The organism is Georgenia wangjunii (assembly GCF_036421975.1).
GTDB classification, from domain to species: Bacteria; Actinomycetota; Actinomycetes; order Actinomycetales; family Actinomycetaceae; genus Georgenia_A; species Georgenia_A wangjunii.
Window position 1 is genome coordinate 513,283 of sequence record NZ_JAZGON010000001.1, and the last position, 55,716, is coordinate 568,998.

General features: G+C 74.3%; 54 protein-coding genes (2 of these 54 cut by a window edge). 24 read left to right on the forward strand and 30 right to left on the reverse strand.

Features of this window, described 5'->3' with window-relative positions:
- Positions 1-1,769, forward strand: partial view of a heavy metal translocating P-type ATPase gene (locus tag V2J63_RS02320; RefSeq protein ID WP_331229361.1) — the 3' portion only. The gene continues 871 nt to the left of window position 1, outside the view; the window shows 1,769 of its 2,640 coding nt (coding positions 872-2,640); its start codon lies beyond the left edge, outside the window; it ends in the stop codon at positions 1,767-1,769.
- A 232-nt stretch (positions 1,770-2,001) separates the two neighbouring features.
- Here V2J63_RS02320 and V2J63_RS02325 read toward each other — a convergent pair whose 3' ends face one another.
- From V2J63_RS02325 to V2J63_RS02335, 3 genes are read right to left on the reverse strand one after another with little or no spacing between them, the layout of a single operon-like run.
- Entirely contained in the window at positions 2,002-2,877 is an 876-nt protein-coding gene (locus V2J63_RS02325; RefSeq protein ID WP_331229362.1) for a MetQ/NlpA family ABC transporter substrate-binding protein, read from the reverse strand.
- A 17-nt stretch (positions 2,878-2,894) separates the two neighbouring features.
- Positions 2,895-3,572, reverse strand: a complete 678-nt coding sequence (locus tag V2J63_RS02330) for a methionine ABC transporter permease (RefSeq protein WP_331229363.1) — start codon at positions 3,570-3,572, stop codon at positions 2,895-2,897.
- Positions 3,569-4,549 carry a methionine ABC transporter ATP-binding protein gene (locus tag V2J63_RS02335; protein ID WP_331229364.1) on the reverse strand — a complete coding sequence of 327 codons (981 nt, stop codon included), beginning with the start codon at positions 4,547-4,549 and terminating at the stop codon, positions 3,569-3,571. The genes V2J63_RS02330 and V2J63_RS02335 overlap by 4 nt, the downstream gene beginning before the upstream one ends.
- Before the next feature lie 263 nt (positions 4,550-4,812).
- Here V2J63_RS02335 and V2J63_RS02340 point away from each other — a divergent pair, with 263 nt between their 5' ends.
- The 8 genes from V2J63_RS02340 to V2J63_RS02375 all read left to right on the forward strand — a co-directional run bounded on the left by V2J63_RS02340 (position 4,813) and on the right by V2J63_RS02375 (position 12,566).
- A complete protein-coding gene (locus V2J63_RS02340) occupies positions 4,813-5,661 on the forward strand; it encodes a CPBP family intramembrane glutamic endopeptidase (protein ID WP_331229365.1) in 849 nt (282 codons plus the stop codon).
- Positions 5,662-5,718: 57 nt separating this feature from the next.
- Positions 5,719-8,538, forward strand: coding sequence for a lysylphosphatidylglycerol synthase transmembrane domain-containing protein (locus V2J63_RS02345; protein ID WP_331229366.1), 2,820 nt, complete (start codon positions 5,719-5,721; stop codon positions 8,536-8,538).
- Positions 8,535-10,181, forward strand: coding sequence for a DUF2079 domain-containing protein (locus V2J63_RS02350; protein ID WP_331229367.1), 1,647 nt, complete (start codon positions 8,535-8,537; stop codon positions 10,179-10,181). Before V2J63_RS02345 ends, V2J63_RS02350 begins: the two co-directional genes overlap by 4 nt.
- A gap of 4 nt (positions 10,182-10,185) precedes the next feature.
- Positions 10,186-10,641: a fluoride efflux transporter FluC gene (locus V2J63_RS02355; protein ID WP_331229368.1), complete on the forward strand. Its 456-nt coding sequence runs from the start codon at positions 10,186-10,188 to the stop codon at positions 10,639-10,641.
- On the forward strand, positions 10,638-10,997 hold the full coding sequence (locus V2J63_RS02360) for a fluoride efflux transporter FluC (RefSeq protein WP_331229369.1): 360 nt from the start codon (positions 10,638-10,640) through the stop codon (positions 10,995-10,997). The genes V2J63_RS02355 and V2J63_RS02360 overlap by 4 nt, the downstream gene beginning before the upstream one ends.
- Before the next feature lie 38 nt (positions 10,998-11,035).
- A complete protein-coding gene (locus tag V2J63_RS02365; RefSeq protein ID WP_331229370.1) occupies positions 11,036-11,674 on the forward strand; it encodes a copper resistance CopC family protein in 639 nt (212 codons plus the stop codon).
- 109 nt (positions 11,675-11,783) lie between these two features.
- On the forward strand, positions 11,784-11,942 hold the full coding sequence (locus tag V2J63_RS02370; protein WP_331229371.1) for a hypothetical protein: 159 nt from the start codon (positions 11,784-11,786) through the stop codon (positions 11,940-11,942).
- A 132-nt stretch (positions 11,943-12,074) separates the two neighbouring features.
- A complete protein-coding gene (locus V2J63_RS02375; RefSeq protein ID WP_331229372.1) occupies positions 12,075-12,566 on the forward strand; it encodes a hypothetical protein in 492 nt (163 codons plus the stop codon).
- A gap of 60 nt (positions 12,567-12,626) precedes the next feature.
- Here the strand turns inward: V2J63_RS02375 and V2J63_RS02380 are convergent, their stop codons facing one another.
- Positions 12,627-13,568, reverse strand: coding sequence for a carbohydrate kinase family protein (locus tag V2J63_RS02380; RefSeq protein WP_331229373.1), 942 nt, complete (start codon positions 13,566-13,568; stop codon positions 12,627-12,629).
- A 112-nt stretch (positions 13,569-13,680) separates the two neighbouring features.
- Positions 13,681-14,253 carry a protein-L-isoaspartate O-methyltransferase family protein gene (locus tag V2J63_RS02385; RefSeq protein ID WP_331229374.1) on the reverse strand — a complete coding sequence of 191 codons (573 nt, stop codon included), beginning with the start codon at positions 14,251-14,253 and terminating at the stop codon, positions 13,681-13,683.
- A gap of 180 nt (positions 14,254-14,433) precedes the next feature.
- On the opposite strand from V2J63_RS02385, the gene V2J63_RS02390 reads away from it, so the two are divergent.
- Entirely contained in the window at positions 14,434-14,976 is a 543-nt protein-coding gene (locus tag V2J63_RS02390) for a DUF488 domain-containing protein (protein ID WP_331229375.1), read from the forward strand.
- Between the two features lie 30 nt (positions 14,977-15,006).
- Here V2J63_RS02390 and V2J63_RS02395 read toward each other — a convergent pair whose 3' ends face one another.
- From V2J63_RS02395 to V2J63_RS02430, 8 genes are all read right to left on the reverse strand, one after another.
- On the reverse strand, positions 15,007-15,645 hold the full coding sequence (locus V2J63_RS02395; RefSeq protein WP_331229376.1) for a CYTH domain-containing protein: 639 nt from the start codon (positions 15,643-15,645) through the stop codon (positions 15,007-15,009).
- Positions 15,646-15,859: 214 nt separating this feature from the next.
- Positions 15,860-16,063, reverse strand: a complete 204-nt coding sequence (locus V2J63_RS02400; RefSeq protein WP_331229377.1) for a cold-shock protein — start codon at positions 16,061-16,063, stop codon at positions 15,860-15,862.
- Positions 16,064-16,326: 263 nt separating this feature from the next.
- Positions 16,327-16,836 carry a lipocalin-like domain-containing protein gene (locus V2J63_RS02405; RefSeq protein WP_331229378.1) on the reverse strand — a complete coding sequence of 170 codons (510 nt, stop codon included), beginning with the start codon at positions 16,834-16,836 and terminating at the stop codon, positions 16,327-16,329.
- A gap of 189 nt (positions 16,837-17,025) precedes the next feature.
- Positions 17,026-17,208 (reverse strand): hypothetical protein, encoded by a 183-nt coding sequence (locus tag V2J63_RS02410; protein WP_331229379.1) that lies wholly within the window; start codon positions 17,206-17,208, stop codon positions 17,026-17,028.
- Positions 17,209-17,305: 97 nt separating this feature from the next.
- Positions 17,306-17,524: a DUF3072 domain-containing protein gene (locus tag V2J63_RS02415; RefSeq protein WP_331229380.1), complete on the reverse strand. Its 219-nt coding sequence runs from the start codon at positions 17,522-17,524 to the stop codon at positions 17,306-17,308.
- On the reverse strand, positions 17,521-18,486 hold the full coding sequence (locus V2J63_RS02420; RefSeq protein WP_331229381.1) for an EamA family transporter: 966 nt from the start codon (positions 18,484-18,486) through the stop codon (positions 17,521-17,523). The genes V2J63_RS02415 and V2J63_RS02420 overlap by 4 nt, the downstream gene beginning before the upstream one ends.
- 49 nt (positions 18,487-18,535) lie before the next feature.
- Positions 18,536-18,754: a hypothetical protein gene (locus V2J63_RS02425; RefSeq protein WP_331229382.1), complete on the reverse strand. Its 219-nt coding sequence runs from the start codon at positions 18,752-18,754 to the stop codon at positions 18,536-18,538.
- Positions 18,755-18,782: 28 nt separating this feature from the next.
- Positions 18,783-19,775: a chymotrypsin family serine protease gene (locus V2J63_RS02430; RefSeq protein WP_331229383.1), complete on the reverse strand. Its 993-nt coding sequence runs from the start codon at positions 19,773-19,775 to the stop codon at positions 18,783-18,785.
- A 141-nt stretch (positions 19,776-19,916) separates the two neighbouring features.
- Between V2J63_RS02430 and thiD the strand changes: the two genes are divergently transcribed.
- Together thiD and V2J63_RS02440 are read left to right on the forward strand one after the other, a co-directional pair.
- Positions 19,917-20,708, forward strand: coding sequence for a bifunctional hydroxymethylpyrimidine kinase/phosphomethylpyrimidine kinase (thiD, locus tag V2J63_RS02435; RefSeq protein WP_331229384.1), 792 nt, complete (start codon positions 19,917-19,919; stop codon positions 20,706-20,708).
- 254 nt (positions 20,709-20,962) lie between these two features.
- Positions 20,963-24,859, forward strand: coding sequence for a phosphodiester glycosidase family protein (locus V2J63_RS02440; RefSeq protein WP_331229385.1), 3,897 nt, complete (start codon positions 20,963-20,965; stop codon positions 24,857-24,859).
- Between the two features lie 167 nt (positions 24,860-25,026).
- Here V2J63_RS02440 and hemL read toward each other — a convergent pair whose 3' ends face one another.
- The 6 genes from hemL to hemE form a co-directional block, all read right to left on the reverse strand.
- Positions 25,027-26,346, reverse strand: a complete 1,320-nt coding sequence (gene hemL / locus V2J63_RS02445) for a glutamate-1-semialdehyde 2,1-aminomutase (RefSeq protein WP_331229386.1) — start codon at positions 26,344-26,346, stop codon at positions 25,027-25,029.
- Positions 26,343-27,395: a porphobilinogen synthase gene (hemB, locus tag V2J63_RS02450; protein ID WP_331229387.1), complete on the reverse strand. Its 1,053-nt coding sequence runs from the start codon at positions 27,393-27,395 to the stop codon at positions 26,343-26,345. Before hemB ends, hemL begins: the two co-directional genes overlap by 4 nt.
- A complete protein-coding gene (locus tag V2J63_RS02455; protein WP_331229388.1) occupies positions 27,392-28,273 on the reverse strand; it encodes a uroporphyrinogen-III synthase in 882 nt (293 codons plus the stop codon). The genes hemB and V2J63_RS02455 overlap by 4 nt, the downstream gene beginning before the upstream one ends.
- On the reverse strand, positions 28,270-29,247 hold the full coding sequence (gene hemC, locus V2J63_RS02460; RefSeq protein ID WP_331229389.1) for a hydroxymethylbilane synthase: 978 nt from the start codon (positions 29,245-29,247) through the stop codon (positions 28,270-28,272). Before hemC ends, V2J63_RS02455 begins: the two co-directional genes overlap by 4 nt.
- A gap of 197 nt (positions 29,248-29,444) precedes the next feature.
- A complete protein-coding gene (locus tag V2J63_RS02465; protein WP_331229390.1) occupies positions 29,445-30,812 on the reverse strand; it encodes a protoporphyrinogen/coproporphyrinogen oxidase in 1,368 nt (455 codons plus the stop codon).
- The gene (gene hemE, locus V2J63_RS02470; protein ID WP_434056266.1) at positions 30,809-31,873 is read right to left on the reverse strand and encodes a uroporphyrinogen decarboxylase; all 1,065 of its coding nucleotides are present in this window, start codon (positions 31,871-31,873) and stop codon (positions 30,809-30,811) included. Before hemE ends, V2J63_RS02465 begins: the two co-directional genes overlap by 4 nt.
- A 39-nt stretch (positions 31,874-31,912) precedes the next feature.
- Here hemE and V2J63_RS02475 point away from each other — a divergent pair, with 39 nt between their 5' ends.
- From V2J63_RS02475 to hemQ, 3 genes are read left to right on the forward strand one after another with little or no spacing between them, the layout of a single operon-like run.
- Entirely contained in the window at positions 31,913-33,259 is a 1,347-nt protein-coding gene (locus tag V2J63_RS02475) for a glutamyl-tRNA reductase (RefSeq protein ID WP_331229392.1), read from the forward strand.
- Complete coding sequence (locus tag V2J63_RS02480; protein ID WP_331229393.1) at positions 33,256-34,374, forward strand: ferrochelatase; 1,119 nt, start codon at positions 33,256-33,258, stop codon at positions 34,372-34,374. The genes V2J63_RS02475 and V2J63_RS02480 overlap by 4 nt, the downstream gene beginning before the upstream one ends.
- Positions 34,375-34,388: 14 nt before the next feature.
- Entirely contained in the window at positions 34,389-35,102 is a 714-nt protein-coding gene (gene hemQ, locus V2J63_RS02485) for a hydrogen peroxide-dependent heme synthase (protein WP_331229394.1), read from the forward strand.
- A 69-nt stretch (positions 35,103-35,171) separates the two neighbouring features.
- On the opposite strand, the gene V2J63_RS02490 is transcribed toward hemQ, so the two are convergent.
- The 3 genes from V2J63_RS02490 to V2J63_RS02500 all read right to left on the reverse strand — a co-directional run bounded on the left by V2J63_RS02490 (position 35,172) and on the right by V2J63_RS02500 (position 37,310).
- Positions 35,172-35,894 carry a TetR/AcrR family transcriptional regulator gene (locus V2J63_RS02490; protein ID WP_331229395.1) on the reverse strand — a complete coding sequence of 241 codons (723 nt, stop codon included), beginning with the start codon at positions 35,892-35,894 and terminating at the stop codon, positions 35,172-35,174.
- A 70-nt stretch (positions 35,895-35,964) separates the two neighbouring features.
- Entirely contained in the window at positions 35,965-36,414 is a 450-nt protein-coding gene (locus V2J63_RS02495) for a SufE family protein (RefSeq protein ID WP_331229396.1), read from the reverse strand.
- Positions 36,411-37,310 (reverse strand): sulfurtransferase, encoded by a 900-nt coding sequence (locus tag V2J63_RS02500; protein WP_331229397.1) that lies wholly within the window; start codon positions 37,308-37,310, stop codon positions 36,411-36,413. Before V2J63_RS02500 ends, V2J63_RS02495 begins: the two co-directional genes overlap by 4 nt.
- Before the next feature lie 437 nt (positions 37,311-37,747).
- Between V2J63_RS02500 and V2J63_RS02505 the strand changes: the two genes are divergently transcribed.
- Positions 37,748-38,182 (forward strand): acyl-CoA thioesterase, encoded by a 435-nt coding sequence (locus V2J63_RS02505; protein WP_331229398.1) that lies wholly within the window; start codon positions 37,748-37,750, stop codon positions 38,180-38,182.
- Positions 38,183-38,230: 48 nt separating this feature from the next.
- Here the strand turns inward: V2J63_RS02505 and V2J63_RS02510 are convergent, their stop codons facing one another.
- Complete coding sequence (locus V2J63_RS02510) at positions 38,231-39,052, reverse strand: LysR family substrate-binding domain-containing protein (RefSeq protein WP_331229399.1); 822 nt, start codon at positions 39,050-39,052, stop codon at positions 38,231-38,233.
- Positions 39,053-39,130: 78 nt separating this feature from the next.
- On the opposite strand from V2J63_RS02510, the gene V2J63_RS02515 reads away from it, so the two are divergent.
- The 3 genes from V2J63_RS02515 to V2J63_RS02525 all read left to right on the forward strand — a co-directional run bounded on the left by V2J63_RS02515 (position 39,131) and on the right by V2J63_RS02525 (position 41,328).
- Entirely contained in the window at positions 39,131-39,514 is a 384-nt protein-coding gene (locus V2J63_RS02515; RefSeq protein ID WP_331229400.1) for a DUF5997 family protein, read from the forward strand.
- Between the two features lie 90 nt (positions 39,515-39,604).
- Positions 39,605-40,753 (forward strand): zinc-dependent alcohol dehydrogenase, encoded by a 1,149-nt coding sequence (locus V2J63_RS02520; protein WP_331229401.1) that lies wholly within the window; start codon positions 39,605-39,607, stop codon positions 40,751-40,753.
- 11 nt (positions 40,754-40,764) lie between these two features.
- Positions 40,765-41,328, forward strand: coding sequence for a hypothetical protein (locus V2J63_RS02525; RefSeq protein ID WP_331229402.1), 564 nt, complete (start codon positions 40,765-40,767; stop codon positions 41,326-41,328).
- Between the two features lie 160 nt (positions 41,329-41,488).
- Here the strand turns inward: V2J63_RS02525 and V2J63_RS02530 are convergent, their stop codons facing one another.
- Positions 41,489-42,565, reverse strand: coding sequence for a DNA polymerase IV (locus V2J63_RS02530; protein ID WP_331229403.1), 1,077 nt, complete (start codon positions 42,563-42,565; stop codon positions 41,489-41,491).
- Between the two features lie 321 nt (positions 42,566-42,886).
- Between V2J63_RS02530 and V2J63_RS02535 the strand changes: the two genes are divergently transcribed.
- Positions 42,887-45,499 (forward strand): glycoside hydrolase family 3 protein, encoded by a 2,613-nt coding sequence (locus V2J63_RS02535; protein ID WP_331229404.1) that lies wholly within the window; start codon positions 42,887-42,889, stop codon positions 45,497-45,499.
- A 100-nt stretch (positions 45,500-45,599) separates the two neighbouring features.
- Complete coding sequence (locus V2J63_RS02540) at positions 45,600-46,394, forward strand: sulfite exporter TauE/SafE family protein (protein WP_331229405.1); 795 nt, start codon at positions 45,600-45,602, stop codon at positions 46,392-46,394.
- Between the two features lie 106 nt (positions 46,395-46,500).
- On the opposite strand, the gene V2J63_RS02545 is transcribed toward V2J63_RS02540, so the two are convergent.
- The 5 genes from V2J63_RS02545 to larE all read right to left on the reverse strand — a co-directional run bounded on the left by V2J63_RS02545 (position 46,501) and on the right by larE (position 51,356).
- On the reverse strand, positions 46,501-47,817 hold the full coding sequence (locus tag V2J63_RS02545) for a TRAP transporter large permease (RefSeq protein ID WP_491062006.1): 1,317 nt from the start codon (positions 47,815-47,817) through the stop codon (positions 46,501-46,503).
- Complete coding sequence (locus V2J63_RS02550) at positions 47,814-48,479, reverse strand: TRAP transporter small permease (RefSeq protein WP_331229407.1); 666 nt, start codon at positions 48,477-48,479, stop codon at positions 47,814-47,816. Before V2J63_RS02550 ends, V2J63_RS02545 begins: the two co-directional genes overlap by 4 nt.
- Positions 48,480-48,546: 67 nt before the next feature.
- Positions 48,547-49,587: a TRAP transporter substrate-binding protein gene (locus V2J63_RS02555; RefSeq protein ID WP_331229408.1), complete on the reverse strand. Its 1,041-nt coding sequence runs from the start codon at positions 49,585-49,587 to the stop codon at positions 48,547-48,549.
- 237 nt (positions 49,588-49,824) lie between these two features.
- Positions 49,825-50,499, reverse strand: a complete 675-nt coding sequence (gene larB / locus V2J63_RS02560) for a nickel pincer cofactor biosynthesis protein LarB (protein ID WP_331229409.1) — start codon at positions 50,497-50,499, stop codon at positions 49,825-49,827.
- Positions 50,496-51,356: an ATP-dependent sacrificial sulfur transferase LarE gene (gene larE, locus V2J63_RS02565; RefSeq protein WP_491062007.1), complete on the reverse strand. Its 861-nt coding sequence runs from the start codon at positions 51,354-51,356 to the stop codon at positions 50,496-50,498. The genes larB and larE overlap by 4 nt, the downstream gene beginning before the upstream one ends.
- 148 nt (positions 51,357-51,504) lie before the next feature.
- Between larE and V2J63_RS02570 the strand changes: the two genes are divergently transcribed.
- Complete coding sequence (locus V2J63_RS02570) at positions 51,505-52,497, forward strand: LacI family DNA-binding transcriptional regulator (RefSeq protein ID WP_331229411.1); 993 nt, start codon at positions 51,505-51,507, stop codon at positions 52,495-52,497.
- Positions 52,498-52,549: 52 nt separating this feature from the next.
- Here V2J63_RS02570 and V2J63_RS02575 read toward each other — a convergent pair whose 3' ends face one another.
- The gene (locus V2J63_RS02575; protein WP_331229412.1) at positions 52,550-53,866 is read right to left on the reverse strand and encodes a nickel-dependent putative hexonate epimerase; all 1,317 of its coding nucleotides are present in this window, start codon (positions 53,864-53,866) and stop codon (positions 52,550-52,552) included.
- A gap of 118 nt (positions 53,867-53,984) precedes the next feature.
- On the opposite strand from V2J63_RS02575, the gene uxaC reads away from it, so the two are divergent.
- Positions 53,985-55,409, forward strand: coding sequence for a glucuronate isomerase (gene uxaC, locus V2J63_RS02580; protein ID WP_331229413.1), 1,425 nt, complete (start codon positions 53,985-53,987; stop codon positions 55,407-55,409).
- Positions 55,406-55,716, forward strand: partial view of a mannitol dehydrogenase family protein gene (locus V2J63_RS02585; RefSeq protein ID WP_331229414.1) — the start only. 1,081 nt of this gene lie beyond the right edge of the window; the window shows 311 of its 1,392 coding nt (coding positions 1-311); the start codon lies at positions 55,406-55,408; its stop codon lies beyond the right edge, outside the window. Before uxaC ends, V2J63_RS02585 begins: the two co-directional genes overlap by 4 nt.

Here is a 55,716-nt window from a genome sequence, read left to right on the forward strand (position 1 = left end):
GGATGACGCCGCACCTCTTCCCGGCCGACGGCGCCATGGGCACCCCGGCCATGCCCGAGCTGTACTTCGAGGTCGCGGCCGTCGTGACGACGTTCCTCCTCGCCGGCCGCTACGCCGAGTCACGCTCGCGCCGCCGCGCCGGCGACGCGCTGCGCTCGCTGCTCTCGCTCGGCGCCAAGGACGTCGCCCGGGTCACGGTCGACGCCACCGGCGCCCGGACGGAGCGGCGCGTCCCGGTAAGCGACCTCGCCGTCGGGGACCTGTTCCTCGTCCGGCCGGGCGAGAAGGTCGCCACGGACGGCGTCGTCGTCGAGGGCCGCTCCGCGGTGGACACCTCGCTCCTCACCGGTGAGCCGCTCCCCGTCGACGTCGCCGAGGGCGACGCCGTCACCGGCGCGACGGTCAACAGCTCGGGGCTCCTGCTCGTGCGGGCCACGCGCGTCGGGGAGGAGACGACGCTCGCCCACATCGGGCGGCTCGTCACGCAGGCGCAGACCGGCAAGGCGCCGGTGCAGCGCCTCGCCGACCGCATCTCCGCGGTCTTCGTCCCGGTCGTGTTCGTCCTCGCCCTCGCGACGCTCGTCGTCTGGCTCGCGGTCGGGGCCAACACGCAGGCCGCCTTCACCGCCGCCGTCGCCGTCCTCATCATCGCCTGCCCGTGCGCGCTCGGGCTCGCGACGCCGACCGCCCTGCTCGTCGGGACCGGCCGCGCCGCCCAGCTCGGCATCGTCATCAAGGGCCCGGAGATCCTCGAGTCCACCCGGCGCATCGACACGATGGTGCTCGACAAGACGGGCACGATCACGCAGGGCCGGATGGAGCTCGCCGACGTCCTGCCGGGCACCGGCGAGGACACCGCCGACGTCTTGCGCCGGGCCGGTGCCGTCGAGGCCGGGAGCGAGCACCCCATCGCCCAGGCCATCGCCCGCCGCGCCGCCGCCGAGACCGGGCACCTGCCCGGCGTCACCGGCTTCGCCAACCACGCGGGCCGGGGCGTGAGCGGGACCGTGCCGCTCACGGCGGCCGGCAGCACAGGCGGACCCGGCGGCGCGGTCGACGTCCTCGTCGGCCGGCCGGCCTGGCTCGCCGAGCAGGGCGTGGGCGGCGTGGGCGCGCAGGACGAGCTCGGCCGGCGCCACCGCGCCGCCGAGGAGGATGGCGCAACAGCCGTCGTCGTCGCCTGGGACGGCGCGGCCCGCGGCGTCCTCGTCCTCGCCGACGAGGTCAAGGCGACGTCGGCCGAGGCGGTCGCCCGGCTCCGCGCCCTGGGGATCACGCCGATGCTGCTCACGGGGGACAACCGCACGACGGCGGAGACGGTCGCCGCGCACGTCGGCATCGACGCCGAGCACGTCATCGCCGAGGTCATGCCCGACGACAAGCTCGACGTCGTCGCCCGCCTCCAGCGCGAGGGTCGGGTCGTGGCGATGGTCGGCGACGGCGTCAACGACGCCGCCGCCCTCGCCCAGGCGGGCAGGCAGGGCCTCGGCCTCGCGATGGGCACGGGCACCGACGTCGCCATCGAGGCGAGCGACATCACCCTCGTCAGCGGCGACCTCCGGGCCGCGCCGACGGCAATCGACCTGTCCCGGCGGACCCTGCGCGTCATCAAGCAGAACCTCTTCTGGGCGTTCGCCTACAACGTCGCGGCGATCCCGCTCGCGGCCCTCGGGCTGCTCAACCCCATGATCGCCGGCGCCGCGATGGCGGCGAGCTCGGTCCTCGTCGTCGCCAACTCCCTGCGCCTGCGCCGCGCCGGTGGGGCCTGAGGTTCTCAGGCACGCGGTGGGGCCGGGACGCGTGACCGCCCGCGAGGAGATCGCGCCACCCTCGTGACTCCTGGGGCGGGTGGGGCGACGTCGCCGCCCCACCCGTCACTCCGGTCACGAGTGGGGCGCGACCGAGGGCCGAACCGGGACCGGCGGCCGGCGCCGACCGTCAGGACGCCGCGCCGCCGGACGACCGAGCCGTGACCCGGCGCCCGGCACCGACTCGTCAGGATCAGAACGCGGGGATGATCTCCCCGGCCGGCCAGCGCTCCTCGATGAAGGCGCGGACCTCCTCGGAGTGCAGCGCCTCGTCGAGGGCGACGAGCGCCGGGTCGTCGACGTCCTCGGCGCGCACGGCGACGAGGTTGGCGTACGGGTTGCCCTCGCCGGACTCGAGGACGAGGGCGTCCTCGGCCGGGTTCAGCTCGGCCTCGAGCGCGTAGTTGCCGTTGATGACGGCAGCGTCGACGTCCTGGAGGCTACGGACGAGCTGCGCGGCCTCGAGCTCGACGAGCTCGACGTCCTTGGGGTTCTCCGCGAGGTCGAGGACGGACGGGTCGTCGACGTCGGCGAGGGTGAAGACCCCCTCCGCCTCGAGCAGCTCGAGCGCGCGCGCCTGGTTCGACGGGTCGTTCGGGACGCCGATCTGGGCGCCGTCGGGGAGGTCGTCGAGCGAGGTGAGGGTCTCGGAGTAGATGCCGTAGGGCTCGATGTGGACGCCCTCGAAGTGCGCGAACTCGTAGCCCTTCTCCGCCACCTCGGCCTCGTAGTACGGCAGGTGCTGGAAGAAGTTCGCGTCGAGCTCGCCCTCGGCGAGCTGGACGTTCGGCTGGACGTAGTCGGTGTACTCGACGACGTCGAGGGTGAAGCCGGCGTCCGCGGCGAGGTTGCGCTCGACGAACTCGAGGATCTCCGCGTGGGGCGTCACGCTCGCGCCGATGACGATGGTCGCGAGCTCTCCATCGCCGGACTCGGCCGTCGGCGTCGTTCGGCCGCCCTGGTCCGTGGCGTCCTGCTGGCCGCACGCCGCCATCGTCAGCGCGGCGCTGGCGGCGAGGACGACGGCGCCGGTCCGGCGACGGTGGTGGTGCGAGGTGGTGGTTCGCATGATGTTCCCTTCTTGCCTCAGCGGTGGTCCACGGAGCGGGCCACGAGATCGCCGAGCATCTGGATGAGCTGGACGAGGACGACGATGACGACGACGGTCACGACCATGACGTCTGCCTGGAAGCGGTTGTAGCCGTGGTTGATGGCCAGGGCGCCGAGGCCCCCGGCCCCGAGCGCACCGGCCATCGCGGAGTAGGACACGAGCGTGATGACGGTGACCGTGACGCCGCGGACGAGCGCGGGCATGGCTTCCCGGACGAGGACCCCGCCGACGATCCCCAGCCGTGAGGCCCCGACCATCTGGGCCGCCTCGACCTTGCCCGGCGCCACCTCCCGCACGGCCGTCTCCACGAGACGCGCGAAGAACGGGATGGCCGCGATCGACAGGGGCACGACGGCGGACTGCCACCCGAAGGTCGTCCCGGTGAGCAGGCGGGTGAGCGGCAGGATCGCCACCATGAGGATGATGAAGGGGATCGAGCGCCCGACGTTGACGACGGTCGAGAGCACGCCGTTGAGCGCGGGCGCCGGGCGCAGGCTCCCCCTGGCGGTCACGACGAGAGCAAGGCCGAACGGCAGCCCGACGAGCACGGTGACGACCGAGGACAGGGCGGTCATGGAGAGCGTCTCGAGCGTCGCCTCCGGAAGGTTCTCGGTGATGACCCGGTTGGTGAGGACCCCGTCGAGCCAGCTCACGCCGCCACCTCCTCGACGTGGAGGCCGGCGTCGCGCAGCCGGGCGACGGCGCCCGCTCGCGCACCGGCCGGCACGGTGAGATGCATCCGCCCCACCCGGGCTCCCGCCAGCGTCTCGATCGTCCCCGCGGAGACGACGACGTCGTCCCCCAGCGCGGCGATCGTGGCGAGCACGTGCGCCGTGGCGAGGTGGGAGCCGAACGCGACCTCGAGCGCGGCGTGGTCGGCGGCGGGCACGCCGGGCGGCAGCGGGATGAGCGCGCGCGCGAGGCGGGAGCCGTGCTGCCCCGCGACCTCGTCGATCGTCCCGGTCTGCGCCACGCGCCCGCCGTCGAGGAGCGTGACGGAGTCGCAGACCTCGCGGACGACGGCCATCTCGTGCGTGATGATGAGGACGGTGATGCCGAGGCGGTCCCGCACGTCACGGATGAGGCCGAGGATCTGGCGGGTCGTGCCGGCGTCGAGGGCCGAGGTGGGCTCGTCGCACAGGAGCATGGCCGGCTCGGTCGCGAGGGCGCGCGCGATCCCGACCCGCTGCTTCTGCCCGCCCGAGAGCTGGGCGGGGTAGGCGTCGCCACGGCCGGCGAGGCCGACGATGTCGAGGAGCTCGGCGACACGGCGCACCCGCTCGGCGCGCGGGACCCCGGCGACGCGGAGCGGGTAGGCGACGTTCGCCGCCGCCGTCCGGGCCTCGAACAGGTTGACGTGCTGGAAGACCATCCCGATCCGGCGGCGCTGGCCCCGGAGCTCGCGCTCGCTCAGTGCGCCGAGCTCGTGGCCGTCGATCGTGACCGTGCCGGACGTGGGGCGCTCGAGGGCGGTGAGGCAGCGGATGAGCGTCGACTTGCCTGCACCGGACTCGCCGACGACCCCGTGGATGCTCCCGCGCGGCACGTGGAGGTCGATGCCGTCGAGGGCCACGACGTCGGGCCCCCCGCGGGTGCGGTAGACCTTGCGCAGGCTGGACAGGGTGATCACGGAGGCGCTCCTGGCATCGGTCCTGGCGGGAGCACCCACCAGGCGCCGGGAAGGCGCCTCGGGGTTGCTGCAGCGTCGTCGAGCCAGGTCTCTCAGCTGCTCTGGATGGTGCGGCGATGGTAGGCAGGCACCCACCATCGCCAAGCCGCTGTCTCACGATATGGCTACCCGCCCGCCGCGGCAGTCGCGGGCCGGCTCCGGCCTATCCTGACGGTTCCCCGGCGCACCCGCACCGGGGGCCGTCCGTGGGAGGAAGGCACCGGATGAGGGACGAGACCTCTCCCGCACCCGCCACCGGCACGAACGCTGCGCCGGGCGCGGCCTGCGCGCCGGCCCCCGCCGCTTCGACCGCCCCCGGCGCTCGCCGCCGCCTGCGTGCCGAGGTGTGGATCGTCCTCGGCCTCTCGCTCGGGCAGTCCGCTGTGTACGCGCTCGTCAACATCTACGCCCGGTTCACGGCGGAGACACCGCTGCGGGAGCAGGCCACCGCGCTCAACCCGTCCCGCTCCCCTCGGCCCTACCTCGACCTCGCGTACCAGGTCCTCTCCCTCGGCTTCGCGCTCGTCCCGGTGCTGCTCGCCCTCTTCCTCCTCACCGAGCCGGGGCGCCGGGCGACGGCGCGCATCGGGCTCAGCACGCGCCGGCCGTGGCGAGAGCTGGCCGTCGGCGTCGGCCTCGCGGCCCTCATCGGCCTCCCCGGGCTCGCCTTCTACGCCGCCGGGCGGGCGCTCGGCATCACGGTCGAGGTCCAGGCCGCGACGCTCGCCGACTACTGGTGGACCGTCCCCGTCCTGCTCCTGTCCGCCCTGAAGAACGGCCTCCTCGAGGAGGTCATCGCAGTCGGCTACCTCACGGAGCGGCTCGAGCAGCTGGGCTGGCGGCCCGCGGCAGTGGTCGGCGCGAGCGCGCTGCTGCGCGGTCTCTACCACCTCTACCAGGGCCCGGGCCCGTTCCTCGGCAACGTCGTCATGGGCGTCGTCTTCGCCGAGTACTACCGCCGCCGGCGCCGCACCTTCCCGCTCGTCGTCGCGCACACGCTCCTCGACGTCGTCGCCTTCGTCGGGTACTCCCTCCTGCCGGCGACGCTGCTGCGCTCGCTCGGCGTCTCCTGACGCGCGGCCCCCGCCGGCTCCTCAGGAGCCGCCCGCATGCGCCGTAGACTCCCCCGCATGACGGCGCGGGAAGGGCACGGGAGCTCTGCCGTGCCCACGAGCACCCAGGCGCCACGCCGCGCCGTGCTCCTCGTCGACCTGCCCGAGATGCGCGTCCACCGTCCCGGTGACCTCATCGAGATGCTCCTGTCCGCCCTCGGCATCGGCATGGTCCTCCTCCTCGCGGTCTACGCGCACGGGACCGCTCTCGGGGTGACCGAGGACGTCCAGTCCGCGGCGGCGGTCCTCCTGCGCCAGGTACTGCTCCTGCCGGTGACGATCCTCGAGGGCGTCGTCACGTTCTTCCTGCCGCTCGTCGTCATCGCGCTCCAGCTGCGCCGGTGGCGCTGGCGGGTGGTCCTCGAGGGGCTCGCGGCCGCCGTCACCGCCGGCCTCCTCGCCATGGGCGCCATGTGGCTCCTCGACACGTTCGCCACCCGGGAGCTGTCTGCCGGCCTGACGATCACGGTCGACGGCGACAGCGTCATCGCGATGAACCCCTTCGCCACCGCCCTCGCCGCTCTGCTCACCGTCGTCGGGACACGCTCGCAGCGCCCGTCGGTGAGGTGGTCGTGGAACCTCCTGTGGGTCGTCCTCGGCCTCACCATCATCAAGGGCGAGCTGACGCTCCCGGGCGCCGTCGTCGCGATCCTCATCGGCCGCGTCGTCGGCCTCGGGATGCGGTACGCGGCCGGTGTCCTCAACGAGCGGGCCAACGGCATCAGTCTCGTCCAGGGGCTGCGCCGCGCCGGGCTCGACCCCGCGCGGGTCGTGCGCACGGACGTCCCGCGCGGGGGCGTCCCGCAGGCGTGGACGGTCATGACGTCCGCCCCGATCGGGCACACCGAGCGGCTCCAGGAACCGTCCGTCCGACCCGCCGCCGGGGCGACGACCGCCCCCTCCGCAGCAACCAGCGCCCCCGCGGGCGCCTCCTCACCCGCGGCGGCCGCCGACGACGACGCCCTCGTCCGCGCCGCGGCGGGCGCCCGCAGCGCCGCCCGGCACGACCCGCGCGTCGACGTCATCGCCCCCGGCATCGCCCCGCTCGCGCCCGACGCCGCCCCGCCGACGCCCGACGGGGCCCCCGCGGCGCGCCCCGTCCCGGACTCGATCGTCCCTGACGTCCTCACGGACCCGGACGCCCTCGTCGGCGACGCGACGCCGCCGGCGGGTGTCGCGCTCGACCCGGTCAGCGCCCACCGCGTGTACTCGGTGTGGGACGTCGAGGGCCGGCGCTGGTACGTCGTCGTCCTCGACGGCGACCGCCAGGTGGTCGGCTACCTCTCCTCGCTCTGGGCGGCCATGCGCGTGCGCGGCCTCGACCGCCGGCGCGCCGCCTCCCTCCGCGACGCGGCGGACCGGGCCACGCTCCTCAGCTACGCCGCGGAGAACGCGGGGGTCCGTACGCCGCCGCTCGAGGGGATCGCCGCGGCCGAGGACTCCGTGCTCCTTGTGAGCGAGCACGTGAGCGGGGCCCGCCGGCTCGACGAGCTCGCCGCGGAGGAGGTGGACGACGCACTCCTCGACGAGCTGTGGACGCAGCTCCGCACGGCCCACGCCTGCGGGGTGGCCCACCGCGACCTCACGGCGGACGCCGTCCTCGTCGGCGCCGACCGCAGCGTGTGGATCCTGCGCTGGGAGAACGGGGAGATCGCGTCCTCGGACCTGTCCCGGCGCCTCGACCTCGCCCAGATGCTCGCCCTCACCGCCGTCCGCGTGGGCGCGGAGCGCGCCCTCGCCAGCGCCGCCCGCTCCCTGAGCCCGGACCAGCTCGCCTCGATCGCGCCCCTCCTCCAGCCCGTCGTCCTGCCCGCGCGCACGCGCGCGTCGGCGAAGAACCACCGCGAGCTGCTCAACTCCCTGCGGGCCGAGCTCGTCGGTCGCGTCCCGGCGGCGGACGTCGAGCCCGTCCGCCTCGCACGCTTCAGCGTGCGCACGGTCGTCATGGTGACCCTCGCGATCGTCGCCATCTGGGTGCTCCTCGGCACGCTCAACTTCGAGCAGGTGATCGCCGCCACGGAGAACGCGAACCCGGCGTGGCTGGCGGCGTCGTTCGGCTTCGGGCTCCTCACCTACGTCGGTGCCGCTCTCGGCCTCGTCGCGTTCGCGCCCGAGCGGCTCGGGCTCTGGCGCACGACGTGCGTCCAGGTCGCCGCCTCCGTCATCTCGCTCGTCGCCCCGGCCGGCGTCGGGCCCGCGGCGCTCAACCTCCGGTTCCTCAACAAGCGGCGCATCGAGACCCCGCTCGCCGTGGCGACCGTCGCCCTCGTCCAGCTCTCGCAGTTCGTCACGACGATCCTCCTGCTCGTCGCCGTCGCGCTCCTCACCGGCAGCGCCGGCACCCTCTCCCTCCCATCGGGTGCGGTGGCCGCGGCGGTCGTCGCCGCCCTCGCGATCGCGGGCGTCGCCGCCCTCGTCCCGCCGCTGCGCACGTGGGTGTGGGCGAAGGCGGCCCCGACGCTGCGCCAGGTGTGGCCGCGCCTGCTGTGGGTGGTCGGCAGCCCGGGGCGCCTCCTCGCGGGCATCGGGGGGAACATCCTCATGACCGCCGGGTACGTTGCCTCGTTCGGCGCCGCGCTCGCCGCCTTCGGCTACACGCTGCCGCTGACGTCGCTGTCCATCACCTACCTCACGAGCAACGCCGTGGGGGCGGCCGTCCCCTCCCCCGGCGGCATCGGCCCGGTCGAGGCGGCACTGACCGCCGGCCTCAGCGTCGCGGGCATCCCCGCGGGCGTCGCGTTCTCGGCGGCGCTCGTCTTCCGCGTGCTCACGTTCTGGGCCCGCGTGCCGCTCGGCTGGGCGGCGCTCCGGTTCCTCCAACGGCGCGGCGACCTGTGAGCACCGGCGCGACGACGGCGACGGCGGCGCCGACCGTACGGCCGCTGCGGCAGCGTCTGCGCGAACCACGGCTGCGCGACGCGTGGGTGCTGGCGGGGGTGAGCGGCCTCCTCTACTCGCTCGTCGCCGTCCTGCAGTGGCGCCGCTTCGAGTCGCCGTCGTGGGACCTCGGCATCTTCACGCAGCTCGCCAAGGCCTACGGCAACCTCGAGGCGCCGATCGTCCCGATCAAGGGCGAGGGGTTCAACCTCCTGGGCGATCACTTCCACCCCGTCCTCGTGCTCCTCGGTCCCCTCTACCGGGTCTTCCCCTCCGGGCTCACGCTGCTCATCGTCCAGGCCCTGCTCGTCGCCGTCTCCGTCGTCCCCCTCACCCGGGTGGCGATCGACCGCCTCGGTCGCTGGCCGGGCGTCGCCGCCGGCGCGGCGTACGCGTTCTCCTTCGGCATCCAGGGGGCCGTCGGCGCCCAGTTCCACGAGGTCGCCTTTGCGCTGCCCCTGCTCGGTCTCTCGCTCGAGGCGTTCCTGCGGGGGCGCCACCTCGCCGCCGCGGTCTGGGCGGCCCCGCTCGTCCTCGTCAAGGAGGACCTCGGCCTCACCGTCCTCGTCCTCGGGCTCGTCATCGCGTGGGGCGGGACCGTGCGGGCGGGTGCGGCCCTCGCCGCCTGGGGCCTCGCGTGGTTCGTCCTGGCGACAGTCGTGATCCTGCCCGCGCTCAACCCGCGCGGGCAGTGGGACTACACGGACCGGCTCACGCTCGGCGACGCCGTGGGAGACCCGCTCGGCACCCTCGCCGACGTCCTGTCCCCCGGCGAGAAGGTCGTCACGCTGCTCATGCTCGCCGCCGTGGCCGGCGTCGTCGGGGTGCGCTCACCGCTCGTCCTCGCGATGGTGCCGACGCTCGCGTGGCGCTTCCTCGGGAACGTCCCGTTCTACTGGGGCTGGACGTGGCACTACAACGCCGTCCTCATGCCTGTCGCGCTCGCCGCGCTCCTCGACGCGCTCGGCCCGCGACCCGACGACGAGCCTCCGCCCTCCGAGGAGGCGCCCCTCGACGGCGTGCGGGCGGCCGAGGCGCCGGCGGGGGTGCAGCCCCCGCCGAAGAGGGAACCGCCTGCGGTGGTCGAGCCGCCCGCGGACGGTTCCGTGCCCGCCCCTGCCGGGTCCGCACCTCCCGCTGACGGCTCCCGGGCGCCTGCCGCGGACGCGGGAGCTCGCGCGCGGACGCCGGCCGCCGCCCACCGCACCCGCGCGTGGCTCGCCGTCGGCGTCTCGCTCGCCGTCAGCCTCCTCGCCACGCCCGACCTCGCTCTCGGCCGGCTCACCGACGCCGATTCCTACCGCCCCTCCCCTCGGCACGCGGCGGCGGCCGGCGCGCTCGACGCCGTGCCCGACGGCGTGACCGTGAGCAGCGACATCGCCCTCATCGCCTACCTCGTCCCCACGACGACCGTCTACTGGTCCGGCAATGACGGAAACCCGGTCCCGGACTACGTCGTCATCGACCGGCTCAACGGCACGTGGGGCGGCGACGCTCCCGCCGACGCCGCGGTCTACGCCGAGGGCAAGCACCCCGGCACGGACTACGAGGTCGTCTACTCCGAGTCCGACTACCAGGTCGCGCGCCTCGTCGGGGCACCGTAGCGACGTGGAGCCGTTGCCGGGAGTCCTCCGGAGCCGGGCGTGGCTGCGCCCGGGACCGCTCGCCGCCGTCGCCGCCGGCGGGACGCTCGGTACCGCCGCGCGGGCCGGTGCCGACGCCTGGGTCGGCGCCCCAGGCCCCTGGCCCACGTCGACGTTCGTCATCAACGTCGTCGGCTCCCTCGCGCTCGGCGCGCTCCTCGGCCGGCTCGCGGGCGGGAACGGCCGCGCCGCCGGGCTCCGGCTCCTCGCGGGCACGGGGTTCCTCGGCGCGTTCACGACGTACAGCGCCTTTGCGGTCGAGGTGGCCGAGCTGGCGGCGGGTGGTCGAGCGCCCCTCGCGCTCGCCTACGCCGGCGCAAGCCTCGCGCTCGGTCTGCTCGCGGCGGCCGCCGGGGGTGCTCTCGCCGCTCCCCGGCGGCGTGGTCGGCGCGTCGACCCGGACGACGGGGCTGTGCCGTGATCGCCGTCCTCGCCCTCGCCGGAGGGCTCGGAGCGGTGCTCCGGTTCGTCGTCGACACCCTCGTGCGCGAGCGCCTCGGCGCCCGGTCGACGGCGGGCATCGCCCTCGTCAACGTCACCGGCTCCTTCGCCCTCGGCGTGCTCACAGGCCTCGTGACCTCCGTCCCGGCGGCCGGGCCGGTGCTCGCGCTCGCCGGCACCGGCCTCCTCGGCGGGTACACGACTTTCAGCACCGCCATGGTCGACGCCGTCGGCCTGCTCCGTGAAGGCGAGCCGGGACGGGCCTTCGCCACCGCCGTCGGCACGTTGACGCTCTCGGTCCTCGGCGCGCTGGCCGGGCTCGCGCTCACCGGCTGACCGCCCGGTGCGGGCTCGCGGCGTCCTAAGGTGGAGCCATGACCACGTCTCACCGAGCACCGGCCCGGGGCCTGGTGGTCTCGCTCGCGTCCGCGCTCCTCATGCTCGTCCTGCTCGTCGTCGCGCCCGCCGCCCACGGGCACGACACCCTCGTCGAGTCCGTGCCGGCCGAGGGCTCCGTGCTCGAGGAGTCACCGGGCGGCATCGTCCTCACCTACAGCGCCGAGGTGCTCGAGCTGAGCCCGGTCGTCGTCGTCACCGGCGCGGACGGGTCCGTCGTGGCCGAGGGCACGCCCAGCGTGGACGGCAGCACCGTCACCCTCGAGCTTCCCGTCCCGCTGGGGAACGGGGACTACGAGGTGGCATGGCGCGTCGTCTCCAGCGACGGTCACCCCATCGAGGGCGTCGTCGCGTTCGCGGTCGCCGCGGACGTCCCGCGCACCGAGCCGACGACGAGCGAGGCCACCGGCGCGCCGGTGGGCGAGGCCGGGGCGAGCGCCGACGAGAGCCACGCCGCCACGCACGACGAGCCGGGCGCAAGCTCGCCCGGCGGCGCCGACGGGTCAGGCCTGGGCGCGCTGCCGACCTGGCTCAAGGTCGCCCTCATGCTCGCGGCCACGGCGAGCGTCGTCGGCCTCATCATCATCACGCTGCGGCGGGACCGCGGCGGGCGCTGAGCGCCCGCGCACCGTGGGCTCACCCGGGCTCGTCCCGCGCCGCTGAGTTGCGGCTGCCGCCCACCGGCGCGAGGCTCGCACGACCAGCACCCTTCGAAGGAGTGAGTCGATGAGCGCAGCAGAGCAGGAGCAGCCGGCCGAGCCGGGCACGCAGGACCGCGCCCCCGGCGACGTGCCGAACGAGGAGACCGGCGTCGGGCTCGGTCACGACGAGGAGTCGAACACCTTCGAGCCGGAGGAGGACCCCGGCGCCGTCGAGCCCGCGTGAGGGACGGGTCCCGCCACCGCCCGCCGACCCTCCCGGCCCGGCGGGCGGTGGCACGACTCACATCGCTCGCCAGGGACCGAGCCACGGCGGCCGCGTATTCTAGCCGTTATGCGACGTAAGATCCTTGTTTCCGTGTCCCTTTTCTCCGCCCTCGCCCTCGCCGGTTGCAGCGACAGCACCGGCTCCGGCTCCGAGGCGACCGCCACCGCGACCGCGACGGCCGCCGCTGCCTCGGACTCCCCCGAGGCAGCCACGTGCGCCGGCTTCTTCGAGGGCACCGGCACCCCGCTCGCCGAGCGCGCCGAGGCCGCCCGCGCCGCCCTCTCCGGCGGTGAGGTCACCGACGACGTGAGCTATGGCGAGATCAACATGCTCGAGCAGCGCCTCAGCGACCTGGCTGCCGATGCACCGGCCGAGCTGGCCGAGCCGCTCGAGGCCGTCAACGCGCCGTTCACCGAGGCCGTGAGCACGGTCAACGACGCGCGTGCCCAGGAAGTCCCGGAGGGCGAGGAGGCCGCTGGGTTCCCTGACCTCAGCATCATCGACGTGAGCGCGTCGGAGACCGCCCAGACCGATGTCGAGAGCGCCTGCGCGGACGCCGGGTTCGAGGTCGCCGCCGGCTGAACGCCGATCGCCAGCACCGCCCCGGGGACGCGCACGCCGCGGCCCCGGGGCGTCGTCGTCTCAGGCTGCGCCGTGCTCGGTGCGGGTGGGCTCGACCGCGACCTCCTCGCCGGCGCCGACGATCGCCTCGACCACCTCGACGCTGAGCCAGTCCGACTCCTCCGGGTGAGCGAGCACCCAACCAGCGGCGACGGCCGCACGCCTGAGCGCGGCGACGGGCGCGTGCTTCTCCCCCACCAGGAAGTGGGCGAGAGCGGCGAAGAAGGTGTCGCCTGCGCCGTCGGGGTGCGCGACCGGCCCGGTGCTGTACGCCTCGACGTTGATGGGCCGCGCCAGCTCGGGGGTGAGCGCGAGGAGGCCGTCCTCGGCGCGGGTCATGACGAGCAGCCGCGCCGCGGACTGCTCGCGGATCGCAAGGAGCACGTCCTCCTCCCGGCCCCGCACGTGGCGGTTGCTCATGACGAGGACGTCGACGCCGAGCATCTCGTCACCGACGAGGTCGAGCGGCCCCGGGACGTCGTGGAGGTCGGCCATGACCGGCACGCCCGCCCCCTTCGCGACGGCGACGACGGGCCGTGACAGGGCGATGTCGTCGAGCAGGACGACGTCGGTCGTGCGCAGCGGCTCGGCGAGCACGGCCGGGTCGAGGTGCGCCGACGGGACGTCACCGAGGTCGGAGGAGACGTGCCGCCGGCCCGAGGGCTCCGTGAGGATGACTTCCCGCGGCGTGCGTGCCAGCGTGCGCACGCACAGGGCGGTGCTCACGCCGAACCGGAACGCCACGGCGTCGATGGCGGCGGCCGCGGCGTCCTCGCCGAGGGGCGCTGCGAGGCTGACGTCGTCGCCGAGCGCGGCGAGCGTCCGGCTCACCGCGAACCCGGCGCCACCGACACAGGTGGTGATCTGGTGCGGCACGGACCGCACCGCCGTGTACGGGACGGGGAACCCCTCGACCGGCAGGACGGTGCCCTGCGTGGCCAGGCCGACGACGACAGCTTTCATGTGAGAACCCCTAACGTCCGCGGCGACGCTGCCGCGTGGCGTCAGGTTAGCCCGCGCAGAGGCACGCCCGCACCGTGGGATCGACAACAGTGGACAAAGGTCGCGCCCGCACTCAGCGCAGGGGCACGAACCGGTAGGCCCCGACGCCCCGGGTGCTGATCCCCTCGGGACCCCGGTCGACGACGAGGAGCTCCCCTGCGACGGGGATGACCATCCGGCCACCCACCGCCATTTGCTCGACGAGGGCGGCGGGGAGGATGGGGGGCTCAGCCGAGACGAGGACGCGGTCGAACGGCGCCTCGTCCGGCAGACCGAGGACGCCCGGGCTGGCGGGCACGATGCGGGCGCCCACGGCGGCGGAGGCAGCGAGGTTCGACGCCCCCGCGACCACGAGGTCCGGCTCGAGCTCGACCCCGACGACCCTGCCGCCGGGCGCGACGAGCCGGGCGAGCAGCGCCGTCGTCCAGCCCGACCCGGACCCGACGTCGAGCACCCGGTGGCCCGGGCCCGGCTCGAGCAGGGTGAGCATGCGCGCCACGGTGGAGGGCTGGGAGCACGTGGCCCCGTGCCCGATGGCGAGCGGGACGTCCCGGCCCGCGTGCTCCCGCTGGTCCGCCGGCAGGAAGCCCCGACGGTCCGTCACGGCCATGGCCGTCCTCACCCGCTCCGCCGCCGCGTCATCCATGGCCCCATCGTCCCCCTCGAGCGGCGGCTACGGGGGGCGAGGGCGGGGGGAGGTGGTGTGCCGGGTCGTCCATCCGCCGCTCGTTCCTCGCGGCTCGCGCCAGACCCACCACCACCCGGCACACCACCTCCCCCGCCCGCCCGACCTGCCGGTGCGTCGCGGGCTGCCGACAATGGGCTCATGAGCCTGCTCACCGTCGGACACGGACCACTCGACCGGGACTCTCTCGCGGCGCTGCTCACCGGCGCCGGCGTCGAGCTCCTCGTGGACGTCCGCCGGTTCCCGGGAAGCCGGAACAACCCCGACGTCAAGCGCGAGGCGGTCGAGGAGTGGTCGGCGGCGGCCGGTATCACCTACGTGTGGGAGCCGCGGCTCGGCGGGCGCCGCCACCTGGGCAAGGACGCGGACGCGGCCTCCCCGGACCAGTGGTGGCGGGTGGCTGCGTTCCGGGCCTACGCGGGCTACACCCGCACCGAGGGGTTCACGGCGGCGATGGACGACCTCGTGGCCCGTACGCGGGACCAGCGGGTCGCCGTCATGTGCAGCGAGTCAGTGTGGTGGCGCTGCCATCGGCGGCTCATCGCCGACGTCGCCGCGCTCGGACGCGGCCTCGACGTCGCCCACCTCATGCCGACCGGGGTGCTCAGCACGCACGTCACCTCAGCCGGGGCGCGTCGCACCGGGGACGGGACGCTCGTCTGGGACGGGACCGACGAGACCTGACGCCGTCGGCCAGCCGTCCGTCCAGCCGCCTCAGCGGTCCGAGCGGACGCCCGTCTCGTTCGTCCCGAAGTGCTGGAGGAAACGCGGGCCGCGCGCGGCGAGCTCCTCCTCGAAGTCGCGCCCCCACGCGCTGTACGGCCGCACGGCGAGGGCGTCGTTGGCGAAGCGCGGGTCGTCGCTCACCTCGGTGACGCAGAAGTCCGGGATGGCGAGATCGGTGACCGGCCCGCCTCGCTCGCACTCGGCGACGACGAGCGGGCTGTTCGCCCCGAGGAACGCGTCGATGACCCACCCGTCCGTGCCGAGCCACAGCGAGTACCGGTGCTTGACGATGCGGTGCCCGCCGAGACGTACCATGGCGCGGCCGACGGAGACGTCGAGCTCGCGCTCGGCCTCGTACCGGGTCCCGCCGACGTAGGGGCCCTTCGCGGTGAGCGCGCAGAAGGTGAAGTCGACCTCCTCGAGAAGGCGCTCGGCGTCGACGCCCTCGTCGAGCGATCCCGCCGGGGCGGGCGCCTGGAGCCGCACCCGGAGCGCGTAGCCCTCGGCTGCGAGGAAGTAGCTCTGGACGATGAGCGCGGGCGAGGGCTCCTCGCGCAGGGCGGCCGGCAGCTCGTCGACGACGAACTTCCGCTCGAACTCGAAGTCACCGAACCCGGTGTCGCTCATGGGGCGAGACTACCGACCGTGGCGCGCGATGCTCGCGCCCGCGCCGCGCTCGTGCCGCCGCATCGCAGGCTGGCGGCGCCGGCGGCATCGTCGTGCGGCGCGGACGCCACGCTCGAGGCCGGTGCCGTCGCACCGCCGGGTCCGGAGACGCCGAAGGCCCCGGCACGAGGTGCCGGGGCCTTCGGGGTGCAGACGTCAGTCCGCGTTGCTCAGATCAGAGCGGGCGGATGTTCTCCGCCTGGGGGCCCTTGGGGCCCTGCGTGACGTCGAACTCGACCTTCTGGTTCTCGTCGAGCGAGCGGTACCCGCTCGAGGAGATGGCCGAGTAGTGGGCGAAGACGTCCGCGCCACCGTCGTCGGGGGCGATGAAGCCGAAGCCCTTGTCAGCGTTGAACCACTTCACGGTACCTGTAGTCATTGCGTACTCCTTCCAGAGCATTCAAACAGCCCCGCGGTTCGGGTGCTGCTTGTCACGGTGTTCGTCGTCTGCTCCAAGAAGGAAACGCAACCCGGCCGAGGCCGAGGGCACACAAGACATATGAGTCACACTGCAACTGTTACCCGAGCGTAGCCCAGATCGGCGGCGGATGCGAGGGCTTGGCGGAGAGCCGCATCACAAGGCCTGTCCCCAGCGCGTCCGCCGAGGGGATGGGCCGGGCGAGGGCGCGGCGTGCAGGGAGGTCAGGACTCCCCGCCGGCGGCGCCCGTACCGCCGTCCGCCGTGCCGTCGGCGTCCTGCGCGGCGGCCCGGCGCCACACGAGGTGCGCCGTGGACGTCCGGTCACCGACGACGACGTCGCCGGCCGACAGGGTGAGGGCGTCGCCGTGGAGCTCGACCCCGTGCTCCGTGGCCACGTCATGCCCCGCGGGGAGGACGGAGACGTCGAGCCGGTACGTCAACCTCTCCCCGTCGACCGCCCACCGGCCGGCATAGGCGAGGTCGCGCCCGCCCGCAGCGCCATCCTCGGTGCCGCTCGCCTGCGCACCGCCGCCGATCTGGGTCGAGACGTACCCGTCAGGGGAGAAGAGCAGAAGGCCGTGCGCCCCCTCACCCAGGGGGTGGGCGACGCCTCCGCCCTCGTCGGTCAGGGTGTAGCTGACCAGGGACCATGCACCTACCAGCTCGTCCTCGAGACTGAGCGAGATGCGCCCAGACCGGTCGCGGACCGGTCCCTCTTTCGCGTCGGACACGACCGCTCCTTCCGGCGGGGCCCGTGCGAGCCTCGCCTCCCTCATCCTGCGCACGCGCGCGTCGGTGCGCTCGTACGTCTCGAGTATCGCGCCGATCACGTCCAGGGCGCACGCGTTCTCGCACCCGGCCTCAGGGCGCCCGCACGCCGGGACCCCCGCTGCGCGTGAATACGGCGTGCCGGTCCGCGGCTAGTCCGGGGGCTCCTCGAGGGAGGAGGAGTCGTCGGTGCCCTCGGCCGCTTCGGTCGGGACGCCGTCCTCCTCACCGCCGATGCCGAAACCGGGTGCGGGCTCGGGCGCGCCGGCGCCGAGGTCCGCCGCGGGGACGCCGTCGCGGTCGGGGTTGAGGTTGGGCTGGAAAGGCTGTGCCATAGACATACGAGTTGTGTACCAGCGCCCGACACGGACCGCACGGCGAGCACCGCGGGCGTGCGAGCCGGCTGCGGCGGTGCTGAACCCCGGCGACGCGCTACTGGTCGGCGACCCGCCCGCTCTGCTCCTGCAGCTCGTCGATGAGGCTCGACGCCTGGGCCTTCGTCAGCCCGTCCGGCACCTCGCGCCCCGCCTCGCGGGCGAGGGTGCTGGCGTAGCTCAGCTGAGCGCCGGTCGCCGGCTCGCTGCCGGTCGTCCACTCCTCGGGGTCCTTGATCGTGCCTGCGCCGTCCTGCGGGGTCGCGTTCTCGCTCATGGATCCACGGTATGACCGGCATCCGACTCGCGCCCGCGGAGCGTCCCCGCCCGGCGCCCCCCTCCTTCGCCGCCCCGCCGTCCGCCGGGCGCGTCGCCGGCAGTCCGCACGGCGCCGGCGCTCGCGACGACGACGAGCGCGACGGCGGCGAGCTGCCCCGCGCCGAGCCGCTGGTCGAGGACGAGGAAGCCCGCCAGCGCGGCGACAGCCGGTGCCAGGCTCATCATGACCGCGAAGGCCGACGCGGGCAGCCGGCGCAGCGATGCCATCTCGAGGCTGTAGGGAAGGGCGGAGGAGAGCACGGCGACGGCCGCGCCGGCGGCGAGGGTGCCCGGCACGAGGAGGTCCCGTCCGGCGTGCACGGCGCCGAGCGGGAGGGTGAGTGCGGCTGCCACGGCCATGGCGAGCGCAAGACCGTCGGCACGGGCGAAGCGCCGTCCGACTCCGGCGGTGAGGAGGATGTACGCCGCCCACATCGCAGCCGCGACGAGGGCGAAGCCGACGCCGACCGGGTCGAGGCCGCCGGTGCCGCCGCCACTGAGGAGCGCCACCCCGGCGAGCGCGAGGGCAGCCCACACGAGAGCCACGCGACGGCGCGAGGCGAGCACGGACAGCGCGAGCGGGCCGAGGACCTCGAGGGTGACGGCGGCCCCGAGCGGGATCCGCTCGATCGCCGCGTAGAACGACGTGTTCATGGCCGCGAGCGCCACGCCCAGCCCACCGACGAGGGCCAGGTCGCGACGCGTGCGGCCCCGCAGGGCCGGGCGGAAGACGACGAGGAGAAGGACTGCCGCGACGGTCAGCCGCAGCGTGACGACGCCGACGGCTCCGACGCGCGGGAAGAGCAGGGCGGCCAGGGCAGCCCCGAACTGGGTGGACCCGGCCGCGGCCAGGACGAGGACGACGGCGGCGGCACGCTCGCTCGGGGCGGGGACGCGCCACCAACCGCTCGCCTTCCTCACCACGCGTGCGGGCACGCGCCGGGCGACCGGGACGCGCACCGAGGGCGGGTCACGTCTGGGCGTGGATGTGCCCGACGACGGCGACGTGCACCTCGACACCGTCCATCGCCTCGGGCACCCGCTCGGCGACGGCAGCGTCCGGCGCGTCGACGCGCAGACCGTAGTCACCCGGTCGCCCGGTGAGGCCGACCCCGGCGTGATCGCCGTGCTCGGCGAGCTGTGCGACGAGCCGCTTCTTAGCGGCGCGCGCCTCGGCGAGCGAGCTCACGCGCACCACCTCCCTCTGCCGGCGCGGGCTACACGAGCGTGGCTCCCAGCGCGGACAGCACCTCGTCGATCGGGTTGAGATAGGTCAGTCCGCTCCCATTCTCGCCCCCCGTCTCGCTTCCCGCAAAGAGCAGGCCGATCGCCCGGCCGTCCTGGAGGCGGTAGACGACCGAGCCGCTGTCCCCGCCGCTGGAGAACGGCCCGGAGCCGGTCGACTCCACCTCGATCTGGTCGTCGAACGTCAGCTCACCCAGCTCGGCCCCGTACCCGACGACGATCCCGTCGAGCTCGATGGCGCTCACCCGCCCTCGGGTCACGCCGGTGGTGCGGCCGATCTTCTCCACGGCCTCGCCACCGAGGGCGGCCGCCGTGCCGGTGAGACGGCCGACCGGGTACGTCGGATCGACGTCGGCGTCGACGAGCCGGGCGAGCGCTGCGTCGACGACCGAGGGCCCTCCGGCTCCGAGCGGGACGAAGGCGGACAGCGCGCCGACCTCGTCCTCGGGCATCTGGCCGCCGTCCGCCGGCGCGGGCTGCAGCACGGCCTCGCCGACCCGGACCGAGGGGGAGCCGACGAGCACGTGGTAGTTCGACAGCGCGTGGACCCCGGGCTCGCCGTCCGTCGTCGTGACGAAGCCCCCGAGGGTGCCGGCGGTGACCGAGTGGTGCGCGACGGAGACCCCCGGGCGCAGGGGTCGCACCCGCCCGGTCTCGCCGGCGGCGAGCGCGGTGGGCACCGGTGCGCCCGGCCCGGCACGCTCGGGCGCCATGATGCGACCGGTCCGCCGGACGTCGAGCCCCGTGCCGGCCTCCGCCACGAGCCGCCGCGCGATCATGCGAGCCGTGGGCGTCCCCAGCCGGTAGCGCACGGCGACGTCGAACTGACCGTCCCCGCGGGGTGCGAGGCCGAGCGCGACGCCGAGCGGCGCGGCCGTCGACGTGGCCTGGATGCGGTCCGTGAGGAGGTCGGTGACGTACTGCCCGAGCTGGTGCTTGAGCGTGCGGGCCGAGGCGATGTCCATGGGCGCAAGTCTGCTGCGCACCACCGACATCGGCGCGGCATCTGGTTCCCGCGCACGCCGGCGGCCGCCTGCTCGTCGCGACGACGACGCGAGTACGCTTGACCGTCGGACGCGCACCCCTCCACCGATCGGAGCCCTCTCGTGGTCAACCTCGCGTACGTCATCGCCGGCTCGGAGGCAACCGGCGGGGCCGGCATCCAGGTCGACCTCAAGACGTTCCAGCAGCTCGGCGTCTACGGCCTCGGTGCCATCACGTGCATCGTGTCCTTCGACCCTGCGAACGGCTGGGGCCACCGCTTCGTGCCCGTCGCACCCGAGGTCATCGCCGACCAGATCGAGGCGGCGACGTCCTGCTACGACCTCGACGTCGTCAAGCTCGGGATGCTCGGCACCCCGGCCACGATCGACGTCGTCGCCGAGAGCCTGGCGAAGCAGCCCTGGCGGCACGTCGTCCTGGACCCTGTCCTCATCTGCAAGGGCCAGGAGGCCGGGGCGGCCCTCGACACCGACAACGCCCTGCGCGAGAAGATCCTGCCGCACGCCACCGTCATCACCCCGAACATGTTCGAGGCGACGACGCTCTCCGGCATGGACCGCATCGAGTCGGTCGAGGACCTCATCGAGGCCGCCCGTCGCATCCACGACCTCGGTCCCCGGTACGTCCTCGCCAAGGGCGGCGTCGAGCTGCCCGGGGACGACGCCGTCGACGTCCTCTTCGACGGCGAGGACGTGCGGATCTTCGCCGAGCCGAAGGTCGGGCAGGAGCGGGTCTCCGGAGCGGGCTGCACCCTTGCCGCCGCCGTCACCGCCGAGCTCGCCAAGGGCGCCGACGTCCCGGCGGCCGTCGCGGTCGCCAAGGAGCTCGTCACGCGGGGCATCAAGGGTCGCGTCGCCTCCCACGCCCCGTTCGACGCCGTGTGGCAGGGCGCCTGAGCAGGCATTCCTCGTGCTCCCAGGTGTGGCTGACGAGCCATCTCAGGGCGCCGAGCGGATCTCCTGGGTCCCGCGTCGGGCTCACTGCCCGGGGGCGCGGGGCTCGGTGACCCCCCGGTGAACCGGGAGTAGCGAAACGTCGTTACCTGCGTGAACAGAGTATGAAAACTGTTGACGCGCCTGCTTCCCGTTGGCACAGTGCGGCTAGACCGCGACGACGTCGTCGTGCCCGCACGCCATCGAAGGAGAGCTTGATGCCGAGATCCGTCCACGCCCCGGGCGGCTGGTCCCGCAGGACCGCCGCCGTCGTCCTCGGTGCGGCGCTCGCCGCTACCCCGCTCGTCGGGTCCGCCGCCGCGACGCCGCTGGGCGGGGCCCAGGTCGGCCAGCCGGCGCCCGCCGCGGTGCTCGCGGCGCCCGGGGCACCGCACGGGATGGACCTCGTCGGCGACGGCGTCTTCGTCGACGCCGAGACCGACCGCATCGCCCCCGGGCTGGACGTCACGCGGTTCTCGCGCGAGGAGGAGGGCGGCTGGACGGCCGGCGCCGTCATGGTCGCTGACCTGTCCGTCCCCACGCTGTCGGTGGACGCGGTCAACTCCGGTCGGGTCACCGAGGCCGTGACGGCGTCGGAGCACGCCGCGCGGTCCGGCGCGGTCGCCGCGGTCAACGGCGACTTCTTCGACATCAACTTCTCCAACGCCGCGCGGGGCACCGCCGTCTCGAGCGACGGCATGCTCAACGGCTCGGCGACGCCGTACCCCGCCGTCACCGTCGCGGACGGGCTCGCGGCGGTCCAGGCGATCTCTGCGGCGGCGACCGTCACCATCGACGGGACGACGCACGACGCGGGCGGCGTCAACACCCCGCACCTCGCCGCCGGTGCGATCGGGATCTACACCCCCGCGTGGGGCACCCACACACTCGACCGGCCCGTCGGTGGCCCCGGTGCCGGTATCTCCGGCGACGTCCGGCGCGCGACGGTCGTCGACGGCACGGTCACCGCCGTCGCCACCGGCGCCGGCGAGCCGGCCGTCCCGGCCGACGGCATGGTCCTCCTCGGCCGCGAGGCCGGGGCCGACCTCGTCGGGGGGCTCGAGGTCGGTGACACCGTGAGCGTCGACATCGCCGCGAGCGCGGACGTCGACGTCGCCCTCACCGGCAGCGCCGCGATCGTCACGGACGGCGTCGTCACGGCGACGGACGCGACGGTCCACCCGCGCACCGCCGTGGGCGTGAGCGCGGACGGGAGGCGGATGTTCGTCGTCGCCCTCGACGGCCGTGCCCACTTCGGTCGCGGCATGTCCCTCATCGAGCTGGGCGAGCTCATGCTCGACCTCGGCGCGTACGACGCCGTCAACCTCGACGGCGGCGGTTCGACGACGATGGTCGGTCGCCTCGCCGGCGAGGCGGGCACGACCGTGCTCAACCGCCCCTCCGACGGCGGGGAGCGCCCCGTCCCCAACGCGCTCGCCTTCTTCTCCTCCGCCCCCGCGGGCGCGCTCAGCGACGTCGCCGTCGAGCCCGTCTCGAGCCGGCCCGGCGCGTCCACGGTCATCCCGGGGCTGCGGCGCACGCTCGCCGGCGTCGGCCTCGACGCCAACCTCGCACCCGTCGAGGCCGAGGGCGCCTTCACCACCGGCTCCGGCGCGGTGAGCGTCACCGAGGCGACCGGCTCGAGCGCGGTCGTCCGCGGCGAGCACCGTGGCGTCGCGACGGTCGCCTACAGCGCCGGCGACCTCACGGCGACGACCCAGCTCGAGGTCCTCGGCGAGCTCGACCACGTCCGCGCCGACCGCAACGTCATCGCCGTCGAGGACGCCGGTGACACCGAGACCGTCCACCTCATGGCCTACGACGCCGACGGGCACGAGTCCGTCGTCGAGACCGCCGACGTCAGCATCGAGGCGCCCGCCGGGTTCGAGGTCGAGGCCTCCGGGGTCGACGCCTTCACCATCACCCCGACGACCGACGACGGCGGCGGCACCGCCGTCCTCACCGTCGGCGACGAGCGAGTCGAGCTGGCGCTGTCCGTCGGGGTCGCCGAGACCCCCGTCCCCGGGCTCGACCTCTCCGACGCGGCCGAGTGGCGCACCGAGAACGCCCGGGCACCGGACTTCACCATGGACCCCGCCGCGGGCCCGGAGCCCGGCACGCACGGCCTGCGCATGCAGTACGACTTCACGGCCTCGACCGCCACCCGCGGCGCCTACGCCATCGCGCCCGAGCCGGTCGAGCTCCCCGGCCGCCCCCGCTCGATCGTCATGTGGCTCAACGGCTCCGGCGACGGCGAGTGGCCGCGCCTGCAGGTCCAGACCGGCGACGGCGTCGTCACCAACCTCGACGGGCCTGACGTCGACTGGGAGGGGTGGCGCCAGGTCGAGTTCACCATCCCGCAGGGGACGGCGTTCCCGCTCACGCTCCAGCGCGTGCGCATGATGGAGATCCGGCCCGAGGCGCAGTACGCCGGTGACGTCACGGTCGGCCCGATGTCCGTCGTCATCACCGCCGACGTCGACGCTCCGGTCGTCGAGCCCGTGCACGACCCCGTCATCGTCACCGATGGCACCGTCGACGACCGCGCGCTCCGTGTGGCCGTCATGTCCGACGCGCAGTTCGTGGGGCGCAACCCCGGCTCGGACATCGTCGCCGCCGCGCGGCGGACCCTCGCCGAGATCGTCGCGGCCGAGCCGGACCTCCTCGTCATCAACGGGGACCTCGTCGACGAGGCGGCACCGGAGGACCTCACACTCGCCCGCGACGTCCTCGAGGAGGAGGTCGGTGACGCGCTGCCCTGGGTCTACGTCCCCGGTAACCACGAGATCATGGGCGGCTCGATCGAGAACTTCATCGCCGAGTTCGGGGCGACGCACCAGGCGCTGACGGTCGACCGCACCCGGGTCATCACGCTCGACACGAGCACCGGCACGCTCCTCGGCGGAGGTATCGACCAGCTCCAGATGCTCGAGCGCGAGCTCGCCGCCGTCGCGGCTGACCCGACGCTCACGGGCGCGCTCGTCTTCTCCCACCACCCGACGCGCGACCCGCTGCCCGGCGCCCTGAGCCAGCTCACCGACCGGGTGGAGGCGGCAGCCCTCGAGCGCACGCTCGGGCAGTTCCGCCGGGACTCCGGGAAGTCCGTCGCCGCCCTCAACGCCCACGTGGGGATCTTCCACGCCCGGGCGCAGGAGGGCGTCAGCCACCTCGTCAACGGCAACGCCGGCAAGGGGCCGAGCGGTACCCCGGCCACCGGAGGCTTCACCGGGTGGACGATGCTCGGCGTCAACCCCTCGGCCGGGGTCGTCGGCGACGTGCCGGCCGTCCCGACCGCGCGCCTCGCGTGGATGCGGGCCGAGGTCGTGGCGCGGGTCGACGCCCTCGAGCTCAGCGGCCCGACGACGCTCGCGGTGGGCGAGAGCGCCCCCGCCACGGCTGTCCTCACGCAGGACGAGGGCCGCGTGGTCCCCGTCGCGTGGCCCGTGTCCGCGCAGTGGAGCGGCGACGGCGTCCTCGTCGACGACGGTTCCGTGCCGGCCGACGGGACCCCCGAGGAGTCCGGAGACGTCCTGCGCTACAACCCCCGCACCGGCGAGCTCACCGCCGTGACCGGCGGGACGGCGACCCTCGCGGTGACGGTCAACGGCGTCACGGACGACCTGACCGTCACCGTGCCGGCCGAGGAGCCCACCGAGGAGCCCACCGAGGAGCCGACGGAGGAGCCGACGACCGAGGAGCCCACGACGGGCGAGCCGACCGAGGAGCCCACGACCGGTGAGCCCACCGAGGAGCCCACGACCGGTGAGCCCACCGAGGAGCCCACGACCGGTGAGCCCGAGGAGCCCACGACCGGTGAGCCCACCGTCGACCCGACCGAGGAACCGACCACAGGCCTGCCTACCGACGACGGGGACGTGGAGCCGACGCAGGGCGCCACGGATGGCCCGACGGACGGCCCGGGCGCGCCGACCGGCCCGACCGGTCCGGGTGGCCCGGGCGGCGCAGGCGGGGACGGCGGGGCGGGCGGCGGCCTGCCGGAGACGGGGCTCGACGCCTCCGCCCCGGCGCTCGCGGCGCTGGCCCTCCTCGCGGCAGGCACACTCGCCGCCCTCGTCGCGTCGCGCCGTCGTGAGGCCCTCCGCCAGGACGGCTGACCGGCCCAGCCCGACCAGCACCGCACCGACGGAGGAGGGAGCCGCTGCTCAGCAGCGGCTCCCTCCTCTCGTCGAGGCCCTCGGCGGCGCGCACCACCGGGCTAGGACGTCGCGCGGCCGCCGGTCGGGGGCAGCCGTGCCACGCGTGGCCCAGGCCGGGTCCCGGGCTACGCGACCGCCCGGGCCGCTGCCCGCGCCGCCCCGGGCAGCGCCTCGAGCACCCGGCCCACGGCGTCGTCGTCGTGGGCGGCCGAGAGGAACCACGCCTCGTAGACGGACGGCGGCAGGGCGACGCCGGCGTCGAGCATGGCGTGGAAGAACGGCGGGTAGCGGAACGCCTCCTGCGCCCGGGCCCCGGCGTAGTCCCGGACGCCGTCCCGGGCGGCGCCTTCGCCGAGCATGACGGAGAAGAGGCTGCCGGCCCGCTGGACGCGGTGGGCGACACCCTCCGCGTCGAGGGCCGCCCCGACGGCGTCGGCCACGGCGCGCGCGGCGGCGTCGACACGGGCGTACACCGCGTCGTCGGCGAGGCGCAGCGTCGCCAGCCCGGCCGCCGTCGCGAGCGGGTTCCCCGAGAGGGTGCCCGCCTGGTAGACGGGCCCGGACGGGGCGAGGAGGTCCATGAGCTCGGCGCGCCCGGCCAGCGCGGCGAGCGGCATGCCCCCGCCGAGCACCTTGCCGAACGTCAGAAGGTCCGGCTCCCACGTCTGCCCGGCCGCGTGCTCATGGCCCCACCACCCGGCGGGACCCACCCGGAAGCCCGTGAGGACCTCGTCGAGGACCATGAGCGCCCCGTGCGCCGCGGTGACCCGGCGCACGGCGGCGTTGAACCCGGGGTCGGGCGGGACGACGCCCATGTTGGCCGGGGCCGCCTCGGTGATGACCGCGGCGATGTCCTCGCCGTGGGCGGCGAAAGCCGCCTCGAGGGCTGCGACGTCGTTGTAGGGCACGACGAGCGTCTCGCTCGCGCTCGCGTCCGTGACGCCGGCCGAGCCGGGCAGCGCGAACGTGGCGACGCCCGAGCCCGCGTCGGCGAGGAGCGCGTCGAGGTGCCCGTGGTAGCAGCCGGCGAACTTGACGACGAGGTCGCGCCGGGTGGCACCGCGGGCGAGCCGCACCGCCGTCATCGTCGCCTCGGTACCCGTCGAGACGAACCGGACCTTGCGCGCGCCGGGCACGCGCTCGCGCACGGCCTCGGCGAGGAGCACCTCGGCCTCGGTGGGGGCACCGAAGGAGAGCCCGCGGGCCGCGGCCTCCTGCACGGCGGCGACGACCTCGGGGTGGGCGTGCCCGAGCAGCGCCGGCCCCCACGAGCCGACGAGGTCGACCCGCTCCCGCCCGTCGACGTCGGTGATGTACGCGCCGCGGGCGGAGGCGATGAACCGGGGGCTGCCGCCCACGGAGCCGAAGGCACGCACGGGGGAGCTCACGCCGCCGGGGATGACGCCGTTGGCGCGAGCGAAGAGCTCCCCGGACCGGCCGGTCATCGCAGCCACCCCGCGAGCTCGGTCGCCCAGTACGTGAGGACGACGTCAGCACCCGCCCGTCGGATCCCGACGACGGACTCCTCGATCGCGCGCCGGCGGTCGATCCACCCGCGCTCGGCAGCGGCCTCGACCATCGCGTACTCCCCCGAGACCTGGTAGGCGGCGACGGGCACGGGCGAGGCGGCCGCCACGTCGGCGAGGACGTCGAGGTAGCTCATCGCCGGCTTGACCATGACGAGGTCGGCACCCTCGGCGACGTCGAGCGTCGCCTCGCGCAGGCCCTCCCGCCGGTTGGCGGGGTCCATCTGGTAGGTCCGGCGGTCCCCGGTGAGCGCAGAGTCGACGGCCTCGCGGAAGGGCCCGTAGAACGCCGAGGCGTACTTGGCCGAGTAGGCGAGCAGGGCGGTGCCCGTGTGACCGGCGCGGTCGAGGGCGGCGCGCACGGCCGCGGTCTGACCGTCCATCATCCCGCTGAGGCCGAGCACGTGGGCGCCGGTCTCCGCCTGGGCGAGCGCCATGTCCGCGTACCGCCCGAGCGTCGCGTCGTTGTCGACCGTGCCGGCGGCGTCGAGGACGCCGCAGTGGCCGTGGTCGGTGAACTCGTCGAGGCACAGGTCCGCCATGACGACGACGGCGTCCCCCACCTCCTCGGTGACGGCGCGCAGCGCGACGTTGAGGATGCCGTCCGGGTCGCTCGCCGCGGAGCCGACGGCGTCCCGGACGAGGGGCACCCCGAAGAGCATGAGGCCGCCGACGCCCGCCTCGGCCGCCGCGACCGCCGTGCGGCGCAGGCTGTCGAGGGTGTGCTGGTGCACGCCGGGCATCGAGGCGATCGGCGCGGGATCGTCGAGGCCCTCCTTGACGAAGACGGGCAGGACGAGGTCCGCGGGGGCCACACGGTGCTCGGCGACGAGCCGCCGCAGGGCCGGGGAGGTGCGCAGCCGCCGGGGCCGCTCGGGCAGGACCGGGGCAGCGGCGGCGCGCGGGCGGCGCGGTCGCGCGCGGACAGTGGCGCGGCTCTGGGGGCCGGGGCCGGGGAGGTCGGTCATCGAGCGGTCTCCGATCTGTGCGGGGAACGGTCCGGCGGAGCAGGGGCGGGCTCGGGCGGGATGGGGACGAGGGCGGGCGCCGGCGGGGCGGGGTCGAGAGCGGGCTCCGACGGGGCGGGGGCGAGGGCGGTGGCGGCTGCCGCGACGAGACCGTCTGGGCTCTGGCGCCGCGCGACGGCGTGGACGGTGAGGCCTGCCTCGCGCGCGGCGCGCGCCGTCGTCTCCCCGATCGCGCACACCCGGACCGCCGGGCCCGGGACGCCGTAGAGCTCGACGAGCGCGCGGCCCGTGCTCGTCGACGTGAGGAGGACGACGTCGAGGGCGCCGGAGGCGAGGTCGGACGCGACGGCGGGCTCCCGTTCACCGGTGACGGTCGTGTAGGCGTCGACGTCCCGCACCCGCCACCCGGCGCCCCGCAGCCCCGCGGCGAGAGTGGGAGCGGCGATCGCCGACCGGGGCAGGAGCACGTCCCCGTCGCCGGAGGGCCAGGCCGCGACGAGAGCGGCCGCGCTCGACTCCCCGTCCGGGAGGAGGTCGACGCGGACCCCGTGGTGGCGCAGGGCCGCCGCCGTCGCTGGACCGACGGCGGCGACGCGGCAGCGCGCGGCGAGGTCGGCGAGGGGCACCCCGAGGTGCGCGGCCCGCTCGGCGAGGACACCGACCGTCGTCGCGCTCGTGACGGCGAGCCACGCGTACGCGCCGCGCCGCAGCACGCCGAGCTCGGCGTCGAGCTCGTCCGGGTCGGGGACGCCCACCGTGCGGGTCAGGGCTGCGGGCACCGGCTCGCCGCCGGCCGCGCGGACCGCGAGGGCGAGCGGGTCGGCGGCGCTCGCCCGCGGGACGAGGACGCGGCGCCCGTTCAGGGCAGCCGCCGTCACCGGCCGGCCAGTCCCGCGAGCGCGGCAGCCCCGTCGTCGAGGAGGGCGCGCGCGACGGCGCTGCCGAGGTCGTCCGCGGCGGCGACGGCGGCCGCTGGGTCGCCGTCGGGCAGGTTCGCCGTGAGCGAGCGCTCGAACCGGCGGGCACCCCCCGGCTCGACGACGACCGCCCGCAGGGTGAGCGCGCGGCCCGTCCCGTCCGCGCCGGCGACGCGGCCCCAGGCACCGACGGGCGCGGCGCAGCCGGCCTCGAGCTCACGGAGCACGGCGCGCTCAGCCGTGACGGCGAGGCGGCTGGGCGTGTCCTCGAGCACCGCCATCACCGCGGCGAGCGGTCCGGTCCCTAGGTCCTGCGTGCGGCACTCGACCGCGAGCGCCCCCTGGCCGGGCGCGGGGAGCATGACGTCCGGCTCGAGCGTGGCGCTGACGTGCTCGAGGAGACCGAGACGCTCGAGCCCGGCGCGGGCGAGGACGACACCATCGAGGTCACCTGGGGCGACCCGCGCAAGGCGGGTGCCGACGTTCCCGCGGATGTCGAGGACCGTGAGGTCGGGCCGGGCGGCGAGGAGCTGGGCCGCGCGGCGGGGGGAGCCGGTGCCGATCCGCGCTCCGTGCGGCAGGGTCACCAGGTCCCAGTCCTCGCGGGCGCAGAGCGCGTCCCGCGGATCGGCACGGGGCGGCACCGCGGCGACGGTCAGCCCCTCCTGGCGGGCAGTGGGCAGGTCCTTGAGGGAGTGCACGGCGAGGTCGCAGCGCCCGTCGAGGACGGCGCTGCGCAGGGCGGCGGCGAAGACGCCGGTGCCGCCGAGGCTTGCGAGCGACGCCGTCGACCGGTCCCCCTCCGTGCGGATCTGGACGAGCTCGACGGGCCGCCCGGTGCGCGCGCGCAGCGCGTCGGCGACCGTCCCCGTCTGGGTCATGGCGAGCGCACTCGCGCGCGTGCCGATCCGCAGCGCTCGGGTCGAAGAGGTCACGCGTCCAGTCTCGCACCGGTCGCACAAATACCCGAGCCGGGTACCTGACAGGTACGTCAGATCGATTCTGACATTACTGTCACGAAATGGCGCCGAGATGGCCTCCGGCGTGCCCGCCCTGGGCAATTCACGCACACATTGCGGGGCCTTGCCGAGGAACGACGTGACGCTGTGTCAGAACAATTGTGGTGATCGTCTCACACCCCTGCCCCGACCTCGTCCGCGTCGGCGACAACGGCCGCCAGACCGGTCCCCACGACCCACGCGCCCGTCACCGCGAGGCCCGGCAGGCCCGCGAGGTCGGCGCGGAGGCGTGCGACGGGCGGCAGAGCGCCGGCCGACGGCGCGAGCGCCTCGCGCCACCGCACGACGCGCGCGGCGAGGACCTCGGGCGGCTCGACCCCGAGGAGCAGCGCGAGCTCGCGGGCCGCGAGGTCGGGCCCGACCCCGGCGGTGGACCGGCCGGGGCCGCCGTAGGACAGGCGCACGACGTGGACGGCGGGCGCCGTCGCCTCCCCCAGCCAGCGCCACTTGGCGGTGGCGTGGGTGAGTGCCTTGGCTCGCACGTCCCTGGCACGGGGCGAGACGAGCAACCCGGCGCCGCGGGGCGCGGCGTCGAGCGCCCCGGAGCGTACGACGAGGGTGACGTGGGTGACGTCCCGCCCCCGCGGGAGCACGACGTCACTGGTGTCGACGACGCCGGCGAGGAGACGCACTGCCTGTGGCCCCGGCGTCGCGACGACCACCCGCGGCGCGACCCACCGCTCCTCGCCACCCGGCCCGACCCCGCGCACCTCCCACGCCCCGCCGGGCCGCGCGCGCACGTCGACGGCGTGCGTGCTGGTGCGCACCTCGCCACCGGCGGACACCGCCGCGGCGAGGGCGCGGGGCAGGCGGAAGAGCCCGCCGGTCGTCGTCGCGACGACGGCGCCTGCCGGCGCGTCCGCCCGGAGCGCGCGCACGGCCGCGGCGAGCGAGCCGTGGACGCGCAGGGCGGCGCGCAGGCCCGGTGCGACGGCGTCGACGTGGAGGTTCTCGGGGTCGGTGGAGTGGATGCCGCCGGCGATCGGCCGCACCAGCTGCTCGAGGACGGCCTCACCCATCCGCGTGCGGACGAGCGTGGCGAGGTCCCCGGCGTCGGCGCCCGCCTCGGGCCCGAGGCCCGCGTCGCTCCGGGCGCGCGCGAGACCGCCGGGGCTGAGGGCGGCCGCGACCTCCGGGGCGTCGAGGTCCCAGGGGATGCCGAGCGTGCTCGCCGGCGGGATCAGCAGGGCACGCTCGTGCCCGTCGGGGCCGGGCGCCCACACGGACGATCCCGCGCCGGCAGGCTCCTCCACCGCGAGGCCGAGCTCCCGGGCGAGCGCGGCCACCCGCCCACCCCGCAAGGCGAACGACTCGGCCCCGAGGTCCACCTCGTAGGCCCCGACGGTCCCGCCGACGACGCTCCCGCCGGGAGCCGACGCCGCCTCGAGGACCACCGGGCGCAGGCCCCGGCGCACGAGGGCGTGCGCAGCGGTCAGCCCCGCCATGCCGGCCCCCACGACGACGGCGTCGGCGTGCGTCACAGCGAGTGGGCGAGCTCGACGATGCGCGTGAGCACGCCCGGATCGGTCGTCGGCGGGACCCCGTGGCCGAGGTTGAGCACGTGCGCGGGTGCGGCGGAGCCGCGCGCGACGACGTCGCGGACGTGGCGCTCGAGGACCTCCCACGGCGCGGTGAGCAGCGCCGGGTCGATGTTGCCCTGGAGCGGGGTGCGCCCGCCGAGGCGCCGGTTCGCCTCGTCGAGCGGGAGCCGGTAGTCGACACCGACGACGTCCGCCCCGACGTCGCGCATGGCAGGCAGGATCTCGCTCGTTCCGGTGCCGAAGTGGACGACCGGTACGTCGAGGTCGGCGACGTGGCGCAGCGCGCGGGCGCTGTACGGGGCCGCGTGCGCGGCGTAGTCCGCGGGTGCGAGCGAGCCCGCCCACGAGTCGAAGAGCTGGACGGCACGGGCCCCCGCCCCGACCTGCGTGCGCAGGAACGCGCCCGTGAGGTCCGCGACCCACTCCATGAGTCGGCGCCACGTCTCGGGGTCCGCGTGCATGAGGCCGCGGGCGGCGAGGTGGTCCCGTGACGGCCGACCCTCGACGAGGTAGGCGGCGAGGGTGAACGGGGCGCCGGCGAACCCGATGAGCGGCGTGGCGCCGAGCTCGGCGCTCGCGAGCCGCACGCCCTCGGCGACCGCGGAGGACTCACCGGCGTCGCGGGCGACGAGCCGGTCGACGTCCGCGGGAGAACGCACCGGCTCGGCGACGACGGGGCCGACCCCGCTGACGATCTCGACGTCGACGCCCGCCGTGCGCAGGGGCACGACGATGTCCGAGAAGAAGATGGCGGCGTCGACGCCGTGGCGGCGCACGGGCTGGACGGTGATCTCGGCCGCGAGCTCGGGCCGCAGGCAGGCCTCGAGCATGCCGGTGCCCTCGCGAACGGCGCGGTACTCCGGCAGGGACCTGCCGGCCTGGCGCATGAACCACACGGGCAGACGGGCGGGACGGCGGGCGGAATAGGCCTCGAGAAGGGCGGGACGGGCGTATTCCTGCGGGCGCTCGCCCGGGGGTGCGGGATCTCTCACGCACGCCATTGTGCCCGGCCCGCACCGGAATGGTTCACTAAGGGCCTTGTGGCCCTTCTCCTCCTTTCCGCGAACCACCACGACCTCGACCTCGCCGACATCGACCTCGTCGGCGCGGCGGTGGAGCGTGCCGGCGCGGCCGCCTGGGTCGCCGCCCCCGGGGTGCGCGGCGCGGTCGTCCTGGCCACGTGCAACCGCGTCGAGCTCTACCTCGACACGGAGGACCCGGACGGCGCCGCAGCGGCTGCCCGGGCGATCCTCGCCGCGCACACCGAGCACGCGGCGTCCGAGACACCCACGCGCCTGAGCGAGCTGCGCGGCGAGGACGCCGTGCGCCACCTCTTCGGGGTGACGGCCGGCCTCGACTCCATGGTCGTCGGCGAGCGAGAGATCGCCGGGCAGGTGCGACGCGCGCTCCGCGCGGCGCGCGAGGCCGGCACGACGACGCCGCTGCTCGAGCGCGCCCTCCAGCACGCCGCCCGCACGTCCCGGGAGGTCGCGCTCGCGACCGACCTCGCCCGTGCCGGACGCTCGGTCGTCTCGGTCGCCCTCGACCTCGCCGCCGCCCACGCGCAGGCGTGCCGGCGCGCGGACGGGGCCCCGGCGGACCCGCACGCCTCCGGGGTGCCCCGCGCGACCCTCGCCGGCCACCGCGCACTCCTCCTCGGCACCGGGTCCTACGCCGGTGCGAGCCTCGCGGCGCTGCGTGAGCGCGGGTGCACCGACGTCGTCGTGTGGTCCGGCAGCGGCCGTGCCGCCGGGTTCGCCGAGCGCCACGGCGTGCGCGCCGTCCCCGCCGACGGGCTCGCCGCGGCGCTGGCCGGCGTCGACCTCGTCGTCACGTGCCGCGGCACCGGCGCCCCCGTGCTCGACGCCGCCACGGTCGCCGCGGCCGCCCGGGACCGAGGGGACGAGCCGCTCGTCGTCGTCGACCTCGCGCTGCGCCCGGACGTCGAGGCGGACGTCGCCGCCGTGCCCGGCGTCGTCGTCGTCGACCTCGCCACGGTGCGCCGGCACACCCCGGCCGCGACGCGCACCGACGTCGAGCGCGCCCGCGCGCTCGTCGCGGAGGCGGTGCAGCGGTACGCGCTCGACCTCGAGGGCCGGGCCGCGGACCGGGCGGTCGTCGCCCTGCGCGCCGCGCTCGACGCCGCTGTCGCCGACGAGCTGGAGCGCCTGCCGCAGGGCGGGACCGTGCCCGTCGAGCACGCCCAGCGCGCCCTGCGCCGGCTCGCCGCGCGCCTCGCCCACACGCCCACCGTGCGCGCGCGCCGCGCCGCGCAGGAGGGCCGGACGTCCGAGCACCTCCTCGCCCTCGAGCAGGTCCTCGGGGTGCCCCTCACCGACCTCACCGCAGCCACCCCCGCGCCCGAGAGCCAAGGAACCGCCCGATGAGCCTCACCCCGTACGACGCCGTCCTCCTCCTGTCCTTCGGCGGCCCCGAGGCGCCCGAGGACGTCGTGCCGTTCCTGCGCAACGTCACCGCCGGGCGCGGCATCCCCGACGAGCGGCTCGCGGAGGTCGGGGAGCACTACTACGCCTTCGGCGGGCGCAGCCCGATCAACGACCAGAACCGCGCGCTCCTCGCCGCGCTGGAGGCCGCACTCACCGACGCGGGCGTGGAGGTCCCCGTCGTGTGGGGCAACCGGAACTGGGACCCCTACCTCGTCGACGCGCTCCGCGACCTCCACGAGGCCGGTGCACGCCGGGTCCTCACGCTCGTGACGAGCGCCTACGCCTCGTACTCGGGGTGCCGGCAGTACCGGGAGGACATCGCGGCCGCCCTCGCCGAGCTCGCCTCCGACGGCCGGACGCTCGCGATCGACAAGACGCGCCAGTACTACAACCACCCCGGGTTCGTGGCGGGGAACGTCGACGCCGTCGTCGCCGCCTACGAGCGGCTCGGCGCCGATGCGGCCGCCGCCCCGCTCGTCTTCGTCACCCACTCCATCCCGACGGCGATGGAGGCGGCCTCCGGGGCCGGTGGTCCCAACGGCGGGCTCACCTACAGCGCCCAGCACCTCGAGATCGCCCGGGAGGTCGCCGAGCGGGCCGGCGAACGGCTCGGGCGCGAGCTGCCCTGGCAGCTCACCTACTGCTCGCGCTCGGGGAACCCGGCGACGCCGTGGCTCGAGCCGGACGTCAACGACGCCCTCACCGACCTCCACTCCGCCGGGACGCGCGCCGTCGTCGTCTCGCCCATCGGGTTCGTCTCCGACCACATGGAGGTCATCTACGACCTCGACACGGAGGCGAACGCGACCGCCGAGGAGCTGGGCGTGCGGATGGAGCGGGCCGCGACGGTGGGGACCCACCCGGCGTTCGTCTCGGCGCTCGTCGACCTGCTCGTCGAGCGCGCCGCCGCCGAGCGCGGCGAGGCACCCGACCGGGCGGCCCTCGGCCCCAGCGGTCCCTGGCACGACGTCTGCCCGCCCGGGTGCTGCCTGCTGCGCGCCGGGCAGCCCACCGGCGTCCCGGCCGCCTGCGAGCGCGCCGTCCCGACCGCCTGAGACTGGAGACAGACGTGACCGAGCACCACGTGCCCACGCGCGCCGAGACCGACCGCATCAACGCCGAGACCCGGTACACGATGTGGAGCGTCTTCGCGCTCTCGCAGCCCCTCCCGGACGACGCCGAGCGTCGTGCCGCCGTCGTCGCGTCGGCGGCGGACGCCGTCGCCGGCTCCGGCGTCGAGGTGCGCGGCTGGTACGACGTCGGCGGCTTCCGCGCCGACGCCGACCTCATGGTGTGGTGGCACGCGGCGGACCCGCGCGACGTCCAAGGCGCCTACCACCGGCTGCGCGCGAGCGCGCTCGGAACGCACCTCGCTCCCGTGTGGTCGGTCGCCGCGCTCCACCGGCCCGCGGAGTTCAACCGCGGCCACGTGCCGGCCTTCCTCGCGGGCGAGGCGCCACGGGACTACCTCACGGTCTACCCGTTCGTCCGCTCCTACGAGTGGTACCTCCTGCCCGACGACGAGCGCCGCCACCTCCTCCGTGAGCACGGGCTCGCGGCGCGCGACTACCCGGACGTGCGTGCCAACACCGTCTCGGCGTTCGCCCTCGGCGACTACGAGTGGATCCTCGCGTTCGAGGCGGACGAGCTCCACCGGCTCGTCGACCTCATGCGCGAGCTCCGCGCGACCGGCGCGCGCCGGCACGTCCGCGAGGAGGTGCCCTTCTACACGGGCCCGCGCGTCGACCTCGCGGAGTGGGCGCAGCGCCAGCCGCGCGCCTGAGCGGCGCCCGGTGAGGACCGGCGGCCTACGAGGCGCGGCCGGTCGGCACGCCCGTCGGTGCCGGGGGCCCTACGAGGCGCGGCCTGCGGGCACGCCCTCGCCGGGTGCCGGCCCGCTGCCGGGCGCGTCGTCGGCGTCCGGTGCCGGCCGCCTGGCGGGCGCGTCGGCGACGCCGGTGACCGGCATGGCGTCGATCCGGTCGGCGGGCACCCCGACCGCTCGCAGGACGAACCGGTGCGTCGCGGCGAGCCGGCGCTCACCCTCCGCCGCGCTCGACGGGACAGTCCCGGTCCCGAGGCAGCCGTGGATGAGAGGGACGACGACGTCGAGGTCCTGGTCGGGCAGCTCACCCGCGTCGATGCCCTCGCGCAGGATCGCCCGCAGGATCGCCTCGACGAGCCCGACGTGCTCACGCAGCCGCCCGCGCGATGCGGCCGACATCGCCCGACGCACGTCGACGCCGTGAGGGAGGTGGCCCGAGCCGACGAGCCGCGCCTGCTCGCGGACGTAGACCGTCAGCCTCTCGACGGCGCCGGTCGCCTCGGCCAGGGCCTCCCGGAGGTCCTCGGCGTAGCGGCGCGTCTCGTCCTCGATGAAGGCGAGGAGAAGCGCCTCCTTGTCCGGGAAGTGGTTGTACACCGCCGTGCGCCCGACGCCGGCCGCCGCCGCGAGGTCCGCCATGCTGATCGAGTCGAGCGTCCGCTCGCGCAGCAGGTGCGCCAGGGCCTCGAAGAGGGCGCGGCGCGTGCGGGCACGGTGCTCGGCGAGCGAGCCGCCCTGGATCTTGGGCATCGGGCCATCCTGCCATTTGATGACGACGGCCGCCCCGCCGTCACCATCGCGGGGCGTCAGCGCCGAGCGCTCACTGAGCCGCGAGCTTCTCCCGCACCTGACGCTTGATGCGCCCGAGCATCCCCGCCATGCCGCGCAGCCGCAGCGGACTGACGGCGTCCGCGAGACCGAGGCGGTTGTAGACGTCCGCCGGGACGCCGAGCACCTCGCGCGCGGACAGACCGTCGAGGCCCTCGTGGAGGATGCCGGCGAACCCGCGCGTCGTCGGTGCCTCCTGCGGGGCGGAGAAGAAGAGGTTGACCCTCGCGTCCTCCCCCACGCCGTCGACCTCGGTGAGGAGGAAGACCGGGGACTGGCACTCGGGGACGGGCTCGAGGAGCTCGGGGTGCTCGAGGTACCGCTCGGGCAGCTCGGGCAGGCCGCGGCTGAACTCGAGGAGCAGCTGCAGGCGGTCGGGGATCGTCAGGGCGGTGAAGTCCTCGACGATCTCCGCAAAGGAGTCCGGCAGCTCCTCGCTCATCGGGCCGGCACCTCGCCGGGCTCCTCGCCCGTGACGACCGGCACGCGCACGGCGTTGCCCCACTCGGTCCAGGACCCGTCGTAGTTGCGCACGTCGGAGAAGCCGAGGAGGTGCTCGAGGACGAACCACGTGTGGCTCGAGCGCTCCCCGATGCGGCAGTAGGCGATGACGGGCTCGTCCCGCTTGAGCCCCTTCTCCTCCTCGTAGATCGCGGCGAGCTCCTCGCGGCTGCGGAACGTGCCGTCCTCGTTGGCCGCGCGCGCCCACGGGACCGACTCGGCGCCGGGGATGTGGCCCCCGCGCAGGCTGCTCTCCTCGGGGTAGTCCGGCATGTGGGTGCGCTCGCCGGTGTACTCGGGCAGCGATCGGACGTCGACGAGCTGGCCGCCGAGGAACGCCTCGACGTCCTCCCGGAAGGCGCGCACGCGCGTGTCGTCCCGCTCGATGACGGGGTAGTCCGTCGTGGCGGGCGTCGGGGCGTCGGTCGTCATCTCCCGGCCCTCGGCCGTCCACGTGGCGCGTCCGCCGTCGAGGAGCCGGACGTCGGGGTGGCCGAAGAGCGTGAAGACCCACATGGCGTAGGCGGCCCACCAGTTGTTCTTGTCGCCGTAGAGGACGACCGTCGTCTCCCGCGTGATGCCCTTGGCAGCCATGAGGGCGGCGAACGCCTCGCCGTCGACGTAGTCGCGGCGGACCGGGTCGTTGAGGTCGAGGTGCCAGTCGATCTTCACCGCGCCCGGGATGTGGCCGGTCTCGTAGAGGAGGACGTCCTCGTCGCTCTCGGCGACGACGAGGCCGGGCTCGCCGAGGTGGGCGGCGAGCCACTCGGTGCTCACGAGGCGCTCGGGGTGCGCGTAGGCGGAGAACTTCGGGTTGTCGTCGTTGGGCAGAGCCATGCGGCTCACCTCCGTGATCGGGGTCGGCGTTGCTGCTTCCATCCTCTCACCGGGCGAGCCGGCACCGCCGTCCGGGGAGCCGGCGAGGGCGCGCCCACGTACCGCCATGCCCCGGCTCGCCGCCACGCCGCGATCCCCCTCCGGCCCCCGGTCCGCCACGCGCGCCGCATTCGTCGCCGCGCCCTCAACGGTCGAGCGTGCGTGCTCGAACAGGCACGTCCCACGAGAACCCGCGGGGGCCTGCAGGAACGGGCGCGGCGAACACCTCGGGGCGGTGGGGTGGTGCAGGCGCTGGCGGGCGGCGTGGGGCGTGGGCCGGGGTCGTGCGGGCGTGGGCCTCGGCCGTGGGGCCGTGGGGCGTGAGGCAGCAGATGGAACTCGTCACATCGCCGCTGTGCGGCCGGGCCGCGGGAGGGTCCGGCGCCTAGCCTGGGGGCATGGAAGAGCCTGACGACGACATCAACTTCCGAACCCGCAAGTGGATCCGGCCCGAGGACCTCAACGCCAACGGCACGCTCTTCGGCGGCAGCCTCCTGCGCTGGATCGACGAGGAGGCGGCGATCTACGTGACGATCCAGCTCGGTAACGAGCGGGTCGTGACGAAGTACATGTCCGAGATCAACTTCCTCAGCTCCGCCGAGCAGGGCGACATCATCGAGATGGGTCTCGTCGCCACGCGGTTCGGCCGGACATCGCTGACGATGCGGGCCGAGGTGCGCAACCTCCTCACCCGCAAGCGCATCCTCACGATCGACACCATCGTCTTCGTCAACCTCGACGACGCAGGCAACCCCGCGCCGCACGGTCACACCGACATCACCTACGAGCGGAACCGCATCCCCGAGCGGCTGCGCTCCCAGACGACGACGTAGCGGGGGCGTCGACGCAACGACGACGCCGCGCGGCAACGACCGGGATGCCTATCGGCTGCGGCCGCGGGGCGCGCCGCGACGCCCGCCGGACGACCCGCGCGTCCCCCGCCCCGCCTTGCCCGACCCGGCCCCCTTCGCCGCGCGGGGATGAGGGGCACCCCCTCCACCCTTGGCGCCCCCGGCACCCTTGCCGCCTTGGGCGCCCTTCGTCCCACGGCCGTCCTTGCCCGCACGCGCCTCCGTCGCCGCGGCTGGCGCACCGGTGGCGCGCGAGCTCTGCTCGGTGCGGCCGCGGACGATGCCGATGAACGTCTCGACGCGCGGGTCCTCGTTCTGGCTCAGCCACGCGAGACCGATCCGCGACCCGGGCAGGTCGCTCACCGGCCGGTGGACGACGTCCTTGCGGTGGTGCAGACGCGCGACGGACATCGGCAGGACGAGGACGCCCGCGCCCGAGGCGACGACCTCGAGCGCCTGCGGCACGGTCATCGCGGGCACGGCGACCCGCGTCCCGTCGCGCACCTCGTCCGCGAGGTCACGCCACTGGGGGACGTCGTCGGGATCCTGGAGGAGGTGCTCGCCGGCGAGGTCGGCGACGTCGACCTCGTCGAACGCGGCCACCGGGTGGTCCTTGGCCGTCGCGACGACCGTGACCTCCTCGTAGAGGGGGATGACGTGCAGCCCGGCGGGGTTCACCGGCAGGCGGACGAAGCACATGTCGGCCGCGCCGGAGCGCAGCACCTCGACCTGCTCGGCCTCCTCGACCGGACCGGACTCGAACGGTGCGTCCGGGGTGCGCGCGTGCCAGGTGCGGACCCACTTGCCGGGCATGACGCCGGGTGCGAAGCGCACGCGGAAGGGCTCGGTCATGTCGTCCTCCGTCGTCGCGCTGGTGCCTCGAGGCTAGTGCAGGCCCGCAGCCGCCCGCCCAGCACCTACGCTCGTGCCATGACCACGCCGCAGACCATGAAGCCCCAGACCGCCGCGAAGAAGCTCGGCGTGCTGCTGTCCGCGACGCCCGCCGAGTTCCAGGAGGGCGTGGTCAGCCGCGACGAGCTGAACGAGCTGCAGGCCAACCCGCCGCAGTGGCTGGGCGACCTGCGCCGCAACGGCCCCCACCCGCGCCCCGAGGTCGCCCGGCGCCTCGGCGTGTCGACCTCCGGGCTCGCCCGGGGCGGCATCACCGAGCCGCTGACGACGGACGAGGTCCAGACGCTCCTCGCCGAGATGCCGTCCTGGCTCCGCGCGGAGCGCGCCACCCACGAGGCGGTCCGCGCCGAGGAGGCGCGCCTGCGCGCCCGTGGTCACCGCGACGGTCGCACCCGGGACTGACCCGCCCACCCTCCCGCTCGAGCGGCGGACCGGACGCGCCCGTGTGATGCTGGCGACGTCCAGGCAAACCGACTTTTCGAGGCGGCGCTCATGCGAGCAATGGTGTACCGCGGGCCGTACAAGATCCGCGTGGAGGAGAAGGACGTCCCGGCGATCGAGCATCCGAACGATGCTGTCGTCAGGGTGACGGCGGCCGCGATCTGCGGCTCCGACCTGCACCTGTACCACGGGATGATGCCGGACACCCGCGTCGGGACGACGTTCGGTCACGAGTTCATCGGGGTCGTCGACCAGGTCGGCTCCTCGGTGCAGAACCTCAAGCCCGGGGACCGTGTCATGGTCCCGTTCAACGTCTACTGCGGCTCCTGCTTCTTCTGCGCGCGCGGGCTGTACTCGAACTGCCACAACGTCAACCCCAACGCGACCGCCGTCGGGGGCATCTACGGCTACTCCCACACGACCGGCGGCTACGACGGCGGCCAGGCCGAGTACGTCCGCGTCCCGTTCGCCGACGTCGGCCCCACGCTCATCCCGGAGTGGATGGACGACGAGGACGCGCTCATGCTCACCGACGCACTCCCCACCGGCTACTTCGGCGCCCAGCTCGCGGACATCGTGCAGGGGGACACCGTCGTCGTCCTCGGCGCCGGACCGGTAGGCCTGTACGCGGCGAAGTCCGCGTGGCTCATGGGCGCCGGCCGGGTCATCGTCATCGACCACCTCGAGTACCGCCTCGCCAAGGCACGGACGTTCGCCCACGCGGAGACGTACAACTTCGCCGAGTACGACGACATCGTCGTCCACCTCAAGAAGATCACTGGCGGCCTCGGTGCGGACTCGGTCATCGACGCCGTCGGCGCCGAGGCGGACGGGAACTTCATCCAGCACGTCACCGCGACGAAGCTCAAGCTCCAGGGCGGGTCGCCGATCGCGCTCAACTGGGCGATCGACGCGGTCCGCAAGGGTGGGACCGTCTCCGTCATGGGTGCCTACGGGCCCATGTTCAGCGCCGTGAAGTTCGGGGACGCGATGAACAAGGGCCTCACCCTGCGGATGAACCAGTGCCCGGTCAAGCGGCAGTGGCCGCGGCTCTTCGAGCACATCCGCGCCGGCTACCTCAAGCCCAGCGACATCGTCACGCACCGCATCCCGCTCGAGCACATCGCGGAGGGTTACCACCTCTTCTCCGCCAAGCTCGACGACTGCATCAAGCCGCTCGTCGTCACGGGCGCGAGCTGAAGGGAGGGACCATGCCGTACACCGCCGACACGCCCGTCCCGCCCCCGAGCCCGGAGGAGCTGCGCGCGCGCATCCCGGGCTGGGGCGCCGACCTCGACCCCGCCGACCGCCCCGCCTTCCCGCGCGAGCAGGCCCTCGACACGGGCGCCCACTGGGACCTGCCCGAGCAGCAGGAGGAGAAGTGGCCGCGCGAGCGGTCCGTCGAGCACGAGCGCCTCACGCCCGTCTTCGGCACGTCGACCCCGCCCGCGGGGCTCTCCGGGGCGATCCGCAAGTATGCCTACCGCTCGTTCAGCGAGGCGCGGGCGGCGCACTGGCTCCTCCTCCTCGGTGCCGACCGCGTCGACGCCGTCGAGAGCCACCTGCGCTCCTTCCTCACCACCCGGCCGGACAACCCTGTCACCGAGACGGGGGTCCTCGCGGAGGACTCGCCGATCGCCTCCCGCTTCGGGCAGAAGCGGGCCGACACGGCGCACCACCCGATCGACCCGGTCCTCGTGGCCGGGCCGTGGATCGTGGGGGGTGCGGTCGTCTTCTCCGCGGCACGGGCACTCGCCCGGCGCCGGCGCGGCTGACCCACAGGGTCGGCTCGGCGGGGCGCCCGCAGCGGCCCGCCCACGTCCACGGCGACCCGGGGCGTGGGCGGGCGGCGCGTGCGACGTCCGTGTCCCGCGCGCAGGTCCGTCCCGCCGGCCGCCCGACTGCCGGCTGGCCCTCGCGCCGGCACCGAGCGGCTCAGAGCCGCCCCCGGACGGGCGTCCGCTCGGCAGGGTCGCCGCCCTCGGGCATGACCATCTCGGCCCGTACCCCGAGGAGCCGGACCTCGCGCCCCGGCTCCATACGCTCGACGAGGGTCAGGGCCGCCTCGACGATCCGCTCCCGGTCGCTCGTCGCGGCCGGGAGCTTGCGCCCGATGACCTTGGTGACGAACGGCGCGTAGCGGACCTTGAGCGTGACCCGGAAGACCGGGCGTCCCTCCCGGGCCGTGTCCTCGGCGACCGCGGCCGCGAGGGCACGCACCGCCGCGAGCACCTCCTCCCGTGACGTGAGGTTGTGCTGGTAGGTCGTCTCCCGGCTGTGGCCGCGGGCGACCCACGGGGCGTCGTCGACCTCAGCGGGCCCGAGGCCCCGCCCCAGCTCGCCGTACCACCGTCCCATCCGTGGTCCGAACTCGGCGACGAGGACGTCATCGGCCGCTGCTGCCAGCTCGGCCACGGTCGTCACCCCGTGCGTGGCCAGGCGCTTGGAGACCTTGGTGCCCACCCCCCACAGGCTGATGGTGGGCCGGGCGCCCATGACGTCGAACCAGTTCTCGGCCGTGAGGCGGAAGACGCCGCGAGGCTTGCCGAAGCCCGTGGCGATCTTCGCGCGCACCTTGTTGTCGCCGATGCCCACGGAGCAGTGCAGCGCCGTCGAGCCGAGCACCGCCTCCTGGACGCCGCGGGCGAACGCCTCCGGGTCCGCGGTGGTCACCCCGAGGAAGGCCTCGTCCCAGCCGAGCACCTCGACGACGGCCCCGCTCGCCCGCAGCGTCGCCATGACGTGCTCGGACGCCTCCTCGTACACCGGCGCGTCCACGGGCAGGAGGACGGCATCGGGCGCCTTGCGGACCGCGACCTTGAGGGGCATCCCCGACCCGACACCGAGCTCCCGGGCGGCGTAGGAGGCGGTGGAGACCACGGCGCGCTCCGTCGGGTCCCCGCGGCCACCGACGACGACGGGCAGGCCGGCGAGCTCCGGGCGGCGCAGCACCTCGACCGCGGCGATGAACTCGTCGAGGTCGACGTGCAGCACCCACGGGCGTGCCCCCATGGCGACAGTGTGGGCCGTCGGGCCCGCCCCTGTCACCGTATCGGCGCGGGTGGTCACCGTCCCGCGCCCCCGCAGGTCGCGGGGCGGCTGCGTGGGGGTGGTGCCCAGCGGGGGGTGGCGTGCGGCGGCGGTTGCCGGCTCCCATGGTTGCGCCAGCCCGTCCCGGACGGGCGAACCGGCAACAAGTGGCAACACCTCGGCTTCCCCCGTGATCCTCGCCACGCTGAGGCTCGTCCATGAAGAACGGGCGCCGCGCCGGCGTGCGCGCGCCCTGCGCGCCGCCACGGCGGGCGCGCGCTGGTCGAGTCGAAGGAGACGAGCATGAAGAGAACCACGAGAGCACGCGCCCTGGGGGGCGCGGCGCTCAGCCTCCCACTGGTGGTGGCGATGGCCGCCGGCGCGGGAGCGGTGCCCGCCGCGGTGCCCGGCGGCGACGCCGCCGCGCAGGTCGAGTCGCGCGTGAAGGACGTCATCACGGTCGACGGGGCGCAGTTCCGCGACCTCGACGACGACGGCGAGCTCGACGACTACGAGAACTGGCGCCTGCCCGTCTCCGAGCGCGTCACCGACCTCGTCGGCCAGATGACGCTGGAGGAGAAGGCCGGCCTCATGCTCATCGACACGCTCAACGCGGCGTGCGAGGACGGCGAGCGTGGGACGGTCCCCGCATCCGCGGACAACTTCATCAACAACCAGCACATGCACCGCTTCGTCTTCCGGAACACCGTGACCGGACCGGACGAGGCCCAGTGCGGCGCCACGGGTGGCGGCTTCCAGGCCTCCACGTCCGTCACGCCCGCCGAGGCCGCGACCTTCACGAACGCCGTCCAGGAGATGAGCGAGGCCACCCGCCTCGGCATCCCGGCACTGTTCAAGTCCAACGCCCGCAACCACATCGACCCCGACGCCCGCGCGGGGATCAACGAGTCCGCCGGCGCCTTCAGCGCCTTCCCCAAGGAGGCCGGTATCGCGGCCGCCGCGCTGGGCGCGGAAGCGGCAGCGACCGGCGAGGACCCCACGACCGGTGACATGGCCACGGTCGAGGCCTTCGCCGACGTCATGGGCGACGAGTGGGCCTCCATCGGCCTGCGCGGGATGTACGGCTACATGGCGGACCTGTCCACCGAGCCGCGCTGGTACCGCACCCACGAGACGTTCACCGAGGACGCCCAGCACGCCGCGGCGATCATGGAGACCCTCGTCGAGACGCTGCAGGGCCCCCTCGTCGGCAACAACGACAACGGCCTCGCGCTCAGCCCCGAGACGCGCGTCGCGCTCACCCTCAAGCACTTCCCCGGCGGTGGCCCGCAGGAGCTCGGCCTCGACCCGCACTACGCCTTCGGCAAGGCACAGGTCTACCCGGGCGGGTTCTTCGCCGAGCACATGCTGCCCTTCGAGGCCGCCATCGACGCCGGCGTCTCCTCGATCATGCCGTACTACGGCGTGCCGGTGGACGTCCCCGAGATCGGCAACGAGGGCGCGGACTATCCCCTCACCGGCTTCGCCTTCTCCGACTCCATCGTCAACGGCCTCCTGCGCGACCAGCTCGGCTTCGGCGGCTACGTCAACTCCGACACCGGCATCATCAACGACCGCGCCTGGGGCCTCGAGGACGCCACCGTGCCGCAGCGCGTGGCCGCGGCCATCAACGGCGGCACCGACACCCTCTCGGGGTTCAACAACGTCCAGACGATCATCGACCTCGTCGAGGGCGACGCGCCCCTCGTCTCCGAGGAGCGCATCGACCTCGCGGCCGAGCGCCTGCTCGAGCCGATGTTCCTCATGGGTCTCTTCGAGAACCCCTACGTCGACCCGGACGTCGCCACCGCGACGATCGGCTCGGAGGCCAACCGCGAGGTCGGCCTGGACGCGCAGCGCAAGTCCCTCGTGCTCCTCGAGAACGAGGAGACCGAGGACGGTCCCGTGCTGCCCCTCGCGGACGACTCGGACGTCTACATCCTCGGTGACTTCACCGAGGAGACCGTCGCCTCCTACGGGTTCGACGTCACGGACGGCAACGCCGAGGAGGGCGAGACCCGCCCGAGCGCCGAGGGCAGCGACTACGTCCTCATCTCGATGACGGCCCGCACGAACGGCTCGGGCTACGTGAGCAACAGCTCGGAGTCCGGCCTCGACGCCGAGCACGGCGTCAACCCGAGCATCATCCCGGGCCTGCCCGGTCTCGACGGCGCGAGCCTGTGGGGCGCCGCCGACGTCTGCAGCTGGGACGAGGCCGTGACGGGCTGCACCGACAACGGCCTGCGCTTCGGCGGCTCCTACCCGTGGGAGTCGAGCATCCTCGACTTCACCGGCATGGAGGCGGCGGAGTCGTGGGAGGTCGTGCCCTCGCTCGACACCATCCAGCAGGTCATGGCGGAGGTCGACGACCCGAGCAAGGTCATCCTCCACGTGTACTTCCGTCAGCCGTACGTCCTCGACGAGGACAGCGGCCTGCGCGACGCGGGCGCCATCCTCGCCGGCTTCGGCATGAGCGACACCGCGCTCATGGACGTCCTCACCGGTGACTACGCCCCGCAGGGCCGGATGCCGTTCGCCCTGGCCGGCACGCGCGAGGCGGTCATCGAGCAGGACAGCGACGCCCCCGGCTACGACGAGACCGAGGACGGCGCGCTCTACCCGTTCGGCTACGGCCTCACGTACGAGGACGAGACCGAGGAGCCGACGACCCCGGCCCCCGAGCCGACGACGGAGGTCCCGACGACGGTCGACCCGACCGACGCCCCCACGACGGTCCAGCCGACGCAGGACCCGACCGACGGCGCGACGACGCCCCAGCCGGGCGCCGGTCCCACCGCCCCCGGCGGCGGCCAGCTCCCGAGAACGGGAGCGGACATCGGCCTGCTCGCGCTCATCACCCTCACCCTCGTCGCCGGCGGCGCAGCCGTCGCCGTCCGTCGCCGGGCCGCCGCCTGACGACAGCCGAGTGAGCGGCCCCGCCCCTGAGGCGGGCACGCGGCCCCCGGTCCCTCGTGGACCGGGGGCCGCGCTGCGTCCGGCGTGACACCCTTCGACCGTGCCCGACCTGTCCGCCCTCGACCTCACGCTCCTCGCGCTCGCCGCGTCCCTCATCGGGCTGAGCAAGACCGCGACACCGGGTGCGGGCACGATCACCGTCGCCGTCTTCGCCGCCGTCCTCCCGGCTCGGGAGTCGACCGGGACGCTCCTCATGCTGCTCGTCCTCGGGGACCTCTTCGCCGTGCGGATCTACCGGCGGCACGCGGACTGGGCCACCCTGCGCAGGCTCGTGCCGGCCGTCGTCGCCGGGGTGCTCCTCGGGACGCTCTTCCTCGCCGTCGCCGACGACGCCGCCGTCCGCCGCATCATCGGCGTCATCCTCCTCGCGCTCGTCGCGGTCACCCTGACCCAGCGGTGGGCCCGGGCGCGCCCCGCGCGGGCCGGCAGACCCGGCAGCGGGACGCGGGCCGGCAGACCCGGCAGCGGGACGCGGGCCCGAGGACGGGTCGAAGGCGCTGCCTACGGCGTGCTGGGCGGGTTCACGACGATGGTCGCCAACGCGGGCGGGCCGGTCATGTCCCTCTACTTCCTCGCGTCGCGGTTCTCGGTCAACCAGTTCCTCGGTACCGCGGCGTGGTTCTTCCTCGTCGTCAACGTCGCGAAGATCCCGTTCTCCGTCTCCCTCGGCCTCATCGACGCCGCGTCGTTGCGGCTCGACGCCGTGCTCGCGCCCGCGGTGGTCGTCGGTGCCCTCGTGGGCCGCCGCATCGCGCGGCGGATCAACCAGGCCGTGTTCGAGCGCCTCGTGCTGGCGCTGACGACGGTCGCCGGGGCCTACCTCCTCGTGCCGTGACGGGCACGCGGGCACGGCGGGCACGCGGTCGGGCCGACGGACGCCAACGGGGCGGTGACCTCTCGGTCACCGCCCCGTGGCGTGAGTCGGTGGTACCGCCACCCCGCTAGGGGTTGACGAGCTCCATCGCTGTCGGCAGCCAGAGGGACAGCTGCGGGACGAACACGACGATGAAGAGGCCACCGATGATGGAGAAGAGGAATGGCCACAGCTTGGCGATGACCGGTTCGATCCGCAGCCCGGCCACGCGTGAGCCGACGAAGAGGACGTTGCCGACCGGTGGCGTGATGACGCCGACGCTGAGGTTGTAGACGATCATCGTGCCGAAGTGGACCGGGTCGATCCCGAACTGCTGGACGATCGGCAGGAAGATCGGCACGAAGATGAGGATCGCCGGCGTCGGGTCCATGAACGTCCCCACGACGAGCAGGATGATCATCATGAGGATGAGGATGACCGTCGGGCTGTCGGTGAACCCGAGGACCGCGTCCGAGATGACGTCAGGGATCCGCGCGAAGGACATGACGAAGGACAGCGACGTCGAGACACCGACGAGGAGCATGACGATCGCCGTCGTCTGGCCCGCCTCGAGGAGGAGCCTGGGCAGGTCCTTCGGGCTGAAGCCCCGGTAGATCATGCCCAGGACGAGGCAGTAGGCGACGGCGATGGCCGCCGACTCGGTCGCGGTGAAGACCCCGGCGAGGATGCCGCCGACGACGATGACGATCATGAGCAGGGATGGGACGGCCCGCCAGATGACCTTGACCCCCTGCCCGAGGCTCACGCGGTCCGCGCTCTTCATCTTCCCGGGCTGGCGGCGCGAGTAGAAGTAGACGACGAGCATGCAGGCGAGGATCCAGACGAGCCCGGGACCGACACCGGCCATGAAGAGCGCGGCGATCGACGTGCTCGAGACGAGCGAGTAGACGATGAAGGTGTTGCTGGGCGGGATGAGCATGCCGGCAGGGGCGGAGGCGACGTTGACCGCGGCGGAGAACCGCCGGTCGTACCCGTCCTGGGCCATCCGGGGCTGCATGACCGTGCCGACAGCGGCTGCGGCGGCCACCGCGGCCCCCGAGACCGCGCCGAACATGCTGTTCGCGACGACGTTCGTCTGGGCGAGCCCGCCGGGGGCCCGCCCGACGACGACCTTGGCCGCGTCGATGAGCCTGCCGGCGATGCCGCCGCTGTTCATGAGGACGCCGGCGAGGACGAAGAACGGGATCGCGAGGAGCGGGAACGAGTTGATCCCGGTGTACATCCGCTGGGCGGTGACGAGCACCGCCTGCTCGGCGCCGAGCAGCGGGATGGCGGCGACGAGGGTCGTCAGGCCCACGGTCACTGCGATCGGGAGGCTGATGACGATGCCGAGGGCGATGCCCCCGAGCAGGATGAGCCCTGCGAGCGTCGACGGTTCCATCACGGCTCCCGGGTGTCGTCGTCGGTGGTGGACCCGCTGGCACCGCGGCGCTTCCTGCGGCCCGCGCGGGGGGTGCCGCTGCCGGGCTCGGGGGTGAGGCCGTCGACGTGGTCAGGCCCACCCTCGTCGTGGACCGTGCCGTCGGCGTCGGTGTGGCCGGCCGCCTCGGGCGGCAGCGAGACGTCGAGGTACGGGTCCTCCTCGCGGCGCAGCATCTGCACGACGAAGTAGAGGCTGTAGAGGGAGATGAGGACGCCGGCGACGGGGAGGGCGAGGTACATCTGCCCGATGGTGAAGGGCAGCGCACTGAGGTTCTGGTTCCACGCGCCCTGCGACGCGCGCCACCCACCCCAGACGAGGACGACGAGGGCGAAGGCGAGGACGAGGACCTGGACGAGGATCGCCACGACCCGCTCGGCGGACTCGGGGAGCTTGCGCACGAGCAGCTCGACCGCGATGTGCCCGCGCTGGCCGAAGACGTACGCGGAGGCGAGGAGCCCGAGCCAGACGAAGAGCTGGCGCGCTGCCTCCTCGGACCACGTGCTCGGGTCGCCGACGAGCTCGCGGCTGGCGACCTGCCATACGACGACGGCGACGAGCACCGCGAACAGGACGATCGTGAACCACGCCAGGGCGGTGTCGAGCACCTTCTTGACCGTGTCCATGTCTCCTCACCTCCTTTCCTGCCCGCCGGGCGCGTGCGCGCCCGGCGGGGCTGCGGGGACTGGTGCGTTACTCGGCCGCGGCGCGGGCCGCGTCGAAGAGGGCCTGCTGGCTCTCGTTGGTGATGAACTCGTCCGCGAGCGGCTCGAGGACGGCGTTGAACGCCTCCTCGTCCACCTCGGAGAAGGTGGCTCCGCCGGCCTCGGCCTCGGCGACGGCCTCCTCCGTGGCGGTGGCCCACAGCTCCGTGTGCTCCTCGTGCGCGGCCGTCCACGCCTCGTCGAAGGCAGCGCGGTCCTCCTCGGACATCTCGCCGAGGACGTCCGCGTTGATGATGAGGTAGTCGAGGCCCACGAGGTGGTTCGTGTAGGACCAGTGCGGGGCCACCTCGTAGTGGCGCTGCGTGAAGAAGGAGACCTCGTTGTTCTCCGCGGCGTCGACGACGCCCGACTGGAGACCGGTGTAGAGCTCGCCGTAGGCCATCGGTGTGGCGGACGCGCCCATGGCCTCGGCCATGGCGATGTGGAGGTCCGACTCCTGGACGCGCAGCTTCGTGCCTGCCATGTCCTCCGGCGTCTCCACCGGTCCGAACGTCGTGTAGATGCTGCGCGCGCCCTGCGTGAACCCGCCCAGGACGGTCACGTTGTTCGACTCCTCGAGGGAGGCGTAGAGGTCGCCCGTGATCTCGGGGTCGTGGATGACGCGCATCTGGTGCTCGACGTCGTCGAAGACCTTGGGGAGGTTGAAGACGACGAAGTCCTCGTTGAGGTTCTCGAGCTGCGGCCCGGAGACGATCGCCATCTCGACGGAGCCGTCGCCGACGAGCTGGAGGGCCTCGGCCTGCGCGCCCAGGGTCTCGTTGGGGTAGACGTCGATGCTCCAGCGCCCGCCGGTGGCCTCCTCGACAGCCGCACCCATGTTCTCGAGCGCGATGTAGGAGGGGTGCTCCTCGGTCTGGTTGAGCGCGAGGCGCATGGTGCGCCCGTCCGACGCTGCGGTGTCGCCACCGTCGCCACCCTCGGCGGCGTCGTCGCCGCCGCCGCACGCGGCGAGCAGCAGGCCAGTTGCGGCGACCGAGGAGATGATCGTGAAGGCCTTGGTGCGTCTCATGTGTGTGGGTCCATTCTGCTGGTGTGCGCCTTCGGCGGTGCACTCGGCGTTTCGTCCTGGGAACCGTGGGTGTCCCAGATGCGCGTCCCCCGGCTCGTGACCGGCGGAGCTGTCACGCCGCTCATGACGAGCGATCCGGTCGGGGCGCCGGGAGGTGACACACGTCATTCAGCCAGCCACGGGTGACCCGGGGATAGTTGTTGCCACGAGTTGCCATATCACGATCCGGACACCGTCCTAGTCGTGGGAGGCGGCGATCTGGGCCGCGAGGTGGCCGGCACCGTACCCGTTGTCGATGTTGACGACCGCCACGCCGGGCGAGCAGGCGTTGAGCATGGAGAGCAGCGGAGCGAGCCCCCCGAAGGCGGCGCCGTACCCGACCGACGTCGGGACGGCGACGACGGGCGCGGAGACGAGGCCCGCGACGACGCTCGGGAGGGCACCGTCCATCCCCGCCGCGACGACGACGGCGCGTGCCGAGCGCAGCAGGTCGAGACGGGCGAGGACGCGGTGGAGACCGGCGACGCCGACGTCGACGACGAGCTCCGTGCGACGCCCGAGGTGCTGCGCGGTGAGCTCGGCCTCGCGGGCCACGGGCAGGTCGGACGTGCCGGCGCTGACGACGACGACGAGGCCGCCGGTCGGCTCGGGCGGCTCGGGCGGCCAGGCGAGGAGGCGGGCCGCCGGGTCGTAGCCGGCGTCGGGCAGCGCCGCCAGGACGGCGGCGGCGTGATCCGGCTCGGCGCGCGTGAAGAGCGCCCGGGTACCGGTCCGCCCGATCTCGGCGGCGATGAGACCCACCTGCTCGGGCGTCTTGGGGCCGCAGAGGATCGCCTCGGGGTACCCGCGCCGGGCCTCGCGGCCGAGGTCGAGGTTGGCGACGTCGGGGATGTCGCCGGGTCTCCCGGTCACGGGCGCACCGCGACGAGCGGGAGGGTGAACGCACCGGACTGGATCCCGCGCAGGTCGAGCGCGACGAAGCGGAAGCCGGCGGCGCTCACCGCCGCGTGGAGGGCCTCGTGCAGCTCGGCGGCGCGCGGGATGTCCGCGGCGAGGAGCTCGACCCGGGCCACGTCCCCGTGGTGGCGCACGCGGCAGTCCGCGAAGCCGAGCCGGCGCACGGCCGCCTCGGCCACGTCCACCTGGCGGAGCTTGTCGGGGGTGACCTCCTGGAAGTGCGGGATCCGGGAGGCGAGGCACGGCGCCGCCGGCTTGTCCGCGACCGGCACGTCGAGCGCCCGAGCGACCGCCCGGACCATGGCCTTCGTCAGACCCGCTTCCGCGAGCGGGCGCAGGACGGCGTGGTTCGTCGCCGCCTGGGAGCCGGGCCGGTCCGGCCGGAGCGCGTCGTCGGCGTTCTCGCCGTAGGCGACGGCCGCGAGGGCGAGGTCGGCCACGAGCTCGTCGGAGATGCGGGCGAAGAGCTCGTCCTTGCAGTGGAAGCACCGGTCCGGGCCGTTGGCGCGGTACGCCGGTGAGTCACCCTCGTGGGTGACGACCTCGACCACCCGCGCTCCGATGCTGGCCGCCGTCGTGTGCGCGCGCGTCCGCTCGTCCGTGGCGAGGGAGGGCGAGACCCCGAGGATGGCGACGACGGAGCCGGCACCGAGCGTGCGGACCGCGAGCGCGAGCAGCGTCGCCGAGTCCACCCCGCCCGAGTAGGCGACTCCGAGCGGGGCCCGGCCCGCCAGGAGGGTGGCGACGCGGTCGATGCTCGCGTCCACGCCCAGGTCGTTGCTCACGTCGGTGCCTCCTCGTTCGTGCCTCATGGACTGGCGCCGGAGGCGGTGCGAGGACCGCGCGGCCACGCCCCTTTGTCTCACCACGGCCGCGACGGGGCCAACTGGTTGCCACGGGTTGCCAGTCGCGCATAGCGTCACGGCCATGGGGTCCGAACCTGAGGGTATGCCCCGTCGCGTGACGATCTACGACGTCGCGCGTGAGGCGGGTGTCGCCGCGTCGACCGTGTCCAGGGCACTGGCCCGGCCGGGCCGCGTCAATGCGACGACGGCGCAGCACGTCCGTGACGCCGCGGAACGGCTCGGGTACCGGCTCGACCACGGCAACCGGGCGCCGGCGCCGCTGCGCGGGACGCGCCTGCTCGGCGTCCTCGTCGCCGACATCACGAACCCGCTCTTCGCTCAGGTGGTCCGCGGGGCGGAGCAGGCGGCCATCGAGATGGGGTACACGCTCCTCATCGCGGACACGCAGGAGTCGGAGGAGCGTGAACGTGCGGCTCTCGACCGCATCCTCGGCTCCGTCGAGGGGATCCTCCTCACGAGCCCGCGGATGTCCGAGACAGGCATCCGGGCGATCGCCAAGCAGCGCCCGACCGTCGTCCTCAACCGGGTCGTCCGCGGCCTGCCGAGCGTCCTCACCGACAGCGCCCGCGGCACGCGCCGCGCTGCCGAGCACCTCGGGACCCTCGGGCACGAGCGCATCACCTACCTCGCGGGGCCCGCCGCCTCCTGGGCGGACGGGGTGCGCTGGCGGAGCCTGCGGGAGGCCGCGCTCGAGCTCGAGCTCCGGGTCCGGCGCGTGGGCCCGGTCGCCCCGACGGTGGCCGGGGGCGAGCAGGCCGCCCGGCTCTGGGCGCAGCGGCCCACGAGCGCGGTGCTCGCGTACAACGACCTCGTCGCGGTCGGTTTCGTCCGCGGCGTGCGGGCCATGGGGCTGAGCGTGCCCGCCAACGTCAGCGTCGTCGGGTTCGACAACACCGAGATGGCGGCGCTCGTGCACCCGGCGCTGACGACCGTCGCCAGCCCCCGTCAGGCGCTCGGCGGTACGGCCGCGCGCAATCTCATCGCCGTCATCGGCGGGGCGAGGCCCACGGCTGAGCCGCTGCTCCTGCCCGTCAAGCTCGTCGTCCGGGACACGACCGCCCGCCGCCGCGGGGAGCCGTTCGGCTAGGACGGCCTGGCACGGACCGCGGCCGGGCGCCCGAGGGTCCCGGCCGTGGCCGTCAGTGCCGGAGCTCGTGCTCCGCGCGTTGCTCGAGCTTTTCGCGCGTCGCCCACAGCCCGGCCGACGGCGTCGAGATGTAGTAGACCTGCTCGCCGTCGGGCATCGTGTTCCAGCCGTCTTTCATGACGGCGGGGTCGTAGCGCTCGAGGGCCTCGGCGAGGTCCATGTAGCCGTAGCCGACGGACTCGATCTCCTCGCGGCTGAGACGCGCCGGCGCGTAGGTGATGGTGAAACGCCCCTCGGACGAGCCGTGGACGAGGTGCGCGGTGCCGTGCGGGATGTCCTGCATGTCCGGCTCGCTCTGGTAGAGCCGCACCGCCTCCGCCTGGGAGATGTACCCGTACTTGCGGACGAGCGCGTCCACCTCCGGCTGCTCCCCGAAGCGCTCGACGCCGGGGGCGATGACGAGGAGCTCACCGCCGTCGGCGATGGCCATCCGTGTGCGGTAGACGGCCTTGTTCGCCACCCACGTCGCACGGAACTCGTCCGCCTGCATGACGGCGACGACCTTGCGCACCGGCTCGTCGAACTGCGTGATGTTCTGCGCGAGGCTCGCTCGGGCGGCGTCGTAGTACGTCTCGAGGTCGTCGCCGACGTAGACGCCCGTGTGGGCGAGGTTCCCGTCGTCGTCGTAGTCCATGACCACCTGGAGGTAGACGTCGGGGAGGTCGGCGAGGAAGTGCTCCTCGGCGTAGTTGAAGCACGCCCGCACCGGGGTGAGGAGGTTGCCGAGGTTGTTCTCGATGCCGTAGACGGCGGACGCCATGTGCGAGGCCCCGAGGAGACGCTTGCCCCCGAGCCCGATGAAGTAGTTCTTGTTGTGGTTGGCGAAGCCGAGGACCTCGTGGGGCACGACGTGACCGACATTGATGATGAGGTCCCACTGCTCGGTGACGAGCATCGTGTTGAGGTCGATCGGCATCTCCCAGTCGACCGCGCCGCCCGTCGCCTCCCGCACGACCTCGGCGGGCACGGTCCCGACGTTCGTCACGCCGTTCTTCCAGTCGTGGGCGTGGATCCGCTCCTCCGGGATGGAGCCGAACATCCACCGGTTCTCCTCCGGGGTGTGCGGCACGTGCTGCCCGAGGGTGGGGATGACGTGCACCTCCGCGCCCTCGGCGTCGAGCAGCTGGTAGAGCCGCTCGGTGATCCAACCTGAGCCGGAGTGGGCGCGCGTGAGGTCCGGGGGCAGGAGGAGCACCCGCCGGAGCTCCGCGACGCCCAGGCGCTCGCGTGCCTCGGCGAGCAGCCGCTCGCACAGCGCCTCGATGTCGGCGCGGGGGATGAACCGAGCTTCAGATGAGAACCAAGTCATGGCAGGACCGTAGACCGATGGGTGCCGCATGTCCCTTCCCGCCCGGAGTTGCCGCCCCCGGGTGGCAACTGGTGGCAATTTCTTTGCACGGGGGTGCCGCCCTGGCAAGCATGGCCGCATGCAGCCACGAGCGGTGGGACCGCACCCGGATCGCCTCTTCCCGGCACAGCCCGAGGTGCGCGACGTCGCACGGCGGCTGTACGCCGCGACGAAGGACCTGCCGATCATCTCGCCGCACAGCCACGTGCCTCCGCAGTGGCTCGTCGACGACGAGCCGTTCCCGGACCCCGCCTCGCTCCTCCTCGTACCGGACCACTACGTCCTGCGGATGCTCCACGCCAACGGCGCCGAGCTGAGCGACCTCGGCCGCGGCCCCGACGGCCCCCTCCCCCTCGACGAGGCGGCCGCCCGCAAGGCGTGGCGGATCCTGTGCACGAACTACCACCTCTTCCGCGGCACACCCGTGCAGTACTGGTTCGACACGACGTTCGCCGAGGTCTTCGGCATCACGCAGGCACCGAGCGCGGAGACGGCCGACGTCATCTACGACCAGGTCGCCGCGGCCCTCGCGACCCCCGAGTTCCGCCCGCGGGCGCTCTTCCAGCGCTTCAACATCTCCGTGCTCGCCACGACCGACGACCCGCTCGACGACCTCGCCGCGCACCGTGCCCTCGCCGCGGACCCGACCTTCACCGGGCGGGTCGTGCCGACGTTCCGCCCCGACCGTTTCCTCGAGCTCGGCCGCGCGGACTGGCCCGAGCTCGCCCGCCGCCTCGGCGAGGTGGCCGGAATCGACACCGGCGACTACTCCGGGTACGTCGCCGCCCTCGAGGCGCGGCGCCGGTACTTCGTCGAGCACGGGGCGGTCTCCTCGGACCACTCGCACGCCGACGTCGGCACCGAGCCCCTCGCACCCCAGGAGGCGGCCCACATCTACGCCGCAGCGCTGCGCGGGGAGGCCACGACGGAGGAGACGGTCGCGTTCCGCCGCCACATGATGAGCGAGACGGCCCGCATGGCCACGCAGGACGGCCTCGTCATGACGCTCCACCCCGGGGTGCGCCGCAACCACGACCCCCAGAACCTCGTGAACTACGGTGCGGACGCCGGCTCGGACATCCCGATCGCCGTCGAGTTCACCCAGGCCCTCCAGCCGCTGCTCGGGCGCTACGGCAACCACCCGAACCTCCATCTCGTCGTCTTCACGATCGACGAGACGGTGTACTCCCGCGAGCTGGCCCCGATGGCCGGCTACTACCGCTCGCTCTACGTCGGCGTGCCGTGGTGGTTCATCGACGCCCCCGAGGCCATCCGCCGCTTCCGCGGGGCGGTGACGGAGACCGCCGGCTTCTACCGGACGTCGGGTTTCATCGACGACACGCGCGCGTTCATGTCCATCCCCACCCGGCACGACATGTCGCGCCGGCTCGACGCGGCCTACCTCGCCGAGCTCGTCAGCCAGCACCGGCTCACCGAGGAGGAGGCCGCCGCGACGGCCCGCGACCTCGTCGTCTCGATCCCCGCTAAGGTCTTCAAGCTATGACTGCGCCCGTGACCCGCCTGTCCCGGTACCTCGGGAACGGCCGGCCTCCCGCCCCGGTGCGCATCGTCCACCTCGGCCTCGGGAACTTCTTCCGCGCCCACCAGGCCTGGTACACCGAGCACGCCCCGGACGCGGCTGAATGGGGCATCGCGGCGTTCACCGGCCGCCGGCCCGACGCCGCCCGCGCGCTGGCACCGCAGGACGGCCTCTACACGCTCGTCGTGCGCACGGCGGAGTCCGACGAGCTCGAGGTCATCGGGTCCGTCAGCGCCGTCCACGCCGCGGCCGACAACCCCGCCTGGCTCGA

What these genes read in the sequence shown, in the direction of transcription:
- V2J63_RS02325 (WP_331229362.1), bottom strand. Translation starts at nt 2,877, where the DNA reads ATGCGAACCACCACCTCGCACCACCACCGTCGCCGGACCGGCGCCGTC.
- V2J63_RS02340 (WP_331229365.1), top strand. Translation starts at nt 4,813, where the DNA reads ATGAGGGACGAGACCTCTCCCGCACCCGCCACCGGCACGAACGCTGCG.
- V2J63_RS02345 (WP_331229366.1), top strand. Translation starts at nt 5,719, where the DNA reads ATGACGGCGCGGGAAGGGCACGGGAGCTCTGCCGTGCCCACGAGCACC.
- V2J63_RS02365 (WP_331229370.1), top strand. Translation starts at nt 11,036, where the DNA reads ATGACCACGTCTCACCGAGCACCGGCCCGGGGCCTGGTGGTCTCGCTC.
- V2J63_RS02370 (WP_331229371.1), top strand. Translation starts at nt 11,784, where the DNA reads ATGAGCGCAGCAGAGCAGGAGCAGCCGGCCGAGCCGGGCACGCAGGAC.
- V2J63_RS02380 (WP_331229373.1), bottom strand. Translation starts at nt 13,568, where the DNA reads ATGAAAGCTGTCGTCGTCGGCCTGGCCACGCAGGGCACCGTCCTGCCG.
- V2J63_RS02385 (WP_331229374.1), bottom strand. Translation starts at nt 14,253, where the DNA reads ATGGATGACGCGGCGGCGGAGCGGGTGAGGACGGCCATGGCCGTGACG.
- V2J63_RS02390 (WP_331229375.1), top strand. Translation starts at nt 14,434, where the DNA reads ATGAGCCTGCTCACCGTCGGACACGGACCACTCGACCGGGACTCTCTC.
- V2J63_RS02395 (WP_331229376.1), bottom strand. Translation starts at nt 15,645, where the DNA reads ATGAGCGACACCGGGTTCGGTGACTTCGAGTTCGAGCGGAAGTTCGTC.
- V2J63_RS02400 (WP_331229377.1), bottom strand. Translation starts at nt 16,063, where the DNA reads ATGACTACAGGTACCGTGAAGTGGTTCAACGCTGACAAGGGCTTCGGC.
- V2J63_RS02410 (WP_331229379.1), bottom strand. Translation starts at nt 17,208, where the DNA reads ATGGCACAGCCTTTCCAGCCCAACCTCAACCCCGACCGCGACGGCGTC.
- V2J63_RS02415 (WP_331229380.1), bottom strand. Translation starts at nt 17,524, where the DNA reads ATGAGCGAGAACGCGACCCCGCAGGACGGCGCAGGCACGATCAAGGAC.
- V2J63_RS02430 (WP_331229383.1), bottom strand. Translation starts at nt 19,775, where the DNA reads ATGGACATCGCCTCGGCCCGCACGCTCAAGCACCAGCTCGGGCAGTAC.
- V2J63_RS02440 (WP_331229385.1), top strand. Translation starts at nt 20,963, where the DNA reads ATGCCGAGATCCGTCCACGCCCCGGGCGGCTGGTCCCGCAGGACCGCC.
- hemL (WP_331229386.1), bottom strand. Translation starts at nt 26,346, where the DNA reads ATGACCGGCCGGTCCGGGGAGCTCTTCGCTCGCGCCAACGGCGTCATC.
- hemB (WP_331229387.1), bottom strand. Translation starts at nt 27,395, where the DNA reads ATGACCGACCTCCCCGGCCCCGGCCCCCAGAGCCGCGCCACTGTCCGC.
- hemE (WP_434056266.1), bottom strand. Translation starts at nt 31,873, where the DNA reads ATGGCGTGCGTGAGAGATCCCGCACCCCCGGGCGAGCGCCCGCAGGAA.
- V2J63_RS02480 (WP_331229393.1), top strand. Translation starts at nt 33,256, where the DNA reads ATGAGCCTCACCCCGTACGACGCCGTCCTCCTCCTGTCCTTCGGCGGC.
- V2J63_RS02490 (WP_331229395.1), bottom strand. Translation starts at nt 35,894, where the DNA reads ATGCCCAAGATCCAGGGCGGCTCGCTCGCCGAGCACCGTGCCCGCACG.
- V2J63_RS02495 (WP_331229396.1), bottom strand. Translation starts at nt 36,414, where the DNA reads ATGAGCGAGGAGCTGCCGGACTCCTTTGCGGAGATCGTCGAGGACTTC.
- V2J63_RS02500 (WP_331229397.1), bottom strand. Translation starts at nt 37,310, where the DNA reads ATGGCTCTGCCCAACGACGACAACCCGAAGTTCTCCGCCTACGCGCAC.
- V2J63_RS02505 (WP_331229398.1), top strand. Translation starts at nt 37,748, where the DNA reads ATGGAAGAGCCTGACGACGACATCAACTTCCGAACCCGCAAGTGGATC.
- V2J63_RS02510 (WP_331229399.1), bottom strand. Translation starts at nt 39,052, where the DNA reads ATGACCGAGCCCTTCCGCGTGCGCTTCGCACCCGGCGTCATGCCCGGC.
- V2J63_RS02515 (WP_331229400.1), top strand. Translation starts at nt 39,131, where the DNA reads ATGACCACGCCGCAGACCATGAAGCCCCAGACCGCCGCGAAGAAGCTC.
- V2J63_RS02520 (WP_331229401.1), top strand. Translation starts at nt 39,605, where the DNA reads ATGCGAGCAATGGTGTACCGCGGGCCGTACAAGATCCGCGTGGAGGAG.
- V2J63_RS02525 (WP_331229402.1), top strand. Translation starts at nt 40,765, where the DNA reads ATGCCGTACACCGCCGACACGCCCGTCCCGCCCCCGAGCCCGGAGGAG.
- V2J63_RS02530 (WP_331229403.1), bottom strand. Translation starts at nt 42,565, where the DNA reads ATGGGGGCACGCCCGTGGGTGCTGCACGTCGACCTCGACGAGTTCATC.
- V2J63_RS02535 (WP_331229404.1), top strand. Translation starts at nt 42,887, where the DNA reads ATGAAGAGAACCACGAGAGCACGCGCCCTGGGGGGCGCGGCGCTCAGC.
- V2J63_RS02550 (WP_331229407.1), bottom strand. Translation starts at nt 48,479, where the DNA reads ATGGACACGGTCAAGAAGGTGCTCGACACCGCCCTGGCGTGGTTCACG.
- V2J63_RS02555 (WP_331229408.1), bottom strand. Translation starts at nt 49,587, where the DNA reads ATGAGACGCACCAAGGCCTTCACGATCATCTCCTCGGTCGCCGCAACT.
- larE (WP_491062007.1), bottom strand. Translation starts at nt 51,356, where the DNA reads ATGAGGCACGAACGAGGAGGCACCGACGTGAGCAACGACCTGGGCGTG.
- V2J63_RS02575 (WP_331229412.1), bottom strand. Translation starts at nt 53,866, where the DNA reads ATGACTTGGTTCTCATCTGAAGCTCGGTTCATCCCCCGCGCCGACATC.
- uxaC (WP_331229413.1), top strand. Translation starts at nt 53,985, where the DNA reads ATGCAGCCACGAGCGGTGGGACCGCACCCGGATCGCCTCTTCCCGGCA.